Annotated in this window: 37 protein-coding genes (1 of these 37 cut by a window edge); 36 read left to right on the plus strand and 1 reads right to left on the minus strand. The window is 28.8% G+C overall.

Going from position 1 to position 57671, the window contains the following annotated elements; all coding sequences use genetic code 11:
* The 19 genes from E5347_RS09180 to E5347_RS09270 form a co-directional block, all read left to right on the plus strand.
* A protein-coding gene (locus E5347_RS09180; protein ID WP_136006652.1) for a gluconate 5-dehydrogenase crosses the window boundary here: on the plus strand, nucleotides 1-262 show its end. The gene continues 536 nt to the left of window position 1, outside the view; 262 of the gene's 798 nt are visible here — the last part of the coding sequence; its start codon lies beyond the left edge, outside the window; the stop codon is at nucleotides 260-262.
* A 102-nt stretch (nucleotides 263-364) separates the two neighbouring features.
* Nucleotides 365-1108 carry a GntR family transcriptional regulator gene (locus E5347_RS09185; RefSeq protein ID WP_136006654.1) on the plus strand — a complete coding sequence of 248 codons (744 nt, stop codon included), beginning with the start codon at nucleotides 365-367 and terminating at the stop codon, nucleotides 1106-1108.
* Between the two features lie 32 nt (nucleotides 1109-1140).
* Nucleotides 1141-2328, plus strand: a complete 1188-nt coding sequence (locus E5347_RS09190; protein WP_136006656.1) for a glycoside hydrolase family 88 protein — start codon at nucleotides 1141-1143, stop codon at nucleotides 2326-2328.
* A 46-nt stretch (nucleotides 2329-2374) separates the two neighbouring features.
* Nucleotides 2375-2875 carry a PTS sugar transporter subunit IIB gene (locus tag E5347_RS09195; protein WP_136006659.1) on the plus strand — a complete coding sequence of 167 codons (501 nt, stop codon included), beginning with the start codon at nucleotides 2375-2377 and terminating at the stop codon, nucleotides 2873-2875.
* Between the two features lie 18 nt (nucleotides 2876-2893).
* The gene (locus tag E5347_RS09200; protein WP_136006661.1) at nucleotides 2894-3700 is read left to right on the plus strand and encodes a PTS mannose/fructose/sorbose/N-acetylgalactosamine transporter subunit IIC; all 807 of its coding nucleotides are present in this window, start codon (nucleotides 2894-2896) and stop codon (nucleotides 3698-3700) included.
* Complete coding sequence (locus E5347_RS09205) at nucleotides 3690-4505, plus strand: PTS system mannose/fructose/sorbose family transporter subunit IID (RefSeq protein ID WP_136006663.1); 816 nt, start codon at nucleotides 3690-3692, stop codon at nucleotides 4503-4505. The genes E5347_RS09200 and E5347_RS09205 overlap by 11 nt, the downstream gene beginning before the upstream one ends.
* Before the next feature lie 11 nt (nucleotides 4506-4516).
* Entirely contained in the window at nucleotides 4517-4927 is a 411-nt protein-coding gene (locus E5347_RS09210; protein WP_136006665.1) for a PTS sugar transporter subunit IIA, read from the plus strand.
* A 2-nt stretch (nucleotides 4928-4929) separates the two neighbouring features.
* Complete coding sequence (locus E5347_RS09215) at nucleotides 4930-5202, plus strand: preprotein translocase subunit YajC (protein ID WP_136006667.1); 273 nt, start codon at nucleotides 4930-4932, stop codon at nucleotides 5200-5202.
* 9 nt (nucleotides 5203-5211) lie between these two features.
* A complete protein-coding gene (locus E5347_RS09220) occupies nucleotides 5212-7197 on the plus strand; it encodes a heparinase II/III family protein (protein WP_136006669.1) in 1986 nt (661 codons plus the stop codon).
* A 38-nt stretch (nucleotides 7198-7235) separates the two neighbouring features.
* Entirely contained in the window at nucleotides 7236-8027 is a 792-nt protein-coding gene (locus E5347_RS09225; RefSeq protein WP_136006670.1) for a hypothetical protein, read from the plus strand.
* A gap of 278 nt (nucleotides 8028-8305) precedes the next feature.
* Nucleotides 8306-8464: a CAT RNA binding domain-containing protein gene (locus E5347_RS09230; RefSeq protein ID WP_136006671.1), complete on the plus strand. Its 159-nt coding sequence runs from the start codon at nucleotides 8306-8308 to the stop codon at nucleotides 8462-8464.
* 817 nt (nucleotides 8465-9281) lie between these two features.
* Entirely contained in the window at nucleotides 9282-14906 is a 5625-nt protein-coding gene (locus E5347_RS09235; protein WP_136006673.1) for a beta-N-acetylglucosaminidase domain-containing protein, read from the plus strand.
* 271 nt (nucleotides 14907-15177) lie between these two features.
* Entirely contained in the window at nucleotides 15178-19635 is a 4458-nt protein-coding gene (locus tag E5347_RS09240) for an alpha-L-fucosidase (RefSeq protein WP_136006675.1), read from the plus strand.
* Between the two features lie 399 nt (nucleotides 19636-20034).
* Nucleotides 20035-25071 carry a glycoside hydrolase family 2 TIM barrel-domain containing protein gene (locus E5347_RS09245; protein WP_136006677.1) on the plus strand — a complete coding sequence of 1679 codons (5037 nt, stop codon included), beginning with the start codon at nucleotides 20035-20037 and terminating at the stop codon, nucleotides 25069-25071.
* A gap of 250 nt (nucleotides 25072-25321) precedes the next feature.
* Entirely contained in the window at nucleotides 25322-27241 is a 1920-nt protein-coding gene (locus tag E5347_RS09250; RefSeq protein ID WP_136006679.1) for a BglG family transcription antiterminator, read from the plus strand.
* Nucleotides 27242-27271: 30 nt separating this feature from the next.
* Nucleotides 27272-27547: a PTS sugar transporter subunit IIB gene (locus tag E5347_RS09255; protein ID WP_136006681.1), complete on the plus strand. Its 276-nt coding sequence runs from the start codon at nucleotides 27272-27274 to the stop codon at nucleotides 27545-27547.
* Between the two features lie 12 nt (nucleotides 27548-27559).
* Nucleotides 27560-28819, plus strand: coding sequence for a PTS ascorbate transporter subunit IIC (locus E5347_RS09260; protein ID WP_136006683.1), 1260 nt, complete (start codon nucleotides 27560-27562; stop codon nucleotides 28817-28819).
* Between the two features lie 47 nt (nucleotides 28820-28866).
* A complete protein-coding gene (locus E5347_RS09265) occupies nucleotides 28867-29607 on the plus strand; it encodes an SIS domain-containing protein (protein ID WP_136006685.1) in 741 nt (246 codons plus the stop codon).
* Between the two features lie 367 nt (nucleotides 29608-29974).
* On the plus strand, nucleotides 29975-30529 hold the full coding sequence (locus E5347_RS09270) for a hypothetical protein (RefSeq protein ID WP_136006687.1): 555 nt from the start codon (nucleotides 29975-29977) through the stop codon (nucleotides 30527-30529).
* A gap of 50 nt (nucleotides 30530-30579) precedes the next feature.
* Here the strand turns inward: E5347_RS09270 and E5347_RS09275 are convergent, their stop codons facing one another.
* Entirely contained in the window at nucleotides 30580-32142 is a 1563-nt protein-coding gene (locus E5347_RS09275) for a helix-turn-helix domain-containing protein (RefSeq protein ID WP_136006689.1), read from the minus strand.
* 266 nt (nucleotides 32143-32408) lie between these two features.
* Between E5347_RS09275 and E5347_RS09280 the strand changes: the two genes are divergently transcribed.
* The 17 genes from E5347_RS09280 to E5347_RS09360 all read left to right on the plus strand — a co-directional run bounded on the left by E5347_RS09280 (nucleotide 32409) and on the right by E5347_RS09360 (nucleotide 57625).
* Nucleotides 32409-33992 carry a PTS transporter subunit EIIC gene (locus E5347_RS09280; RefSeq protein WP_136006691.1) on the plus strand — a complete coding sequence of 528 codons (1584 nt, stop codon included), beginning with the start codon at nucleotides 32409-32411 and terminating at the stop codon, nucleotides 33990-33992.
* A gap of 18 nt (nucleotides 33993-34010) precedes the next feature.
* Nucleotides 34011-35372 (plus strand): class-II fumarase/aspartase family protein, encoded by a 1362-nt coding sequence (locus E5347_RS09285; protein ID WP_136006693.1) that lies wholly within the window; start codon nucleotides 34011-34013, stop codon nucleotides 35370-35372.
* Nucleotides 35373-35558: 186 nt separating this feature from the next.
* Complete coding sequence (locus tag E5347_RS09290) at nucleotides 35559-36320, plus strand: HAD-IIB family hydrolase (RefSeq protein ID WP_136006695.1); 762 nt, start codon at nucleotides 35559-35561, stop codon at nucleotides 36318-36320.
* 10 nt (nucleotides 36321-36330) lie between these two features.
* Nucleotides 36331-37572 carry an N-acetylglucosamine-6-phosphate deacetylase gene (gene nagA / locus E5347_RS09295; RefSeq protein ID WP_136006696.1) on the plus strand — a complete coding sequence of 414 codons (1242 nt, stop codon included), beginning with the start codon at nucleotides 36331-36333 and terminating at the stop codon, nucleotides 37570-37572.
* A gap of 375 nt (nucleotides 37573-37947) precedes the next feature.
* A complete protein-coding gene (licT, locus tag E5347_RS09300; protein WP_136006698.1) occupies nucleotides 37948-38790 on the plus strand; it encodes a BglG family transcription antiterminator LicT in 843 nt (280 codons plus the stop codon).
* Nucleotides 38791-39354: 564 nt separating this feature from the next.
* The gene (locus E5347_RS09305) at nucleotides 39355-41196 is read left to right on the plus strand and encodes a beta-glucoside-specific PTS transporter subunit IIABC (RefSeq protein ID WP_136006700.1); all 1842 of its coding nucleotides are present in this window, start codon (nucleotides 39355-39357) and stop codon (nucleotides 41194-41196) included.
* A gap of 20 nt (nucleotides 41197-41216) precedes the next feature.
* Nucleotides 41217-42650, plus strand: coding sequence for a 6-phospho-beta-glucosidase (locus E5347_RS09310; protein ID WP_136006703.1), 1434 nt, complete (start codon nucleotides 41217-41219; stop codon nucleotides 42648-42650).
* 361 nt (nucleotides 42651-43011) lie between these two features.
* The gene (locus tag E5347_RS09315) at nucleotides 43012-43236 is read left to right on the plus strand and encodes a DUF1659 domain-containing protein (protein ID WP_136006705.1); all 225 of its coding nucleotides are present in this window, start codon (nucleotides 43012-43014) and stop codon (nucleotides 43234-43236) included.
* Between the two features lie 59 nt (nucleotides 43237-43295).
* Nucleotides 43296-43514 carry a DUF2922 domain-containing protein gene (locus E5347_RS09320; RefSeq protein WP_136006706.1) on the plus strand — a complete coding sequence of 73 codons (219 nt, stop codon included), beginning with the start codon at nucleotides 43296-43298 and terminating at the stop codon, nucleotides 43512-43514.
* 576 nt (nucleotides 43515-44090) lie between these two features.
* Nucleotides 44091-46649: a polysaccharide deacetylase family protein gene (locus E5347_RS09325; RefSeq protein WP_136006708.1), complete on the plus strand. Its 2559-nt coding sequence runs from the start codon at nucleotides 44091-44093 to the stop codon at nucleotides 46647-46649.
* 18 nt (nucleotides 46650-46667) lie between these two features.
* Entirely contained in the window at nucleotides 46668-48716 is a 2049-nt protein-coding gene (locus tag E5347_RS09330; protein WP_136006710.1) for a glycosyltransferase, read from the plus strand.
* Nucleotides 48706-50412, plus strand: coding sequence for a glycoside hydrolase (locus E5347_RS09335; protein WP_136006712.1), 1707 nt, complete (start codon nucleotides 48706-48708; stop codon nucleotides 50410-50412). The genes E5347_RS09330 and E5347_RS09335 overlap by 11 nt, the downstream gene beginning before the upstream one ends.
* Before the next feature lie 521 nt (nucleotides 50413-50933).
* Nucleotides 50934-52031: a glycosyl hydrolase family 18 protein gene (locus E5347_RS09340; protein WP_136006714.1), complete on the plus strand. Its 1098-nt coding sequence runs from the start codon at nucleotides 50934-50936 to the stop codon at nucleotides 52029-52031.
* A 676-nt stretch (nucleotides 52032-52707) separates the two neighbouring features.
* On the plus strand, nucleotides 52708-53583 hold the full coding sequence (locus E5347_RS09345; RefSeq protein ID WP_136006715.1) for a diguanylate cyclase domain-containing protein: 876 nt from the start codon (nucleotides 52708-52710) through the stop codon (nucleotides 53581-53583).
* Nucleotides 53564-54286, plus strand: coding sequence for a hypothetical protein (locus E5347_RS09350; RefSeq protein WP_136006717.1), 723 nt, complete (start codon nucleotides 53564-53566; stop codon nucleotides 54284-54286). Before E5347_RS09345 ends, E5347_RS09350 begins: the two co-directional genes overlap by 20 nt.
* A gap of 11 nt (nucleotides 54287-54297) precedes the next feature.
* Nucleotides 54298-55599 (plus strand): glycosyltransferase, encoded by a 1302-nt coding sequence (locus tag E5347_RS09355; RefSeq protein WP_136006719.1) that lies wholly within the window; start codon nucleotides 54298-54300, stop codon nucleotides 55597-55599.
* A gap of 4 nt (nucleotides 55600-55603) precedes the next feature.
* Nucleotides 55604-57625, plus strand: a complete 2022-nt coding sequence (locus tag E5347_RS09360) for a cellulose biosynthesis cyclic di-GMP-binding regulatory protein BcsB (RefSeq protein WP_168354940.1) — start codon at nucleotides 55604-55606, stop codon at nucleotides 57623-57625.
* Nucleotides 57626-57671 lie beyond the last annotated feature (46 nt).

The raw sequence follows: 57671 nt of genomic DNA on the forward strand, positions 1-57671 counted from the left end.
ATATGGTGAAAGCAATATTCAATGTAATGGTATAGGACCAGGATATATTGAAACACCACAAACAGCTCCACTAAGAGTTGAAGGAAATCCATTTAATGATTTTATTATTTCTAAAACACCAGCAGCTCGTTGGGGGACTACAAATGATTTAATTGGACCTACAGTATTCTTAGCATCAGATGCTTCTAACTTTGTAAATGGCCATATATTATATGTAGATGGTGGTATATTAGCATCCATAGGAAAACAACCAGAAGCTTAGTAGATAAATTGTTAATTAGATAAGCTTGAATGCCAATATAATATAACATATAATATGTAATATATTATATTAACATGTTATGTTATTAAGGAGATAAGAGTTATGATTGCAAAATATGAAATAATAAAGCAAGACATTATTCAGATGATTGAAGAGAAAAAATTCAAGCCTGGAGATAAAATTTATTCTGAAGGAGAGCTTAAAAAACTTTACAACGTTAGTAGTACTACCGTTGTTAGAGCTCTTCAAGATTTAGTTTTAAGTGGCTACCTTATTAGAAAACAAGGAGAAGGAACATATGTAAGAAAAGCTTTCAAGCATAGACGAGCTTTCTTTGATGAAGGTAGCCCTATAATTGAAGAGTTTAAGCAGCAGTATTCTGAGAATAGAATAGTAGAAAGTAAAAAAATGTTATTTGTAAAAGAGATAGAAGATAAGGAAATTGCAGAGAAATTGAAAGTTAGGTCTAATGAAGTTTTAGTTCATTTTTGTCGTGTAAGTTATATCAATGATAAACCTTGGCAATTTCAAAACAGTTATATTCCTAAAAAATATTTGAAAAAATTTGATTATAGTAATCTAAATGAAAAAGATAGGCTTTCTGATGAATTAAATAAAACATTAGGAATAAACTTGATGACTTTGCCAATGAAGCAAAAAATAGAAGTTGAATTTCCAGTTTTAGAAAAAGATGTGCGTGAAGCTATTGCTATTGATGAAAACACACCAGTTTATAAGTCAGAAAGAATTACTTACTATCCTGCACAAATACCATTTGAATTTTCAAGAAGCTATTTACATTATAAATTTTACTCTATAGAGATTCAAACTGAAGATAATGTCTAATTAAAAATTGACATTAAGGAGTTTTAGAAAATATGCGTAACATTAAAAAAGAACCATTACTTCGTAGTGAACGTTACTTTAATCGTGGTTTCTTGACGAAAGAAACTATTGAAATAGCATTAAATAATTGTATAAGAAAAATAGATAAAAATATTGAAATATTTGGAGAAAACTTTCCAACCCCAGCGACTAAAGATAATGCTTACGGTATTATGGATAATACTGAGTGGACCAATGGGTTCTGGACTGGGATTTTATGGTTGGCATATGAATATACAAAAGATAATAAATATAGAGACTTAGCAGAAAAAAATGTTGAATCATTTTATAACAGAATTAAAAACAATATTGAAGTTGGACATCATGATCTAGGGTTCCTTTACATACCTTCTTGTGTAAGTTCATACAAATTAACAGGTAACAAAACCGCTTATGATGCAGCAATAATGGCTGCAGATAGTTTAATTAAACGTTATCAAGAAAAAGGGGAATTTATTCAAGCTTGGGGAGAGCTAGGAGCTGCTGATAATTACAGATTAATTGTAGATTGTCTTTTGAATATTCCTTTATTGTACTGGGCAACAGAGGTAACCGGAGAAGAAAAATATGAAGAAATAGCTAAGAAGCACTTTAAAACAACTATCGCAACTGCGGTAAGAGATAATGCATCTGCATATCATACATTTTACTTTGATCCAGTTACGGGAAATCCTGTTGGTGGTAAGACTAGACAAGGATATTCAGATGACTCTAGCTGGGCAAGAGGTCAAGCGTGGTTAATATATGGAATAGCATTAAATTACTTCCATGATATGAATGAGGAAAATGTAAATATTTTTGAAGCAGTATCAAATTATTTTATAAATAGATTACCAGAGGACTTTGTATGTTATTGGGATTTAATTTTCAATGATGGTTCTGGACAATCAAGAGATTCTTCTTCAGCAGCTATAGCAGTTTGTGGTTTTAATTTAATGGATAAATTCTTACCAGAAACTAACGAGATGAAGAATGTTTATAGATATGTACAACATTCAATATTAGGTAGCTTAATAAATAATTATACTGATGATTTAACTGATGGAGCAACAGCACTTATAAATCATGGAGTCTATTCTTGGCATTCAGGTAAAGGAGTAGATGAAGGGAATATTTGGGGTGATTACTTCTATATGGAGGCTTTAATTAGATTTTACAAGGATTGGGAAATGTATTGGTAAAAATTAAAATTAATAGATAAATAATTTTACAATTGGAGGAATTAATATGGAAAATAAACCGAATATTAAAATGGTACGTGTTGATGAAAGATTAATACATGGACAAGGACAATTATGGGTAAAAAGTTTAGGAGTGAATTTAGTTATTGTTGCAAATGATAAGGTTTCAACAGATAATATTCAACAAACTTTAATGAAAACGGTTATTCCAAAAGAGGTTGGGGTGCGTTTCTGGACAATTGATAGAACTAATGAAGTAATTTGGAAAGCTGCGCCACATCAAAACATATTCGTTGTTGTAAAAAGTTGCAAGGATGCATTGAGATTAGTAGAAGGTGGATTCCCTATTGAACAATTAAATGTAGGCAATATACATGCAGCTGCAGGAAAAGAAAAAGTTTCCCAATTCATTTATTTAGGTGAAGAAGACAAAGAAGCTTTACGTAAATTAAGAGATAAATATAATATTCCATTCAATACTAAAACATCACCTGTATCAAATGATGGTGTTCAGACAATAGAAGCATTAAATAAGGCATTAAAGTAAAAAAAGGAGGGATAAAAAATGGATATATCATTAACTCAAGCAATTTTAATAGGATTAATTACTGCGTTTTGTTATGCAGGACAATTACTAGGTATTTATACAAATCGTTCAATTGTTATGTCATTTTTAGTAGGACTTGTATTAGGGGATATTCCTACAGCACTAGCATTTGGTGCATTAGCTGAATTAGCATTTATGGGATTTGGTGTTGGCGCTGGTGGTACAGTTCCTCCAAATCAATTAGGACCTGGAATTGTTGGTACAATAATGGCTATTACTTTAAAGAATCAAGGAGTTACTCCTGAATCAGCATTATCGTTATCATTCCCATTTGCTGTATTATTCCAATTGATTACTACAGCTTTATATACTGCTTTCTCTGGAACAACAGAAACTTCTAAGAAATTAATAGCAGAAGGAAAATTTGAAAAATATAAGTTAGTTGCTAATGCTACATTTATAGGTTTCTTAGTTGTTGGATTTATTGTAGGTTTTACTTCAGCTGTAAGTTTACCAGCTTTACAAGCATTTGTTGATATATTACCACAATGGTTGATTACAGGATTTTCAGTAGCAGGTGGACTTATCCCAGCAATAGGATTCGCTATGATTATGTCTGTTATGTTAAAGAAGGAATATATTCCTTACGTTTTATTAGGATATATATGTGTTTCATACTTAGGATTACCAACTATGGCTACTGCATTAGTAGGAGCAGTATTTGCAATAATTATGTATAACTTAAATACAAAAAACACACAAGTTGCAGCAGCTAATGTTTCAAATGTAGTTGTAGAAGAGGAGGACTTTTCAAATGGAATCTAGAAAACCAGTATTAACAGCTAAGGATTATTTAAATGTTACTTTAAGATCTTATTATTTACAAAATGGATTTAACTATAACTCATATCAAGGAACAGGTTACTTATTTGTAATATTCCCAGCATTAAAGAAAATTTTCAAAAATGAGCCGGAAAAATTAAAAGAGTTCGCAATGGAAAATATCGAATTTTATAACACAAATCCTCATATGTTACCATTTATAACAAGCATGCATTTAGCGATGTATGATCATGGTGAAGATGTAGAAGATGCTCGTAGTATAAAGATGGCATTAATGGGGCCATTAGCAGGAATAGGAGACTCAATTGCTCAATTTGGTTTAGCTCCATTATTCTCAACAATTTTTGCTGGACTAGCAATGGATGGCTTATCTTTTGCTCCAATGGGTTTTTGGTTAACTATGATTATTTCACTGTTAACTATTAAGCTACTAATGGGACACTTAGGATATAAATTAGGAACTAGTGTAATTTCTACGTTAAGTGAAAAAATTGGTCAAATTTCTAATGCAGCAAACATAGTAGGTGTTACAGTAATATCTGCATTAGCAGTTACTTTTGTAAAGGCAAAGATAGGTATACAATATGCTACTACTCTTGCTTCAGGAGAAGAACAAGTAGTTTCTATTCAAACAATATTAGATAAAATACTACCAAATATGTTACCTGCTATTATTACTATAGTAGTATTTACATTAGTAAAGAAATATAAATGGTCAACATATAAATTATTAGCTTTATTATTTGCATTAGGTATCGGACTTTCATATTTTGGTATTCTAGTTTAGGGGGACTTTAAATGTATAAATTAGTAGTTGTAGGACATGGTAATTTTCCAAGTGGAGTTTTATCAGCAGTATCTTTATTAGTAGGTAAAAATGAAAATATTTGTAGTTTTGATTTAGATGAAAAAGAAACACATGAAGGATTTGAAAATAAATTAAAAGAGTTATTAGATAGTAATGATAAGGTTATAGTGCTTGCAGACTTAACAGGTGGTGCACCGCATCAAATAGCAGCTCGTTTAATTTTAGAATCTGGAAAGATGAATCAATATATTATTTCAGGAATCAACCTTGCCTTAGTTGTAGATTTAGCTATGAAGTTCTGTATTGGTGAAGTATCAGATGATCAAGTGCAGGATACTCTACTTAATTCTATTGAGGAATGTAAAGAAACAACAACTTTATTATATTCTGGGATGATGTAACTATGAGTACTCAAAATATAATTTTTATAGTTTTAATTGTTACAATGTTTGTATACTATTTTATTATTTCACCTTTACTCAAATATAAGGAAATACAGAAGAATAACGAAAAACATTCTAATTTTCTTAATGAACTAAAAATTGGTGATAATGTAGTATTAAATTCAGGTATCTTGGGAGTTTTAAAAGAAAAAAATGAAAAAAGTTATTCTATTGAAATAAGTAGAGGAATTATAATGGAAGTTTTACCAACTAGTATTATAGGAAGAAGTTGATGAAAAATTATGATAACTTTTGATCTAGTCAATACATATAGTAATGACTTTTTATCAGGCAATTGGAAACGATTAGTTAAAGAGAGTTGCGAAAAAGAAATAAAGAGAGCAAAGTTTCAAGGTGATCTACTTTGTAAAAATGTAATTATTTATAATGATCCTATGGATATGGAAGCAACTTCCATTCCCTATACCTTTGATGGAATAGACTGGAATAGAAGTGCTAACTTAGATCCGGAATGGGTATTTATGCTAAATCGTAATGGGTTCATGGTTGACTTAGCAGTTGCATATAGACTTACCGGAGACAAAAAGTATATAGAAAAGTGGAAGGAATATCTTTTTAACTTTATTAAGTATAATGGAATTCCTTCTGAATATAATAAAGATTCTTGGCGTAATTTAGATACAGGTATAAGATTATCTAATTGGATGAGAAGTTTAGTGTATTTAGGAAGTGATTTAGAATTAACTGAAGAAGAAAAAAAGGAATTCGAAGAATCATTAAAAACACATCTAGATTTTTTATATGAAGATTATAAGCCAAAAGAATTACTAAGTAATTGGGGAGTTTTACTGATTACTGGTGTGCTTTCAGTATCTATTTTATTCCCTGAGCTGGTAGATGATGAGCATAGAAAATGGGCATGGGACTTGTTAGAAAATCAGCTTGATATTCAATTCTATCAAGATGGAATACAATGGGAGCAAAGCCCTATGTATCACCATGAAGTTGTTTTGAGTACTGCATATGTTATGATGCATGCTGAATATACAAATCATAATGTACCAATGAATATTAGAGAAAAATTAAAGCCTTTAGTTGCTGCATCACAATTTTATATAAATCACAATGAAAAACTTCTTTCTTTAAATGATAGTGATAATGTTGATTTTTCATATGTATATAGTATATATAGATGTCTTGGTTTAGCAACTGAGGCCCCTTCAAAAAATGAAAAGGGAATATTGTTTGTTGGAAGCGTGTATAAAGATAAGTATAGCAACTTGGAAAATATTTTAGTTAAAGGCTGTTTTAAACAAATAGATAGTGGATTTTTAGCATATAAAGATGAGAATCATTTAATAACATTATTTAATGGAAGACATGGAAGTGCTCATGGACATGCTACTCTTGGGAGTTTAACAATTAATTTAAATAAACAAGATATTGTAAATGATCCAGGAAGATTTACTTATCTAAATAATTCTCCATTAAGAACAGGTTTAAAGAAACAATGGATGCATAATACTGTTGATGTTGATAATAAGGAAGACTTTAAGATTAGTGGTGATTCTTCATATGCTGAAGTGCAAGATCCAATAGGAAGTGTTTATAACCAAAAAGAAAATTATATAGCATTAGAAGGTGCATGGTCTGGAAAGGCTAATATTAAAGAAAATGAAAATGGAGAAATCTTAGAAAAGAATTTGTACACAATAAGAAGAACTGTTTTTATAGAGAATAAAATGAATGTTGTAATTGTATTTACAGCAATTGATTATCCTGGTGAACATAATTGGCGTTCAATATATAATCTTCAACCTACAGCAAGATGTATTGAATCAGGAGAAAAGTCAATTATTGAATCAGATAATATAAGCTTTGTATTAGAATCTTTAGACGGAGAAAATTTTGTTAAGTCAAAGAGTATTTTTTCAACCAAATATAATATGCTATGCAATAATGATAAATTAGTATCAACTTCATCTTTTATAGATAGAGGTGTTAAGGTGGAAGCCTTTTATGAGAAGGATACTATTACTATTAAGCCTTTATATGTTCATCAAAATGGTAAATCTGAGCAAGCTGAAAAAGATAAGATGATTGGATTTGAAGTAAAAAGCTTAAGTAATGATGAAGAGTTTTCAATATTTTATTGTGCCTTTGATACCTTTAAGGGCGATAAGATTTATTATATTGAAAAGGGACAAGGAATTTACGGGAAACTAACTATTTTTGATAAAGATAATAAGAGAATTAAGCTTTTATAAAAGTAGGTTTGATTATTAGTGAAAGGGGGAATAGTAAAATGTTAAAGATTCAATTGATTTCTGGAAGTGGAGAGATAATTAAAGAAGCATTTAGTGAAGAACGTGTATATTTAGGATATAAGGGAACTTTAGATGAAGGATCATCAGTAAAAATTATAAACTCTAATCCAGGTGAATATTTATGGGTTAAGATAAATAAGTGCATTGACAAATCATTAGTTTATTTTAAAGGTACTGAAATGAATTATGAATTTCCTTTTACTGAAGAAGCTAAAGTAGCTTACCCAATTGGAGCATTTGAAGGAGATAGGCATTATTTTTCAGTTGAGATACCTAGTAAAGAAGAATTAATGCAATATAGAAACGTAGCATTGAATCCTTCAGATCAAAAGAATGCAATTGGTATTTATCCTCATGCATTAGCAAATGTTGAAACTAGAAATGAATCAGTATTCTTTGCAAGTAATGCAATAGATGGTATTTGTGTAACAGATGGACATGGAAGATGGCCGTATCAATCTTGGGGAATAAATAAACAAAAGGATGCAGAAATAACTATTGAATTTGGAAAAGAAGTTTTAATAAATAAAATAGGTTTATTTTTAAGAGCTGATTATCCACATGATAGTTATTGGACAAGTGTTAAAGTATCATTATCAACTGGAGAAGAAATGATATTAGAAACAACTAATAGTCCAGAGTGCCAATATTTTGATATTGAAGAGTGTAAGGTTGAATGGATAAAGTTATCAAACTTAATAAAAAATGATGATGAATCAGAATTCCCAGCCTTAACACAAATTGAAGCATGGGGATGGATATTATCCTAGATATGCTAAAGTGTGGAGTGTAAGTAAATCAATAAAAAATAAGTGGAAAATACCTAGTTAAAGTTATAATGAAAGAGCATATCATATACTTACAAAAAAAATTCACAAAGTTAACAAAATTATTCATGTAAAACTTAACAAAAGAAAATAAGGCTTGTATAATAAAACCATAACATATGGATTGTTACTGATAACGCAGGCAAGACCTAACATTAAACTAATTTTTCGTTTAATGTTAGGTCTTTTTTTGTATAAATAAATGGGGAGGGGATGCACTAATGAAAATCATCAAATTGTTTAATAACAATATAGTAGCGACTATTACAGAGGACAATAGGGAAGTAATTGTACAGGGGTCAGGTATTGCTTTCCAAAAGAAGATTAGTGATTTGATAGATGAGAATAAGATAGAAAAGAGATATTTTATTGGATATTAAAAGAAGTTTATAACATAGATTTAACTGAGGACAGGCTAGATTATCAAGGCTAACAACACATTACGAAAGTATTCCAAATATAGATGATGTTATGGTAGAATTACCAGCATTAATGGATAAGAAGGAGCAGAAGTTATTAAGAGTGATACAATTCCAACATTCCATAAAGGATTAATGGAACAACAAGTACCTTCAGAAAAATTAATAGTAGAAGGGGCTATTTAAGGTTCTTACAATAAAGTATTACAATCATTTGCAATGAACAAAACAGTTCCATCAACGTTAGTTGCTAAAGAAATATTAGATGATATGATAGAAGCGAATAAAGGATTCTGGCTAGAAATTAAATAGTATATAAAAAAATAAAGCTCAGGTGATCAGACTACTGGTCACCTGAGTTTTTATTTGGGAAAATAACTTTAAGGTCTTTTAATGATGCTAAAATAAAGTATTTAATAAAAAATTTAATTAATATCAATATTTTCAAGAAAGTAATTGAAAATATTACCAAAATATATTATAATTAAATGGAAATTAATACATTATTATCCTTAAGCGTGTAATCAATTAAATTTGAGCATTAGCTGAGATGGTATCTTATACCCTTTCAGCTTTTTTTTATTCTGAATGTAAATAAATGCATAACAATCTTGTTTCACAATCTAAAATTAAGAATGAATAATACAAAGCTAATTGCAATTATTAATTTAAGATTTTAATGAGAGAGTATCATGAATTCTTTAATAATGCGAATATTTATATGGTTATTGCAAGGGGAAATTAAAAATTTTAATATTATAGGGGGAGAAGAGAGGATATGATAAAAAAATCTAAGAGATATTTATCATTAATGCTAGCAAGTGCTATATTATTTTCTAATATGGCAGGTAGCATAAAGGTTTCAGCTGAAACTAGAACAGAAGAAATTCCTATTTTGGAAGCTAAAAGTACTGAGTATGAAATTTACCCTGCACCACAAAAAATAAGTTATCAAGAAGGGGATTTTTCTTTTGAAAATGGTGTAAACGTTATTTATGAATCGGGTATAGATAGCTATACAAAAAGCAGATTAGAAAGTGAGATTTTAAAGGCGCATAATATTAGTTATGAAGTTTCTACATCTGATGAAATAGTTGATGGAAAAACTAATATTCTAGTTGGAATTAAGGATTCAGGAGAAGCTGTTGATACTTATTCAAATAAGTACAAAATAGAAACAGAAGACCTTTATGAAAAAATTGATTCATATTTCTTAGGGGCTGATAATAATGTTATCACGGTACTTGGTAGAGATACAGATTCAGCATTTTATGGTCTAACTACTTTATATCATGTAGTAAATCAAATAGAGGATATGAGAATAAGAAACTTTAAAATTGAGGATTACGCAAATGTGGTTACTCGTGGATTTATAGAAGGTTACTATGGAAATCCATGGTCTATTGAAGATAGAAGCGATCTTATGACTTACGGTGGGTATTATAAATTAAATGCTTATTTCTACGCACCAAAAGATGATCCAAAGCATAGGGTTCAATGGCGTTCACTTTATACTGAAGATGAGTTAAAGTGGATTAAAGAACTAGCTGATGCAGGCAATGCTTCTAAAACTAGATTCGTTTATGGAATTCATCCATTCCCAGGAAATGATGCTTTTGGAATTAATAAAAATGAAGCTGGATATCAAAAGGATTTAGCTGATTTAAAGACTAAGCTTATGCAAGTTATCGATCAAGGTGTTAGACAAGTTGCTATACTTGCAGATGATTTTGCTAATCCAGGTGGAGAATTAGGACTTAGATTAATAAATGATATGACAAATTGGTTAGAAAATGAAGTAAAACTTCAATATCCTGATATGAAAACTACACTACCATATATTCCTTATGACTATATGGGAAATGGATCAAGTAATGAATTTACTCATTTAAAACAATCTCCAGATAATGTTCAACTTGTTATGACTGGAGGAAGAATATGGGGGGAAGTAACTCAAAACTTCTCAGAAACCTTTAAGAATAACACTGGTAGAGCACCATATTATTGGATAAACTGGCCATGTTCAGATAACTCTAAACAACACTTAATAATGGGTGGTAATGATACTTTCTTACATCCAGGTGTAGATCCAACACTTATTGAAGGAATAATGTTAAATCCAATGCAACAATCAGAAGCTAACAAATCAGCATTATTTGCTGTTGCAGATTATTCATGGAATATTTGGGAGACAAAAGAACAAGCAGATCAAAACTGGAATGATTCATTTAAATATATGGATCATAACACAGCTGAAGAAACTAAAGCTTCTGAAGCTTTACGTGAAATAAGTAAGCATATGATTAATCAAAATATGGATAGTCGTGTTAGAGCATTACAAGAATCTGTAGAACTTGCACCAAAGCTAACAGCATTTAAAGAAAAGGTTGCTTCTGGAGCTAGTGTTAAAGATGATGCATTAGCATTAATTGAAGAATTTACAAAATTAAAGGATGCAGCAGAGTATTATAAAAATAACCCAGGAAATGAAAAAACAAGGGATCAAATAATTTACTGGTTAAACTCTTGGGAAGATACAACAACAGCAGCAATTGCATACTTAAAAGCTATTATTGCAAATGAAGAAGGAAATAATAGTGAAATATGGTCTAATTACTCAGAAGGACAATCGGCTTTTGAAAAGTCAAAAACTTATGGATTTAAATATGTAGATCATATTGAATATGCGGAAGTAGGAGTTCAACATATTGTTCCATTTATAAAAAACATGGAATCATTTTTAGCTCCAATAGTTTCTGGTATAGTAGATCCATCTAAGGTAGTATCAACAATTATTACTAATAGAGCAGATACTCCCGCAGGAAATTTAAATAATATTTTAGATAACAATCCTTCAACAGAAATTGTTTATAAAAATCCCAATAGTATTTCAGAAGGTACTTATATTGGTATTAAATATAATAGAATAATTAAAATTAAGGATGTAGAATTCTTATTAGGTGCTATTGCAAATAAAAATGATACGATGCAAGAAGCTAAGATTCAATATACAGTTGATGGTAAGAGTTGGCTAGATTTAGAAGAGGGTAAAGTATATGCTATGCCAAATAAGATTACAATTGAGGGATTAGAGTTAGATGCAATGGGAATTCGTGTTATTGCAACTAAGGATAAAGCAAATACTTGGTTTGGAGTAAAAGATATTACTGTAAATAAAGGTGATATTACAGAAGGTTCAGGCATAAATCCAACTATAATAAGAACTAATTGGCCACAAATTTATGCAGGAACTGAGTCTAACTTATTTGATAGCAATGATTCAACAGATGTTTGGTATCAAACACATACTGGTGATATAACTAAAGCTGGAGATTTTATTGGAGTTGATTTAGGAAAAGTAATTCCAGTAGGAGATGTTAGATTTGTAGTTGGAAGAAATGGGTCAGCAGATAAATGGACTAGCTACAAATTAGAGTATTCAACAGACAACTCAAATTGGACAACGTTTAAAGAATACACTGGTAAAGCTTCTGGGCAAGATATAGTTGAAGAAAACCTTGAAGGAAAAGAAGCTAGATATGTAAGATTAACTAATAAAGTAGATATTAAGAAGTGGGTCATATTCTCAGAAATTAATGTTAAAAAATATGGACAAGATGTATCAACAAAACATGTATATACAAATACTGATTTGGAACTTGCATCAATTTTTGAAAGTGAAGAACTAACTAAATTAGTTCCAAAAGAAAATATAACTTTAAAAGCTAATGAATATATAGGAATTAAATTAGATAGAATAAAGGACTTAAGTGAAATAGCTTTAGAAGTATCAAATAAGGATGGATTAACATTACAAACATCTATGAATGGAGTAGAATGGACTAATGTTAATTTAGGAAATGGAAGTACTTTAGAAGATGCTAGATATATTAGATTAATAGCTAATAAAGATGTTAGCTCTAATTTAAATAAATTTGAAGTTAAATCTAATGAAGTTTATCAGCCATCTATAAAAGAATCCTTTGTAAAAATTAATGGTAAAGTAGAAAATATATTTGATAAAAACTTTAATACTTCAGCATCCTTTGATGCTTTTCCAAGGAAAGATAAGGGGATAGTATTTGATTTAGGTCAAACTATGAATATAAAAAATCTTACTTATGCTGTACTAGATACAGAAAGAGATTATTTAAGAGATGCTAAATTCCAAATATCTTCAGATGGAGAAGAGTGGACAGATGTAATTACTATTGGTGATGGTTTAACAAATGACAGTAGTGATATGGAATCTAAACCTGTTGAAGGTGGATATGATCATGGAGATAGTACAACTATAGTTCCAATTTCTCATGCCTTTGTAAAAGGTGAATTAGATTCTGCTAAAGAAGCAAGATATTTAAGAATATTATTTACAGCAGATTATATGTACAGATGGGTTAAAATAAGTGAAATATTAATAAATGATGGAGAGTATATAAGAACAGTTAATAATCCAAGCTATGTATCAGATCCAATAGAATTAGCTGGATTTGCTCCAGAAAATATTAATGATGGAAATTTAACTACATCATATAAGCCAAATACAAATAATGGACAAATAAAATCAGGAAGCTTAACTTATCGTTTATCTGAAAATACTGATATTAATAAGATAAATATTGTTCAAAGTGGAAATGATATTTCAAATGCAAAAGTCATGGCTAGAACTGGGTATAATGAAGCTGGTGAAGCTATTTGGAAGGAACTTGGAACATTAAGTAAAAGCTTAACAGAGATTATAAATACTAAATATGATAATATTTTTGAAATAAGAATTGATTGGGCTGGTACAGCTCCTACTATATATGAAATAGTAACAATGAATGATAAGGATATTCCGAACACATCTGAATTAGAGGATTTAGTAGCTACTTCAGAAGACTATGTGGAAGAAGCATATACAGCAGGAAGTTTTGCTAAATTTACGGAAGCTTTAGAAGCTGCAAAGGCTATATTAAATAATATAGAAAATTCAAATCAAGAAAAAGTTAATATTGCAAAAGATAATTTGTCAGCTGCAATTGAGGAATTAGTTAATATAGAAGAATTATCAAATATTATTGATGAAGCTAATAATATTAAGAATAATGGTGAAAATTATACAGAAGAATCTTTAGATATTCTTAATATAGCATTAGAAAATGCAGAGGAAGCATTAGAAAATCCAGAAGCAACTAAGGAGATGGTAAATAGTGCAGTATCAGCTTTAAGAATTGCAATAGATTCTTTAGTTAAGGAAGATATAGATACTCCAGAAGCTGATAAGACATTATTAACAATAGTTGTAGAATATGCTGAGGAAGTTAAGGCAAATGGAGATCTTGAAGATGTTGTTCCAGCAGTAGTTAAAGAATTTGAGGAAGCATTAAAAGAAGCTAAGGATGTTTTAGTAGATAAAAAAGCAACAGAAGCTCAAGTAGATGCAGCTATAGAGAGATTAGTTAATGTAATTCATATGCTAGAATACAAAAAAGGTAATAAGGAAGAGCTTATAAAATTAGTTGAGGTAATAAATGCTTTAGATGAAAGCAAATATACAACAGCAACTTGGGAAGCACTTCAAGTTGAACTTGAAAAGGCTAATAAAGTGATAGAAGACGAAAATGCAATGGAAGAAGAAGTATCTAAGACTTATGAAAGCTTAGGAAAAGCATTTGCTGATTTAAAATTAGCAGCAGATAATTCTAAGCTTGAAAAGCTAGTTTCAGAGTTAGAAGCTAAGGATTTATCTAAGTATACACCAGGAAGTGTTACTAAATTTAATGCAGAATTAGATAAAGCTAAGTCTATATTAAGTAATAAAGAAGCAACACAAGAGCAAATAGATGAAGCATATAATAAATTAATTAGAGCTTATTTAGAGCTAAGATTAATACCTGATAAGTCTAAGCTTGAAGAATTAATAAATAAAGCTGAATCTATAGATATATCTAAATATACTGAAGAGAGTGTTATTTCACTTAAGGAAAAGTTAAAAGAAGTTAAAGATGTTTTAGATAATGAAGAAGCTAGTCAAGTGGAAGTTAATAAGGCATCGGAAGAATTAGAAATAGCCTTAGCTGGCTTAGACGAAAAGAAAGATAATAACAACAATAATAACACTGATACAGATAATGAGACTGACAATAATAATGGTACTGGAAATGGAACAGACACTGATAATAACACTGGCAATGGTGGTAGTAGTGGAGACAATAGTACTAACAATAATGAAAGTAATAATGACACAGATAATAAACCTAGCAACAATAATGATACTACTAATAATGACAGTGAAGGTGATAAGAATACTGAAGCAGGAAAGGGTAACTTACCTGAGACAGGTGGTACTTCAACATTTGCATTAGTAGGAATTGCAACATTAATTCTTGGTGCTGGAGGAGTATTAAGAAGAAGAAAGTAATTTGAATTTTTTAGGGCCCTATGGAGAATTCCATAGGGCCTTATTATTTACAAATTAAATATATAAAAATTCTTAAGTAAATCTATAAATTTATATGATGTTTGGAAAAAAATACGAAATAAAGTATATCTTATGGTACAATATGGAAATAAATAACATCTGAAATTAGTTGGAAAAACTATGGATATAAAGTTTTGAAATGAATTAAAATGTAAAAAAATTAAGTGAAGATTGCTTAATTTTTTATAAAAATTTTACGGGAGGAGAATATATGAAAAGTGTAAAAAAACTATTATCTACTATAGTTATTGCAAGTATGGCATGCCAAATGCTACCCATAACCGCATTTGCAGCTGAGACTAATATTGTAAAACCGCCAGAAGCATTTGGTGCAACTCCAAATGAGTCTCAAGTACAGTATCATGAGGAGGAGCTGGCAGCTTTTATTCACTTTGGAATGAATACATTTACAAATAGTGAGTGGGGAAATGGAAGAGAAAATCCAAATACGTTTAATCCTACAGATTTGGATGCAGATGAATGGGTAAAGACATTAAAAGATGCAGGATTTAAACGTATTATTATGGTAGGAAAGCATCATGATGGATTTGCAATATGGAAAAGTGAAATTACTGAACATGATATAGAAAAGAGTGTGGATTGGCAAGCTACTAAAGGTGGAGAAGGTGATGTTTTAGAAGAGGTTTCTAAGGCTTGTACTAAGTACAACATGGATATGGGAATTTATTTATCACCATGGGATGCTAATGCACCTTCTTATGGATATGGAACAGGAACTAACGATGAAAATGATAGTAATGGTGATTATAATGAATTCTATATGGAGCAGTTAAGAGAAATACTAGGAAATAATAAATATGGGAATAACGGAAAGTTTGTAGAAGTATGGATGGATGGGGCTAAAGGTAGCGGCGCAGCAGCTCAAAATTATAAATTTGATGAATGGTTTGATTTAATAGAAGAATTAGAACCTGGTGCTGTAGTATTTAGTCCATATGCGTCAGATGTAAGATGGATAGGAAATGAATCAGGAAAAGCAGGAGATCCAGCTTGGTCCAAAGTTGACAAAAAGCGTATAAGAGATAGATATGACTCAGGAGCAGGAGATGAAAATCAATATCTTAATAATGGAGATCCAAATGGTGATATATGGAGTGTAGGTGAATGCGATGTTTCATTAACAAGTGGATGGTTTTGGCATTCAGGAAATGGTCCAAAGACTATGGAACAATTAACAGAAATATACTTTAGTTCAGTAGGAAGAGGTCAACCTCTATTACTTAATGTAGCTCCAGACAGAACAGGACATTTTACAAAAGAAGATATTGCTAGAATAAATGAGTTTTCAAGTGCTATTGATAACTCATTTGATGAAAATTTAGCAGACCCAGAAACAACTACTGCTACAGCTTCATCAATTAGAGGAAATAGCAATGATTACAGTGCAAATAATGTATTAGATGATAATGATGAAACATATTGGACAATGGATGATGGAAAAAATACTGGAAATATAACAATAGATTTAGGTGAAGAAAAAACTTTTGATATTGTATCCATTGAAGAATATATAAAGCTAGGACAAAGAGTGTCAGAGTTTTCAGTGGAAACCTATTCTAATGGGGAATGGAAGGAATTTGGGAAAGGATATACAATAGGAGCAAAACGATTAGTTAGAAGTGCACCAGTAAAAGCCTCAAAAGTTAGAGTAAATATTAAGGGTTCCTTAGCTGTACCATTAATTGAAAATGTTGAAGTTTATAAAGCAGATGAAGAATTTGAAGTGAAATCAATAGTACCATCTGGTACAGACTTTATTGATAATGTAGATTTTGAAAATAAGAATAGTTGGACACAAGAAAATATCGGTATAGGTAATACTGGAATGTATTCAAATACTAAGGGGAAAGATGCAAGTTTCACATTTACAGGAACAAAAGCATGGGTTATTGGTACTTTTGATCCAGGGCATGGAATTATGGAAGTGTGGATTGACGGAAAAAATGTTGCTGATGTGGATACCTATAGATCTAAAAGATCAATTTCTCAAATTTTATATCAAAGTGATGATTTAGATTATGGACAACATACAGTAAAAATAGTTATTAAAGGAGAAAAGAATACCTCATCTTCAGGTGCATATATAGGATTAGATGGTGCTTATTATTTAAATAATAATGCAGCAGGAATGTTTGAAATAGAAAATACTAATTATACAGTTAATGAAGGTGAAACAAAAGAAATAACTATAAAAAGAGTAGGAGGAAGTAAGGGAGAAGCGACAGTACATTTTTCCACTTCTCCAGATAGTGCTGTTCACGGTAGACACTACAAGGATATAAATAAAACGATTACATTTGCTGATGGAGAAACAATAGCTAAAGTTTCTATTGAAACTATAGATAATGAAGAAAAATCAGGAAATGTAAAATTTTATTGTAACATTGATACTCCTACAAATGGGGCAATAATAGGATTTAATAAGAAGTCTGAAGTAACTATTATAGATAATGATATTAATATTGATAAACCATATACAGAGGAAAATCCTTTTGTACTACCTAGCATTTTAGAGGATAAAAAGACATTAGAAGCTGAATTATTTACTCTTGTTCCTATAGAAGGTAATAAATATGTAAGAATAACAGAAAAACCTGAAGCAAGTAATGGAAAAATGGTTACTTGGTTTGAACCAGGAAATAAAATAAAAGTTCCTTTCTATGCTGAAAAGCCAGGAATATATACTTTTAATATGTCATATCAGTCAGGAAGAAGTGAAGGAAACCTAAATAAGGTTAATTGGAGTGGAACAAATATTGAATCAGGAAGTAAAGCAGTTCCAGGAACAGGAAGTCAAAATCCACCTCCTATAATAAAGACAAGTTTTGATGTTATAGTAACAAAAGCAGGTGCAGGTGAATTAATATTTACAGCGGATTCACAAGCTTCACCAAACATTGATGTTTTTGAAGTAACAGCTAAGGAATTAAAAGAAATTACACACACTATTATTGCTACAGCAACAGAAAATGGAAGTATTAGTCCATCTGGATCAGTTACTTTAGAAGAAGGACAATCAAAAACATTTACTTTTACACCTAATGAGGGTTACGAAGTTAGTGATGTTATAGTAGATGGAGTTTCAGTAGGGGCTAGAGATAGATACACTATAGAAAATATAAAGAAGGATATGACTATAAATGTTGTTTTCAAATTAAAGGATACAGAAAATAACAGGCCAAACAGTGAAGAAAATTCTATTATATTAACAGGTGAAGAAGTATTAATAGAAGCTGAAAATCTGGAGTTAGATGGTACAGGAGGAGAGATAGAAAATAAAGAAGGAGCAAGTGATGGCAAAGTTGTAGGATGGCTAGGAAAGACAAGTAGGGGAAATGCATGGCTAAATATGTGGATAAACTCAGATAAAGATGCATTATATGATATGGAAATAAGATATTTTGCAGGCGCAAATAATAATTTATATTATATAAATAATAATGAATCAATATCAGGGAAGATAGAACTTGATAAAACAGAACCTAATTTTGCAACTAAAACCATTAGAGTTTCACTATATAAAGGATTAGATAAAATAAAGTTCTTCAATAATGATGAATCAACAGTTAATATTGATAGCATAAAGATAAAAAAAGTTCTTAATTCAGTTGATAAGTCAGAACTAAATACATTTATAGAAAATGCTAATAAAATAGACACATCAAAATACACACTAAAAAGTTTAGAAAAATTTAATAAAGCATTAATAAATGCAAAAAACTTAGCGGTTAAGGAAGATGCAACACAAGAAGAAGTTAATGAAGCTGCAAATTCACTAAGGAATTCAATAGAAAGTCTTGTAGTAAAGGCTGATAAAACTGAACTAGTAAATTTACTAGATGAAGCAAAAACTATTGATTTAGATAAATATACAAGTGAGAGTGTTGCAAGTCTAAAATCTATTATAGAAAGAGTAGAAATTATAATAAAAGATGAAAATGAAACACAAGAAGCTGTAAATTTAGCAGTAGATATGCTAGAAGAAGGAATTGAAGCTTTAGAGTTAAAAAATAACAATAAGGAAGAACTGACTTCTTTAATAGAAAAAATAATGAATTTAAATAGTGAAGACTATACAGAAGCTTCGTGGAATGTTTTATTAGGTAAGTTACAAATTGCAAAGGAAGTTCTTTTAAATGAAAATGCTTCAGAAGAAGAGGTTTTAAAAGTTTATAATGAATTAATTAAAGCTTCCTCTGAATTAAAAGCAAAGCCAAGTAAAGATAGACTTGGAGTACTAATTAATAAAGCTGAAGGCTACAATGAAGAAGAATATACAAAAGAAAGTTATAAAGTTCTTAGTAATAAAATCAAAGAAGCAAAAAAAGTCTTGAAAGATAAAAATGTAACAGAAGAAGAGATATTCAGAATGGAACTTGAATTGCAGGAAGCGATAGATCAATTAGTAGTAAAAGATAATAACAACAGTAATAATGGTAATAATAATAACAGCAATAACGGAAATAACAGTAATAATGGAAATAACAATAGTGGAAACAATAATACCGGCAATAATGGCAACGATAATGGAAATGGTACAACTGGTAAAGGTAACTTACCTGAAACAGGTGGAACTTCAACATTTGCATTAGTAGGAGTTGCAGCATTACTTCTTGGTGCTGGAGGAGTGTTAAGAAGAAAAAAGTAATTTAAAATATTTAAGGTCCTATGGAGAAATTCATAGGGCTTTATCATTTATAAATTAAATATATTAAAATTATTAAGTAAATCTATAAATTTATACGATATTTGGGAAAATATTACAAATAATTTATTATTGATGATATAATTTATATATATAAATTTCTATAGAATTAATTAGGAGGTGATGGGTATAAATTTTACAAGATAGTAAAACTTTAAGAGTAATGGATTACATATCTTGTTGATACCTATTTTTCAGAATATGGTTAGCATATAGTTAGGATTATTACTATTGTTTTGTTCAATAATATAGACTAAATAGTTTTTATCAATTAGAACTATTTAGTATTAATAATATTGTTCAAATAAACTAACAAAATTATATTATTTTAGGGGGATTAGAATGAGAGGATTTCAAAAAAAATGTTGTGCTTTATTAGTTGGTATGACTGTAATGACTAGTTTAATACCAACCACTGTAAAAGCACAAACTAGACAAACGCAGGAAGCAGAAACAGTTTATGTAGGCTTCATTAAAGATGGAGAAAGATCAACTTTATTTAATCAAGATTGGCGTTTCTACAAGGGTGACCAAGCTTATGCTGAATCTGTAGATTTTAATGATTCATCTTGGACTTCTTTAAGCTTACCACATGACTGGAGTATTGAGGGTGATTTCACAGTTCAGGGTGAAGCAGAAAGTGGGTTTTTATTAGGAGGTACTGGATGGTATCGTAAACATTTTGTTGTACCAGAAAAGTATAAAGACAAGGAATTTACTATAAACTTTGATGGCGTTTATATGAATTCAGAAGTTTATGTAAATGGAAAATTAGTAGGGGAGCATAACTACGGATATACTGCCTTTGCCTTTGATATTACAGATGAACTTATATGTGATGGAGAAACTGAAAATATAATAGCAGTTAAGGTGAAAAATCCAACTCCAAGCAGTAGATGGTATTCAGGAAGTGGAATATATAGAGATGTTACATTAACATTAACAGATTCTATCCATGTTTCACATTTAGGAACAACTGTTACTACACCAGAAATCGAAGTACAACAAGGTGGAAATGTTGATGTAGTAGTTGATACAGTTATAGAAAATGAATCAGATGATGCTGCAGATGTTAAGCTTAAAACTACTGTTGTAAATAATAATGAAGAAGCTGTAAGTACACCAGTTGAGGAAACTAAAAATATAGCTGCAAATGGCAGTGCTGACTTTTCACAAACTGCAGTGGTAAATAATCCAGCTTTATGGTCAGTTGATAATCCAAATATGTACAAAGTAAAAAATGAAGTCATTGTAAATGATAAAGTTGTTGACACTTATTATACAAACTTTGGATTTAGATATTTTAATTTTGATAGAGATACAGGTTTCTCATTAAATGGAGAAAATATGAAGCTTAAAGGTGTTAGTATGCACCATGACCAAGGGTCTTTAGGAGCAGCTTCTTATTATAGAGCTGTTGAACGTCAAATGGAAATAATGAAGGAAATGGGTGTAAACTCAATTCGTGTTACTCATAATCCTGCAAGTGAAATGTTATTAGAAATTTGTGATAGACTAGGCCTTTTAGTAATCAATGAAGCCTTTGATACTTGGACAAACTCTAAGAATGGTAATGTAAATGACTTTGCTAAATTCTTTAATGTTCCTATAGGAGAAAATAACCAAATAATTAATGGAGAACCAGGAATGTCTTGGGGGGAATTTGAAGCTAGAACAATGGTTAAGACTTCAAAAAATAATCCATCAGTAATTATGTGGTCAATAGGAAATGAAGTTTTAGAAGGGATAGGTGGAGATACATCTAATTATGTTAATATTGCAGAAAATATTATTGATTGGATTCAAGAAGAAGATACAACTAGACCTGTTACTATTGGAGATAATAAGAGTAAGGGATGGGATAGTAGAGCTGTTGCTATTTCAGATGCTGTAGCTAATAATGGTGGTATAGTTGGCTTTAACTACGCTAATGAGAACCAATTTAATAGTTTAAGAAATAGCAAAGCTAATTGGATATTATATGGTGCAGAAACAAGTAGCGCAGTTCATAGTAGAGGATATTATAAGACAAGAGAGAGAAGTGCTCAAAGTAATGCAGATTTACAAATACCAGAGTTTGATAATAACTCTAATAGAGTTGGTTGGGGACATTCAGCTAGTGATGCATGGAAATATACAATAAAACATGATTACAATGCTGGGGAATATGTATGGACAGGATTTGATTATATTGGAGAACCAACACCTTGGAATGGAACAGGATCAGGAAGCGTTTCGGGAGGTAGACCTGCTCCAAAATCAAGTTTCTTTGGTATAGTTGATACAGCAGGATTTGAAAAAGATGTTTATTACCTATATCAAAGCCAATGGAATGATGATGTAAACACTTTACATGTATTACCAACATGGAATAAAGAAGATATTCCAGTTCAAAATGGGAATGTACAAGTTGATGTATTTACAGATGCTTATAAAGTAGAATTATATGTAAATAATAAGCTTGTTGGTACTAAGACATCAACAGAGCATACAACAGCTGCAGGATATAAATATTACACTTTTGAAAACGATTCATTATATCCTACCTTTAATGTTAAATATGAAGAAGGAACAATTGAAGCTAAGGCATATGACAAAGATGGTAATTTGATAACTGATACAGAAGGTAGATCATTAATTAAAACTTATGGAAAAGTATCTACTGTAGAGTTAAGTACTGATAGAGCTACAATTGATGCAGATGGATATGATTTATCTTATATTACAGTTGATTTAGTAGATGCTAATGGAAATATTGCATCTGGTGCTAGTAATAGATTAAATTATACTCTAGAAGGAAATGGGAAGATAGTTGGCTTAGATAATGGTAATGCATCTGATACAGATAGATATAAACCAGTAACTGATAAGTCTGGAAGTAGAAGTGCGTTTAATGGTAAAGCTTTAGTTATAGTACAGTCAACTAAAGATGCTGGAGAGATGACATTAACTGTTTCAGGTGAAGGCATAGAATCTCAATCTATAGCTATTAACACTGTAAATAATGCAGGGGATAATAAATATATAGAATCTTATGATATAGTTAAAGATTATTATGTTGGATTAGATGAAAAGCCAGCATTACCAAAGGAAGTTGCAGCTAGATATAGTGATGGAACTACTGAAACTATAAAAATTCAGTGGAATGAATATGACGAATCAGAGCTTAGCACTCCACAAATTTTTAAGGCTACTGGAAAGTTAGAAGGTACAGATATTGCAGTAATTGTTAATGTGCATGTAGTAGGGGATGTAGTTTCTATGGAAAATGTATCAACTTTCACTTATGCGGGAAATACTCCTACACTTCCTAAGACTGTAAAAGGATATTTAGCAAATGGTACTGAATCAGAAGAATTTGTTGTTAATTGGAATCTTGATGGATTAGATTTTTCTAAAGAAAATACAAATGTTTCTGTTCCTGGTACTGTAGAATTATTAGGTAAGACTTATAATTCTACAGCAAATGTACGTATAGTTCCAGCTTTGAAAGCAGCTAGAAATCTTGCTATAAACAAAGCTAATGAAAATGATGATATTCCAGTATTATCACAAAGTCCTAAAGTAACAGCAGATAACTTAAATTCAATTAATAATGGAACTACAAATGGTGGTGAAAATGTTAATGAGCGTTGGACAAACTGGAATGAACGTAATTTAGCTGGTGAAAATGGTGAACCTAAGGGAGCTTATGTTCAATTTGATTGGAAGAATAGATACGATATAGATCGTTTAGATTTATGGTTATTTACAGATAATTTAAGTGCAAGAATTCCAAAGAAAGTTGAAATTAGTTATAAAAATGAAAAGGGAGAATATGTAGTAGCACCACATACAAATACAACAGAAGTATCACATACTGCTGGTGAAACAACTTATTTCTTAGATAATGTTATAAATACTGATAGTATTAGAATTTATATGCAACAGCCACAGTTAGGAAATTGTGTTGGATTAACAGAAGTAAAGGTTTATGAATATGTAGCTCAAGAAAATGTTAAGACAACAAATACTTTAAATGAAATAAAGCTAGATGGTAAAGTTTTAGAAAACTTTGACCCAGCTGTAAATGAATACTCAGTTAATTTAGAAAAATTACCTGAATTAGTTGAAGCAACATCATCTGATAATGCTTCAGTAACTGTATTACCAATCCATAATAATAAATCAATAATAGTTGTTCGTGCTGAGGATGGATCCACAAATATTTATACTGTAAATTATGTGTTACCAACACCAAAGGAATATACCATTACAGTAAATAAAACAGAAGGTGGTTCAGTTGCAGGGGCAGGAAAATATGCAGAGGGACAAGAAGTTACTTTAGTTGCAACAGCTAATAAAGGATTTGAGTTTATAGGTTGGTTTGATAGAGATGATAATGAAGTTAGTAGGGATATAACTTATAGATTTATAGCTGAATCTGATATAGTATTAACTGCAAAATTCAGAGAAAATAATGAAGCTCCAGGAAATGCTGATAAAACAATGTTAAAAATCTCTGTAGAATACGCTGAAGATTTAAAAGCAAATGGAGCTCTTGAAAATGTAGTTCCAGCAGTAGTTAAAGAATTTGAAGCAGCACTAGAAAATGCAAAAAATGTTTTAGCAAATGAAAGTGCTACAGAAGTTGAAGTGGATGAAGCTGCTAAGAGATTAATTGAAGTGATTCATATGCTTGAATTCAAAAAAGGTGATAAAGAACAACTTGAAAAACTAGTTAAAATAATAAATACTTTAGATGGAACTAAGTATATAGAGTCAACTTGGTCTAAACTTCAAGCTGAACTTGAAAAAGCTAATAAAGTAATAGCTGATGAAAATGCAATGGAAGCAGAAATAAAAGATGCTTACAATAAATTAGTTAAAGCTTATTTAGATTTAAGATTAGTCCCAGATAAATCTAAGCTTGAAGATTTAATAAATAGAGCACAGTCAATGGACACATCTAAATATACTAAAGAAAGTGTTAAAGCACTTAATGGAAAATTAAAAGAAGGTAAAGATGTTTTAAATAATGAAAAAGCTAATCAAAAAGAAATAGATGAAGCAGTAAAGGGATTAGAAGTAGCTTTAGCTAACTTAGAATTAGCAAAGGGTAATGACAATACTGGAAGTGGTGACACAGGTAATGGAGGTACTGGAAGTGATGGTACTGATAACGGAACTACTGGAGGTAATGGAGACAATAGCGGTAACAATAACGATACTACTAATAATGGCAGCGAAGGTGATAAGAATACTGAATCAGGAAAGGGCAACTTACCAGCAACTGGTGCTGCAGTATCAAGTACTCAAATAATTATCCTAGCATTAGCTTTAATAGCAGGTGGTGCAATTATAATAAGCCAAAGAAAACCTAAAAATAATAATAAATAACTTTAACTTCAAAAGAAGTCTTAGATGATATGGTTTAAGGAAGCAAGGGGTTTTATACAGAATTAAAATAAGAATATAAAGAATATTAAACTCAGGTGATCAGACTACTGGTCATCTGAGTTTTCTTATAATTAAATAATTATAATTTTAATGGTAGATTGCAATTTAATTGAATTTCTATTAAGTTTGTGCAGTTATTTGGTATTGTTTATAATAATGTAAAAGTAGATAATTAAAGTGAGGGATGGATATGAGAGAAAGATCAGAAAAGATACTAAAAGTTATATTAGATAAAGATAGCATAAAATTACAAGAATTGATTGAAATGTTTGGTATATCAAAAAGAACTCTTTACTATAATATCGAAGATATCAATTATGATATAAAGGACTGCGGTGAAGTAAAAAGTATAAATCATGTTTTTTCATTTGTGGGAGACTATGATAAATTGTATAAAAAAATGTTCATTGCAGGAGATAACTTTATAAATATTGAGAATAGAAAGAACTATATTTTATATAAGATTTTTAATGAAGAAAAATTCACTATTGAATCTTTAGTAAATGAGATGAGACTTTCTAAAAATACTATAGTTCAAACACTTGATGGTATTAAGGAAGATCTTCTTAAAGATGGATTAAAATTAGTTTACAAGAAGGGCTATAAAATAATAGGAAGTGAACTAAAAATTAGAGAAAAGTATATACTTCTAATGGAAGAAAATAGAGAACTACTAAGAGAGTATAGTGAAGATATATTAGCTTTTGATAAAGAGTGCACTTTAAATCTTACAGATTATTCTTTAACTAATCTTTCTAGATTTATTTCATTTCTTAACAAGAGAATTAAAAATAATTTTTCTATTCATTCCTATAAATTTGAATGCGATGTAAAGGGTTTCGATTACTATAAGTTACTTAAAAATCTATTAATTAAAGAAGCAGAGGAAAGTGAAGTGGCATATTTATGTGCTTACGTTAGTACTTTACCAAGCTTAAACAATAATATTTCAGAAGAGAAAATAAAAAATTACGTGGATATTCTAATTAAGAGATTTGAAGCAAATACAGTAATAACAATTGAAGATAAAAATGAATTTAAGAAAAATCTAAAAAGACATTTATTATCTTCTTACTATAGAATAAGATTTGCTTTTCCAATTAGTAATCCATCTCTAGATGAAATTAGGAGAAAACATGAATCATTATATAAAATAATTAAATCCATATTAGAAGATGAGAAGGATTTTCCAGATTTTATAGGTATAAGAGAAGAAGAAATAGGATTTATTGCTGCTTATTTTGGAGGATATTTGAGAGGTACAGAAAACGAGATTAAAGGAAGAAAGAAAGTGTTAGTTGTATGTCCTAATGGACTATTAATATCAAAAAATCTTGAAATACAACTATACAAGTATATACCAACTATTGATATTATAGCTGTTATGTCAATTAAGGAGCTAAATGAATCTAATATAGAGTATGATTATATAGTTTCTACAATGGACATACCAGGTAAGAAAAACGTTATAGTTGTAAACCCAATGCTAAGTAAGTTAGATATTAAACAACTAATGGACAAGCTTGTTAGCTTTAATCAAAGTAATTTACAATTCAATATAGAAAGAATAATGCAAGCTATAAAGAAAAATGCAAATATAATTAATTATGAAAATCTTAAAAATGATTTAATAAAAATTATTTACCAGATGGATGAGAAGGAGGAGTATCAACCAATGCTAAAAGAATTAGTTAATGAGAAAAGAGTTAATAAAGTATTGAGAGTTAAGGATTGGGAAGAAGCAATTAGACTTGCATCTCAGCCATTATTAGAAGATAACTCTATAGATGAGAGATATGTAGATGCAATGATAGAAAGTATCAAAAAGCATGGACCATATATAGTTCTGGCAGATGGATTTGCACTGCCACATGCTAATTCAAAGGATGGAGTTAATAGGTTATCGATGTCATTATTGACAGTTGAAGAAGAGGTGGATTTATTAGGAAAGCCGGTAAATATTTTCATGGTACTTGCAACCGTTGATAATAATAGTCATATTAAGGCTTTGGCTTCATTATCAGAAATTTTATTTGATAAAGAAAACCTAGCTATCTTTAGAAAGGGGGATAAAGAAAAGATATTAAAAATTATAAATGATAGTGAATAATAAAAATATAGAAATAACAGGAGGATTAATATGAAAATTTTAGCAGTATGTGGATTTGGAGTAGGATCATCAATGATCTTAAAGATGTCAATAGATAAGGTTTTAAAAGAAATGGGGATAGATGCTGAAGTAAATAATACAGATATAAATGATGCAAGAGGAACTGAATGTGATGTTATATTCACTAGTCCAGAGCTTCAACAAGAATTACAAGGAACAGTAGGTGTACCTGTTTATCCAGTAAAAAAATACATGGATTTAGCAGAAGTTAAAGATGCTATTCAAAAATATTTAAATAATAAATAGGAGGAATGTTTTATGGATTTTTTAATTAATAACGTATTACGTAACCCACCATTATTATTAGGCTTAATAGCTGCTATAGGATTAATATTACAGAAGAAAAAGCTTGCAGATATAGTGAAAGGTTCATTATTAGCAGCTTTTGGTATGGTAATATTAGATCAAGGAACTTCAATGCTTATAAGTTCAATATCGCCAATAAATTCTGCTTTCCAAAGCTTATCTGCTTCAGGAGTAGCAGCGGAAGGATTAAATGATGCGACATTTACAGCAAGCTATGGTGGAACAATTGGTTTAGCTATGTTTATTGGACTAGCTATTCACATACTAATAGCTAGATTTACTCCAATTAAGACTATATTCTTAACAGGACATATGTTATGGTGGTTCCCATTTATATTCATAGCAGCAGGTGTTGAAGGTGGATTAACTGGATGGACACTAATACTTTTCGGTGCTATTTTATCTGCGCTTTATTGGTCAATTATGCCTTGGTTATTAAGAAAGTATGTTTCTGATGTTACAGGGGATACTTCATTCACATTAGGACATCCAAGTGGAATTTTAGCATTATTATCTGGATTTGTTGCTAGTAAATTAGGAAATAAAGAAAAATCATCAGAAGACTTAAAGCTTCCAGCAGGACTTTCATTCTTTAGAGAAATTTCAATAACAGGTGGAATCGTTATCTTTATTATGTTTTTAGTTGTTGGACTTATTATTCCAGAAGGTTTTGCAGATTTAGATCAAAACTTATTTATGTATGCAATTACTCAAGGCTTTACTTTTGGTGCTGGTTTAATAGTAATGCTACAAGGTGTTAGAATGTTAATTAATCAAATAGTACCAGCATTTAAAGGAATTTCTGAAAAGATTGTTCCAAATGCAATCCCAGCTTTTGATTGTCCGATATTATTTAACTATAAACCAAATGCTGTATTAATAGGATTTATTACTGCAATGGTAACATCAACACTATTAGTATTAATAAGCAATTATTTCAATGTATTTAATGTGTTACTAATTCCTCTAGTAATAACTTCTTTCTTTGAATGTGGTGCAGCTGCAGTTATAGGAGAAGGGCAAGGTGGTCTTAGAGGTGCTATAATAGGAACAATGACAGCTGCTATTTTAATGGTTGCTTTAGTAGGGGTATCAGCAGTGGTTTATTCTAACACAATTCAAAACTGGATATTAATATTTGGTGGTAATGACTTATCTTTATTTGGAATTATAGCTAAGTTAATAGCTTCATTATTTGGAGGACTGTTCTAAAGGTTAATTATATAATTGCTTAATCTTAGGAGGGAATTTTAAAGGATATGAGATTTGAATATTTTGATAAAATAAAAGAATTAATAGATATAGTAGAAATTGAAGAAAAAGAAAATATGATTAAAGCAACAAAAGTAATTGTAGATGCTGTACTTAGTAAAAAATCTATATTTTCTTTTGGAGCATCACATGCAGGAATATTAAGTGAAGAATTATTCTATAGAGCAGGTGGTCTTGTAGTTATAAATCCTATATTTGCTAAGAATTTAATGTTAGATACTTATCCAATAACTTTAACTAGTGAAATGGAAAGATTAGAGGGATATGGAACTGCAATAGCAAAAAAGAGTAATATTTCAAATGGAGATGTTGTAATTGTGCATTCTGTTTCAGGTAGAAATCCAGTAAGTATAGAAGTTGCAATGGAAGCTAAAAAAATTGGAGCTACTGTAATTTGTATAACTAATTTAAAGTATTCAAAGGAAGTATCATCGAGACATTCATCAGGAAAGAATTTATATCAAGTTAGCGATATAGTTATTGATAATCATGGTGATAAGGGTGATGCTTGTATAGAAATAGAAGGATTAGATCAAAAAGTTAGTCCTACATCTACAGTGATTGCAGCAACAATTATGAATTCTATAGTTGCACAGGCTACACAAGAGCTTATTGATAATGGATTAAAAACTCCTCCAATATTCTATAGTGCTAATATAGATGGTGGAGATGAGCTTAATAAAAGAATTTTTGAAGAATATAAGGATATGATTCATTATAAATATTAGTTTATGGCATATGAGATAAGTATAAAAGTTATTTAGGAGCTGTTTTAAGACAGCTCCTATTTCTTATAATAATTAATCTATTCTTGTTAAAAAGTTGTAATATCAAGAAATGTTAATATGGAAGTAAGTTCAACAATCCTTTGTTGATTTAGGAATAGTACTAAAACAAAAGACTTAGGTCTAATTATTATATTAATAATAATATTATTAAGGAAATTTTTTTAAGTACTTGACTTCATTTATAGCTTAGGTCTTTTTTATAAAAATCATATATAATGAGAAGTATTGTTACTATATTGTATAATTTTATGGATAAATATAGAAAAATATTGTATCATTATTATAGACTAAGTTTTTAGGGGGAAAAATGGTTTTAGCATATCAATTAGGAATATTTGCAATAATAATAATTTCATCTTTTTTTGGTTTTAGAGCTTTATTTACAGCTGTAGCTTTGATAGTTTTATTTAGCTTCTCTAATATTTTCACAGCAACTTTATTAGTCATTCAATTAACTACTATAGCTGTTGCAACATGCATTGGAGCTGTAATTAGCTCTATAATGCTTATCAAGTCTGTACCGGATTTTGTTAATAAGGCTAAAAATTATTTAGATAATTCATCTTTTGATTTCTTACCTAGCTTTATTTTTGTAAATTGTTTAAGGACTTTTATAACAATGGGAGTAATTTTAGTAGTAGGAATATTTGATAGATATAGTGATATAGAGATTATTAATATTATAATGGGAATAATTCTTATAGGTGCTATATTCCTTATATGTACTATAGGTAATAAAATAAAATATAAACCTAATTCTTTTATACAAAAAGCAAGCCTTACAAGTTTTATTGTATCTTGTGCAAGTATATATATGGGATTTAGACTTATTGAAAGTATAGCTTCTAATCTTTTCTACTAAATTTAAAACATAAATAAACTTAAAGGGGCTGTTTGTGTGACAGCTCCTTTTTATAAAAAGTAATCAGTATAGTTTTCTTTTATATATTCTATAATTTCAAGATTGCCTGTAGGCTTCAAGTTTTCTATTTCATTTATAAAGTCATTAATTAAGATTCTCTTCTTTGATGGGTTAAAGCCATAGCTATTTAGTATTTTAATATCTTCATCGATTAAGAAGAAGTTTACCTTTATTGCATTTTTAAACTGCTCTTTTATTACTGATAGCATTCTATTTGAAAATAATATTATAAAGTCATAGTTTATAGTTTTAATTTTTTCTATATCATAAAGGGTGAATACTCCAACTAGTGTAACATCGTAGTAGGATTTTATTAGTTCTTCAAAAAATTGAATTCTTTCATATACTATATTTGTTACTAAAATTATTTTTAAGCTTTTTCTTTTAACTGAAGCTGTGATATTCAGCCATTTTTTAGCTATCAGTGATAGTGTTGAAACTTGAATATTATTAAGCTCAATATTGTATTTATCTTTAAAAATAATTTGATTATTAGAAATAACTTTATGAATTTCAGGCAAAGCTATTTCAACGTTGTTTACTGTCTTATCATCAAAGTACACATCTAAGTAGTGTGAAGAAATCTGTTTGTACATAAAATAATATACTTCTTTTATAAATTGATCCTTCTTTATAATATTTGCCTTAATATCTAATAGTAAATTATCTACAAATATATTAGATAGCTTTAATAATTTTTCATCAAAGGGGAAGGGCTGTGATGGATTAGTATCTAGTATTGCAACTATATTGCTAAATTCTTGATTCTCAAGATCACTATTAAAGATTCTATGGTTAGTAACTTTTATTGGAACATTAGTAATAGAGTTCAAGGGGTAAGCGTTTTCTTGGCGGAATACTGAAACTGATAAATATAGAACTAAGAACTTCCGTGATAAATAAGATATATTTACCTTAATATTATTTATAAAGTATAAGATCTTTTCATTTATAATGCTATTGTAGGAGGATATTTTTTCAATAAATAAGTTGAAAGCATAGTTTTCGAAAGGGTTATTTGCTTTTCTTCTTTCTAACTTATAATCAATATTTACATCCATTATTAGTTGTAATTGTTTTATAACAAGCAACCTAAAGATTCTTTCATCTCCCTCAATTTTTATACCTTTCTTTTTTAAAACAGTTAATTTTAAATTCTTTTCCTCTAATATTGTTTTTAATAGCTTTGTATCATTTTTCTTAGTAGTAACGGATAATCCCAATTCATTATAAAGGAAAGTTAAATTTACACAATCATTAATTAAAGCACTAATTAAAATAGTATTTATTCTTTCATCTGGTGTGGAAGAATACTGGCTAATAGATAGGGACTTAATAAATTCAGTGTATTCAGTATAGTTTAACGAAGTAGTAAGCATCCCATTATCTATTAAAATGATTTCTTTATTTCTTGAATGTAAATTAATAGTTTCAATTTCTCTTCGAATAGTAGATTCATTTTTACTAAAATGCATTGAAGCATTTTTTATGCTGACTTTTTTCTTATCTAATATGTATTTGATTAAAGCTAAAGTTGATTTATTAATACTCATATACAAACCTCAAAAATTCATTATATAAATTATAAGTTTAAGGGGAAGTTATTGCAATAATATTTAATACAATTATATCCTTTAATACCTAATAAATACAGATTATAATTTCATTAAGATGTAATTGATTACATAAAATTTATAATACATCATAAGTTTTAATATAAAGATAAAAAAAGGATATTTGTGCACAGAAGGTCCTTTAATTATTATTGAAAACTAAAAGGTTTATTTGTTTAAAAAATTATTATGGGGGAATTTTTATTATGAAGAAAAAGGATAAGATTTGGCAATCCATTCAGACTTTTGGAAGAAGTTTATTACTGCCTGTTGCTCTTATGGCTCCAATTGGAATGGTAATGGGGATTTGTAATGCATTTACTCAAAGTTATATGATTGAGCAATTTCCTTGGCTTTCTAATACTGTATTGCAAACTACTTTAAATAGCTTAAAGAATATAACTAGTGTTATTTTTAATAATATTCCTTTATTATTTGCCATGGGTGTAGCTTATGGATTAAGTAAGAAGGAAAAAGGTATAGCTGTATTTTCTTCTGTTGTTGCATATTTAACTTTAAATATAGTTATGAATGTTTATTTAACAGTAACAGGAACTTTAGCTCCAGCAGAAACTATGAGTCAATTAGGACAAGGTACTGTCTTAGGAGTTCAAACTTTAAAGATTGAGGCTTTAGGTGGAATTATCGCTGGTATAGTAGCAGCAAAATGCACTGATAGATTTTATAAATTGGAATTACCACTTGCCTTTGCCTTTTTTAGTGGAAAGAAATCAGTTCCTATAATTAGCTTTGTTTTAATGATTCCTATTGGTTTGATTTTACCTTTCTTCTGGGGAATAATAACCAATATATTAATTAGTGGATCAGTAATTCTTATGAATAAGTATGTAGGACCTGGAATTTACATTACTCTTAATAGATTATTAATTCCATTTGGATTACACCACGTTTTATCTTCTATAGTGAGATTTACTGAAGCTGGTGGAGTTTATATGATAGAAGGTCAGCAATATGTTGGGATACTAAATGCTATGAACGAAATATTATTCAATTTAGGACCAACTCATCCAGCATGGAATGAATATATGCCAACTTTATCTAGTTATATAGCTCCAGCTCAAATGTTAACAACTTTATTTAGAATACCAGCAGTTGGACTTGCTATGTATAAAACTGCTTATTTAAAGAATAAGAAAATTGCAAAGGGTGTTATTATCACAGTTTGTTTAACAGCATTCTTAGGAAATATAACAGAGCCTTTAGAGTTTACATTGCTTTTAGTTAGTCCAATGTTATTTTTCACTTATTCAATTCTTGCTGGAATAACAACTATTCCATTAGCCTTTTTAGACGTTAAAATGGGATATATAAGAGGTACAATATTTGACTTTGGAATTTTTGGAATGCTTTATGAAAATACAAATTGGATAAACTTAGTTATATTAGGTGTAATTAATTTTGTTATATTCTACTATGCATTTATATTTATGATTAAGAAGTTTAATTTAGCTACTCCTGGTAGAGAAGATTTTGATTTAGATGAAGGGGCTAGCCTATTATTAAAAGAAAAAAGGTATAGAGAAATTGCTGAAATAGTTATAGATGGTTTAGGAGGAGCAATTAATATTCTAACTGTTGAGAACTGTGTAAGCCGTTTACGTATAGATATTGATAAACCTGAATTAATTAATAAAGATAGGGTAAGAGAAAGTGGATGCTTAGGAATATTCCTACCATCAGAAAAGCATATACATGTAGTTTTCGGACCGCATGTAGAAGCAGTTAAAAATGCTGTAGATGATGCATTGAGGCAAGTAGGACAAAATTAAAAAGAATTGAGGTAGACTATGAGAGCATTATATGATTCTAAAAGTAAATCTATTGATGATAGAGGGGTTAAAGACCTTTTAACTGAAAAATATAAAATTAGCACTTGGTTAATGCTTGAGAAGGAACTAGCTTTAAGCCAAGGAGATCTAGGGCTTATACCTAAGGAGGCAGCAGAAAATATAGCTTTAAACTGTGATATTGAAAAAATAGATATAGAAGAGGTTTATAGAATAAAAGAAAAAATAGGACATGGATTTATGCCTTTATTAAAAGTATTAGTTAAGAACTGTAATGAAGTAGGTGGGAAGTATGTCCATTATGGATGTACTACTCAAAATATACAACAAACAGGACAACTATATATAGTAAAAGAAGTAACAAAAGTTTTTAAATCTTTTTTAGCTGATATTCTAAAGAATTTATCTAGAATAGCCATGGAAAATAAGGACACTGTAATGCCAGGTAGAACTCATGGAAGACATGCAACTCCAATAACTTATGGATATAAGGTATCAGTATGGATTAGTGAACTTATTAATAATATAGAGAGATTAGAAGAAAGTGAAAAGAGAATCTATCAAGTTATGATGGGGGGAGCGGTTGGCTGTTATAGTGCAGTTGGTGAAATAGGTCCAAGTATCCAAAAGCTAGTAGCTAATAGAATTGGAATGGGATATATGAATGTTCCAAGTAGAAATATCTGTACCCATAAGCTTGAATATATTATGAATATGCAATTAATTTGTAATGTCCTTCATAAAATGGCAGAGGAAATTTATTATACAGGAGTTGAAGAATTTGGAGAAGTATATGAAGCCTTTAAGGCAGGAACTGTTGGAAGTAGTACTATGCCACATAAGATAAATCCTAAAAATGCAAAGGGTATAATAGCTAATAGTCAAAAACTTTATACTTTAGCACAAGTAGGATTAAACTCTAGTGCAAGGATGTTTGAAGGTGACAGCAGTCAATATATGCTATTTGATTCAATTTTAGATGAAACTATGGAATTAGTTCTTGAAGTTTTAATGAGGGCAGAAGAGTTAACTAAAGGTCTAGTAGTTAAGAAAGATAGATTATATAATAACGTAATTTTAAATGGTGGTTTAGATAATGCGGAATATATAATGATGAAAATGGCAGAAAAAATAGGACGAGATGCTGGCCATGAGCTTATGTATGAATGTTCTATGGAAACTGAGATTAATGGGAAGAGCTTCTTTGATGTTCTTTGTGAAAATGAGAAGGTTAAAAAAATATTTACTATAGATGAAATAAAGGAGTTAATAGATCCAAGAAATTATGTTGGAATAGGAAGTACATTAGCAGAAGATATGGCTAATTTAGCTATTAAGAAAGCTGATGAAATGATGAAATAATATTATGGTGTGGTAAGACTAGATGTAAATTAGTTTTACTACACCTTTTAATAATAATTCTTGAGATCCTGTAAAATTGGTAGGATAAGAAACAGGAATTGATTTTACTAACAATTTTTGCAGAGTATTAGTGTAAGGAGATAGAAATTATTTTTATTAGACTAAATCTAATTTCTTAATTAATATATGAAGTTATTTGTAACAGATTTTGATAGAACTCTTTTCGTAGGTAGGAAAATATCATCAGAGGATATAAATAGTATCAAAGATTGGCAAAGCAAAGGAAATTTATTTGTTGTTGCCACAGGAAGAGATATTAATTCTATTAATGAAAAGATAGGTATATATAATTTAAATCCAGATTATTTAATATGTAATAATGGTGCAGCTCTTTTTGATAAGGATAAGAATGAAATTTTATCTAATTTTATAGATAGAAGTATTATTTTTAATGTTATTGATTATATTTATAACAACTACGAAGATGGTCTAAGTTTATCAGAAGTTAATGGCAAGATTTCTATTGAACCTAAGAATGGAATAAGCCACGAGAGTGATTGTAAAAAGTTTATAAATTATAAGGATTTACATTCAATAGGAGAAGTTTATCAAATTCATAAAAGGTTTCAAGGTGAAGATTACACAAAAGTTTTAGAAGAAGATTTAAATTCTAAATTTTTTAATCACATAATTGCTTATGCAAACAGCCATAATGTGGATATAGTTGCAAAAGATGTGAATAAGTCTAGAGCTATTAAATATTTAGAAGATAATTTAATTAATATAGATAAGATAATTACTATTGGTGATTCCTATAATGATATTCAAATGATATTAGACTATGATGGCTTTATAGTTTCTAGTGCAAAAGAGAATTTAAAGAAGAAGGTTAGAAATGTATGCACTAGTGTAAGTGAGTGTTTAAATATATTTTCTAATGTAAAGTAGGAGGAATGGTATGATAATTTATTCTAAAAATATATATTTGGAAAATAAAAAGATAAGTGGATTTCTTAAAATAGAAGATAAAAAAATTATTGATATAGTAGAAACTACAGATGAATTTACTAAGGACTCTTTAAATAACTATGTCTTAAATGATTTAAAATGGGATAAAGATAATGAAATTCTTGATTATTCAGATTTTACTATAATCCCAGGATTTATAGATAACCATATTCATGGCTGGGGAACAGGTTCCTTTTGGTTTGAAAAGTCAAAGAAATCTATAACAGAAATGCAAAAGAACCTACCCAGTGAAGGGGTTACATCTTTCCTTGCAACAACTGGGGCAGATACTATTGAAGAAATATTAACTCAAATAGATGAGGCAAGCCTTATATATGAAGCTGAGCAAAATGGAGCTGAGATGGTAGGACTTCATTTAGAAGGGCCATTTGTAAGTAAAGAATATAAAGGAATGCAAAAAGAAGAAAATTGCATATTACCTAATATTGAATTTATGAAGTCTTTTTATAATAGACAAACATCCAAAGGATTAATAAAATTAATGACTATGGCTCCAGAATTAGATGGAGCAAAAGAAGTAGCTGAGTTTTGCAAAGATAAAGGAATACAGCTTTCTATTGGTCATACTGGATCAACCTTTGATAAGATTAAAGAAATGAAAGACTATGGTTTTGGTGGCTTTACTCATACTTTTAGCGGAATGAGGGGAATGCATCATAGGGAACTTGGAGTTGTTGGAGCAGCTTTATATTTTGATGATATGTATTGTGAGTTTGCAAAACAGACAGGCTTAACGGTAAAGCATGAAGCCTTTGATATAGCTTTAAGAGTAAAAACAAGTGATAAAATAATCTTATCAACAGACTGCTGTGGACTTGCTATGACAGATAAGCCTTGGCATCATTATGTAAGAAAGATAACTCTTATTCCACAAGAAAATGGAGTAATGATAAAACATGATGATGGCAGGGAAGAAATATTAGATAATAGTAAATATGAGAATGTAAGAGACTTAGAAATGAGTTATATAGATTCAGTAAAGAATGTTATAAAGCATTCAAAGGTAGATATTTTCGATATTATGAAAATGGCAAGTATAAATCCAGCAAAGTATATTAATATCTATGATAAAAAAGGAAGTATAGATATAAATAAGGATGCGGATTTATTAGTTATTGATAAAGAGTTTAATTTAATTGAGACTGTAGTTAGAGGAAGTATATATAATTAATTAATACCCCAGAGAATTGTTTTGTTTTTTTCTGGGGTAATTATTTTATAAGTATAATCAGGAAAGCTAAAATCATGTATTAGCTTATTATTTCAATAGTATGTACATTGTAATAACTTGGACTTTAGGAGTTGAAAAAGATATAAAAAGAATAAATAATACAATTATCACTATATTATTACATTGACAATGAATAAGTTTTCATTTATAATTTAATTAAATTAAGTTTGTTATGATAAAAAATAATTTTTAAAAGAATTTAATATGGATCGTTACTGACGTATTTATTGATCAGGCGTGACCGAAAATAATGGTATGGTATTATAATATACATATCACTATTTTGGGTCATTTTTTATTATTTCGGAGGTATATATGCGTGTTAAGAAAGTATTTAATAATAATGTTGTACTTGTTGTAAATGATCTTAAAGAAGAATTAATTGTTATGGGTAAAGGAGTTGGCTATCAAAAGTTTCCTAGGGATTTAATAGATACTAATAAAATAGAAAAAAGATTTATATTTAATAATGAAGAGTCATTAAATGAACTTAATACACTATTATCTAGAATACCTTTGAAAGATGTAGAGCTTGCAAGTGAAATTATTAAAATGGGAGAAGACTCTTTAGGATATAAAGTAAGTGACACTATTTTAATTACTTTATCAGATCATATAAGTTATATGCTTAAAAGAATAGATGATGGTTTAGTATTTAAAAATCCACTTCAATGGGAAATAAAGCAGATATATCCTGAAGAATATAAATTTTCTAAAAGAGCTGTTGAATATTTAAGAGAAAAGACAAATAAGAATATTCCAGATTCAGAGGCAGCATTTATTACACTTCATTTTGCAAATGCTCATCTTGAGATAGATAATATGGAAGAAACAGTATTATTAACCAAAATTATAGATAGTGTATTAGATATTGTTAAATACAATTATGGAATAGATATGAATGAATATTCCTTTGATTATACAAGGTTTATCTCACATTTACGTTGTTTTATTCAAAGACAATTAAAAAATGAAAGTGTAAATGTTGATACATCATTATTAGAAATAGTAAAGCTTAAGTATCCTGAGGATTACAAATGTGCTAAGAAAATTAAAGTGTTCCTTGAAGTAACTTATAAATGGAACGTAAGTGAAAATGAACTACTTTACTTAACATTACATTTAAATAGATTATCAAGTATTAATAATAAAAAATAAATAAATAAATAAATAAATATTGTAGGATCGTTACTGTTTGGCAGGCGTGACCTAAGTTTAAAAGATTAGTCATTTAATTATAGAAATATAAGGCTATGGATCTATATAAAATTATAATTCCATAGGTAATTATATTTGTATGCAGAAAGTATGTTTTCATGTAGAGATTATATTTGCATGCAGATACTATATTTGCGTACATAGTTTATACTCGGACTATCTTAATAAGCTTAGGTCTTTTTGTTTTTAATTTTTTGCTTTTAATAAAGTATGAAAAATAATTCTAAAATTTTAAATCTTGGCCGAGTTTTTAGAATTATTATATTCATAACTTTTTATATAAATATTTATCTTTCAATTACTGATTTACATCTATAGTTTTATGGGATTATAAAAAAATATTCTTAAATAAAATATCATAATTGAAAGTATTGATTATTTAATTTTTATATAAGTATTTAGGATAACTTTATATCTTAAATATTTCTAATAGGAAATAAGACTTAATAATATTTAAAGCTTTTAAAAGCTTATATATCTAAGTATTTTAGGAGGAGTTTTATAATGAAATTTGAAAGAGAATCTGAAGAAATTATAAAATTAGTTGGTGGAAAAGAAAATGTAGTTAGCTTAGTACATTGTGCTACAAGATTACGTTTTAAATTAAAGAAAACTTCAGTTGCAAATAAAGCTGAATTAGAAAAAATGAAGGATGTATTATCCGTTGTTAATAGTGGTGGACAATACCAAGTAGTAATTGGTAACAAGGTTAGTGATTATTATGATACTATTACTAAAAAGTTAGGATTAAAAGAAGCTTCATCTGAAGAAAAAGGTGAGAAGGTTTCTATAATATCTATGCTTTTTGAAGTTATATCAGGTGCTTTTTCACCATTAATACCAGCTTTAGCAGGTGCAGGAATGGTAAAAGCTTTATTAACTGTATTAACATCATTTGGATGGATGTCTGATTCAACTACTACTTATGCTATATTATCAGCTGCAGGAAATGGAGTATTCTATTTACTACCTGTATTCTTAGGTATAACTTTATCTAAGAAATTAGGCGGAAATATGTTTGTTGGTGGAGCTATAGGTGCTGCACTTTTAGATCCAAGTTATACTGGATTAATTGGATCAGAAGGAGTTGTAGACTTCTTAGGTATGACAGTAACACCTATTGATTATGCATCTACTGTATTTCCTATATTTGTTGCAATGTTTATTTACTACTGGGTTGATAAATTATTAAAGAAGATAATTTTAAAAGACTTACAATTATTCTTAGTACCAATGTTTTCATTATTAATTATGGTTCCTTTAACAGTTATACTATTTGGACCATTTGGAACTACTGTTGGTGATGTTATTTCTAATTCTGTAATGTGGTTAATTGATAAGAGTCATGTATTAGCTGGTATAGTTTTAGGTGCAGGAATGCCTTTCTTAGCTGTATTTGGATTACACTGGGGCTTTACACCTATTACACTACAAAACCTTGCAACAACTGGAGGCGATCCAATTGAAGGAGCAGCAGTTGCAGCAGTATTTGCACAAGTTGGTATAGCTATTGGTTTATTCTTAAGAGCAAAGAAACATTCTCAGCTTAAGGCTTTATCAGGATCAACAGCTATAACTGGTATATTAGCAGGTGTAACTGAACCAATTATATATGGAATTATTTTAAGATATAAAAGAACTATTCCAATACTAGCTATAGCTGGTGGTATTGGTGGTGCAATAGCTGGTATTTTTGGAGTTACTTGTAATGCATATGTATTCCACAATATTTTCTCAGCACCAGTTTATACTCCATTCTTTGGATATGTACTTTCAGTTGGAACAGCATTAGTTCTTGGAGCAGTTTTATCATACTTCTTTGGTTTAAAGGAAGAAGAAGTTAAAGAAATGGAATCTGAAACAACTAAAGTAGAAAGTGAAGATAGCAATAAGCTTGAAGAGTTAGTATCACCAATTAAGGGAAAGCAAGTTGATTTATCTGAAGTTCCAGATGAAGTTTTCTCATCAGGAGCTGTAGGAGTTGGAATTGCAATAGTTCCAGAAAAAGGAGAAGTTGCTTCACCAGTTAATGGAGTTGTATCAACTATATTTCCAACAAAACATGCTATAGGAATCGTGTCTGAAAATGGAACAGAAATTTTAATTCATATAGGAATAGATACTGTTGCTTTAGATGGTAAATACTATGATGTACATATAAATGCTGGTGATAAAGTTCAGGCAGGACAAAAATTAGTATCTTTTGATATTGAAGGAATTAAAAATGAAGGATATAGCACAGTTACTCCAGTTTTAATTACTAATGCAAGTGATTTAACTGATGTAATTGTAGTTGATAATAAAGAAGTTAAAGAAAATGATGTAATTATAAAAGTTATTCACTAATATATACGGAGGTATTTAATATGGGATTATCAAAAGACTTTTTATGGGGTGGAGCAGTAGCAGCTCATCAAGTAGAAGGTGGTTATAATAAAGGCGGAAAAGGTATAAGTATTGCAGATGTAATGACAGCAGGGACTCATACTATTCCTAGAAAAATAACTGATGGAATTATTGAAGGTAATTATTATCCAAACCATGAAGGTATTAATTTTTATGATAAATATAAAGAGGATGTAAAGCTATTTGCTGAAATGGGCTTTAAATGTCTTAGAACTAGTATAGCTTGGACAAGAATATTTCCTAATGGTGATGATTTAGAACCAAATGAGGAAGGACTTAAGTTTTATGATGATTTATTTGATGAATTATTAAAGTATAATATTCAGCCTGTAATAACATTAAGTCATTTTGAAATGCCATATAATTTAGTGAAAAACTATGGTGGATGGCGTAATCGTAAGCTTATTGATTTCTTTGTAAGATTCTGTGAAGTAGTTATGAAGAGATATAAGGATAAGGTTAAGTATTGGATGACTTTTAATGAAATAAATAATCAAACAATAACTACTAATCCAATTTATGCTTTTACTAACTCAGGTATTATTTATAAAGAGGATGAAAACAAGGAAGAAGTAATGTTCCAAGCTGCTCACTATGAATTTGTAGCCAGTGCAAAGGTTGTGAAGATAGGACATGAAATTAATCCAAACTTTATGATAGGATGTATGGTTGCAGCAATGCCAAGTTATCCTTATTCATGTAATCCAGAAGATATCATAAGAGCAGAAGAGGCTAATAGGGAACAACTTATGTTTACAGATGTTCATGTTAGAGGAAGATATCCAAAGCATACTTTAAAGTTATGGGAAAGAAATAATTATAAATTAGATATAACTAAAGAGGATGAGGAAATCTTAAAAGAAGGAACTGTAGACTATATTGGATGTAGCTATTATTTAACTACGGTAGTTACAGCTAATAAAGATATAAAGAGAACTGGAAATGATTCAGCTGGTAAGGCAGATGTAGTAGAAAATCCATACTTAAAAACATCTGATTGGGGCTGGACAATTGATCCAGTAGGACTTAGATTCTATTTAAATCAATTATATGACAAATATGAAATTCCAATATTCATAGTAGAAAATGGATTTGGAGCTGTTGATGTTCTTAAAGAAGATTTAACTATTGAAGATGATAATAGAATTGAATACTTAACTAATCATATAGCTGAAATGAAAAAAGCTATAGAAATAGATGGTGTAGAAGTTATAGGATATACAACTTGGGGATGTATTGACCCAATATCCTTTACTACTGGAGAAATGAAAAAACGTTATGGCTTTATTTATGTAGATAGAGAAAATGACGGAAGCGGTTCTCTTAATAGATATAAAAAGAAATCCTTTGATTGGTATAAAAAAGTTATAGAATCAAATGGTGAGATAATATAAGTTTAAATTAGCCCTAGAGGACAAAAAGTTGGACCTCTGGGGCATTTGTTTTTATGTAATTATAAATTTATCTGATGCCTACAATTGCTACAACTTCATCTGAAGCTAAGAGGGACTTTATTTAGAAATCAATTTTGCTAAATATAGTTCAAAACTCAGCTAGTCCGAGTTTTTTCCCTCAGTTGGCATGAAGCACCAAGTTTTTATAAAGGTTAATATGAAGATTAGAGAGGATATATGTTTTGGCGAATGGTCGCGAAGCGACTTGAGCAAGAAATAGATACCCTATCTAATCTTTTTTACATAAAATTTTAAAAACCTCCACACTTGCATATTTATATGGATGAGGGAGGTGATAATTATGGCAGCAAGTTCAGTTTTAGTTGAAAATTCTTTAGCAGTTAGCTACAAAGTTGGTGTTAATTCTACTGGAAAGGATGTTTTTAAAGGACAAAACTTTAAGAATATTTCTGTTTCTGCAACAGATGAAGATTTATTAAATCTATCTGATGCAATTGATGATCTTTTAGATTATAGTGTTACAACTATAAAAAAGGAGCAAAGCTATGTTATTACTAGAGAATAGAAGAGATAGATCATAATACAAAATTATATTTTGAAATAAATGTGGAAGGAGGAGAAAATATGATTCAAAGAACTGCAACTTTAGGTTTTAAGGATGTTTCTGGAAAGAAGCATAGTATTAATATTAGAGATGTTAGAGAAGATTATGAAGAAGGTAAGATAACATCTTTAATGGATTCAATTATTGATAAGAAGCTTATAAAAACTATGGCTGGTGATTTAGTTGAAAAAGAGTCAGCTCAAGTAGTTACTAAAGAAACTACTAAGATTACAGTATAGGAAGAGAAGGTGCTGTCGCACAATGAAAAATTAAGAATGAATAATGAAAATTAATTTAATTAGTGAAATATAAGTTAATAATAAAAGCGCTTTTATTTTATATCTAAGCTATTAAATAGTATTAGAATTATAATATTTAGTCCTAGTGTACTAATTGTATGCTAGGACTATTTTTTATATTTTTATAAGAATAGTATTTAAAATATAGCATCAAATTACTTAGAATTCTTAAAATAGTAAATAAAAATAAATAGTTGGTTGCATTATAGATAGATAGTCTAAAAGATAGGAAAAAGAATTTATGGGAAAATATGTAAATAAATAATTTTAATATAAGATAATAACTATTTATTAATATTTATTATAAATTTAACATTAAAATCATTGAGTTTTAGAAGTTAATGGATTATTATTTATTAGATGTATTAAAATGGTAAATGTGAAAATGGATTAAATCGTCGAATATTTAGAATTCAACCTATGTTTTTATTGTGAGTTTAGTATAGATGAAATAATATTACATTACTAAATTTATTGTTTTATAATTTAGCTTTTTTATTATGAAGGAGATAAGATATGAAAAAGAAAGTATATTGGATTGGTTTGTGTATCGTATTATTAAGTGTTTTCTTTATAAGTTTATATTTTAAATTTATAGAAAAGAGTCCACTTAATACGGATATTACTGCCATCAATAGCAATTATGATACTAGTAAGAAAATTAAATTAGCCTTAAAAGATTATAATAAGGATAAAAAGGCAGAGATTATCTCAAGCTTTGATACTAAGGAAAATATTATAGCTATTTCTTTTGAAGGTATAAGGAATAATGAGATAACAAAAGAAGTATTAAGTTTATTAAATAAATATAATGTTAAGTCTACATTTTTTGTTTCTGGAGTAGAAGCTGCAGAAGATAGTGACTTAGTAAATTCTATTAAAAAAAGTGGACATAGTATTGGAAGTTTAGGACTTTCAGATAAGAAGCATATGGAAGAGTTAACTAAGGAAGAATTAATAAGTGATTTTACAAAAGCAAACAAGATTTTAGAAACTATAACTGGAAATAAATCTATATTACTGAAAGGTAGTTCTACAACTTATAATGATACTGTTTTAGCATCAGCTTATGCATCAGGTAATGAATTTGTAGTAGATTCAAAGAATTATTTAAGTTATCAAAGTTTTCAAAACTATGAGGAAGCACAAGGTTATGTAAAATCATTGAAAAAAGGTGAAATAGTATCTGTTAAGCTTGAAGGAGTATTAGATGAGTCTGAATATACTAAAAAAGAAGAGAAACCAGCAATAGATAAAGAGGCTGGTATAGAAAAGAAGGATGAAGAAATTATAAAGTATGCTTCAATTTTAGAAGTAGTAGAATGGTTATGTCAGGCTATAAATGAAGATGGAAGAACTACTATATTACTTGATAATTACAATGAACTTGAGAAATCAGATGGAAGAACAATGTTTATAAGAAATGATTTGATAAGCAATAATTCTTCAAATAACAAACCTTCAAATAATAACTCAGAGAATAGTAATTCAGGAGATAATAGTATTGATATTAGTAATATTAATTTTAATAAATTAATTAAAGATAATAAAAAATTATTAGCTGAAAATATATCTAGGTTTTACACTACACAAGAAGCTGTAGCATACACCTTTAGAGGTATAAGTAATAAAGAGTCACTCGATCTTGCTCTTCTAGCTTTATCAATTACTAATACAAAGGGAACTTTTTTTGTTACAAAAAAGGAGATTTTAGAGTATCCCGATAGAATTGAAAAGATATTAAGTTATGGAAATGAAATAGGAAATGGTGGAGTTACAGCTAATTCAAATATTTTAAATAAAAGCGCTGAAGAAGTAGCTAAGGAAATTTATGAAGTAGATAAGATGCTTAAAGATAGGGGAATTTATACTAATGCTTATATGTCTGGATTTGGATATTCTGATTCAGAAATAAGAGAAGCTGTATCTGCAGTTAGAAATATTGAAGGACTAGGAAAGTATGAACTTATTACTTATTCAAAGGCTCCAATTATAAGTAAGTATGAAGGAAAAGATTCTGATTATATACTAAATGATTATTTAAACCCTGATATTTACACCTCATTATCTAAAGGGGAAATAGTTTATTTTAGGTTAGATTCTGGATTAGTTGATCAAAAGGTTATTTATGAATTAATGATAGGAATTACTTTTAAATATGTAAATTTTGGATATGCCAAAATGTATGATGCTTCCATTGGAGATTATAAGTTAAGATCTAAACCACTAGGTTATTCTGTTGTTACTATTAGCAATCTTCAAAATAATTATGAAGGTGAATCAGGCTATGGAAGATATGAATTATTAATAAATAGCCATTCATTACAAAGAAAATCTATGGAAGAAGCTTTAAATTTAGTGAATGAAAGATATATAGGTAATGAATTTGTAGAATTAGATGGGTTTACAGAAGAAGAAAAAAGTAGGCTTGATCAAGAAGGAACTATTGATACTAATGGGGAGGATGTTATATTCTTCACTTTTGATGACTGGGGTGGAGATACGATTGTAAATGAGATTTTAGATGTTTTAGATAAGCATAAGGTAAAGGGAAGCTTCTTTACAATATCTAAATATATTGACGACAATAGTGGAATATCTAATAGTAATCCGAATTTACTTAGAACAATAGCCCTTAAAGGTCATGATATAGGAAGTCATAATTATAATCATGAAATTTTGGAAGAAGATAAGAATTTATTAATTGATTCATTAGGAAAATCTTATGATTCTATGGCAAATGTAATTGGAGATTTAGATTCTTTAAAACCATATTTCAGACCACCTACACTTTATGTAAATAAAGATGGTTTACTTGCAGTTTTTGAAAGTGGATTTGATTACTCAATTAGTGGAAATATTTCTACTCATGACTATGAGGCTACATCTCCTATAGAAATAATAAATAATTTTGAAAGTCAATTACAGGATGGAAAAGGAAATATTGTTGTTATGCATATGAATAATCAAAGTTATTATACTGCTATGGCATTAGATATATTCTTAACTAATAATGAAAATGGACTTTACGGTAAAAAATATAAGATTGCTAAACTAAGCGATTATTTAAAATAAGAGGAAAGGAGGGAGAAGATGGAGGTTAAGAATAAGAACTATGAGAATCAGGAAACAATAACAGATATTAAAGATAAGGTGAAAGAAGATGTCCTCTTAAGGCCTAAGCTTGATAGAAGGATACTAAATAATGTACCAGATAAAGAACAAATAAGAAAAAGTTTTGATAGAAGAGGAAAAAATAAATCTAGTAGTGATAAGTCTGATGCTTTTATGGCAGAAAGAAAAGCTGGAATTAGATACTTTATGACTACCAATGTTAAGATAAAACTAAAGAGTAATGGGCAAAAGATTAATATAAATTCTGAATCTATAGATATTTCAACTACTGGAATGTTAGTTAAGCTTATTAATAAAGATGAATTAAAATATATTGAAGATGCTGAAAATATAGAATTAGATTTTAGTATAATTCCTGGGGCAATGCCAGAAGGATATGAGATGGATGCTAAAATTAATGCTAAGAAGGTAAGAGATGCTGTAGATAGTGAGGGGAATATTATATGTGGATTTGAGTTTGAAGAGACTTTATCAGAGTATTCTTCAAGGAAAAAAGATAAATATTTAATTTTAGCTTCTTCATTATTACTATTTGGTATTAGCTTATTTGTTGTATTAATGAGGGCTGAAAGTGTTATTTATTTCAAATTCAATAAAGGACTTTATTTATATAGTATTATAGCAGCGGTATTTTTACTTAGTAGATATGCATTTGGTGCATTGTATAAACCTATGCCTGTAGATAGAAATTATACACCAGGAGTTACTGTAGTCATACCTTGCTTTAATGAAGAGGGGTGGATAAATAGAACTATATTAAGTTGTATCAATCAAGACTATCCAATAGACAAACTTGAAGTTATAGTTGTAGATGATAAATCTAATGATAATTCGGTTGCTGTAATTAAGGAAACTATAGAAAAGTTAAAGGAAGAAGACAGGTTTGATATTGCAGATAGACTTAGCTATATAGTTCAAGAAGAAAATAAGGGGAAGAGAGAAGCTTTAATTGAAGGAGTTTTAAAGGCTAAACATGAATTAGTAGTTTTTGTTGATTCAGATAGCTTCTTAGATCAATTTGCAATAATTAATATAGTACAGCCTTTTAAGGATCCTAAAATGGGTGGTGTTGCAGGTAGAACTGATGTAGCAAATACTTATACTAATATTCTTACAAAGATGCAATCAGTAAGATACTATATTGCTTTTAGAATAATGAAGGCTGCAGAAGGATATTTTGATGCTGTTACATGTCTTTCAGGACCATTATCTTGTTATAAAAAAGAACTAGTTATTGAAAAAATGGATGACTGGAGGAATCAAAAGTTCTTAGGTCAAAAAGCTACCTTTGGTGATGATAGGGCAATGACTAACTTTATATTAGAAAAACATAGAACTACTTATCAAGATACAGCAGTTTGTTCAACTATAGTTCCTAATAAATATAAGGTATTTTTAAAGCAACAAATGAGATGGAAAAGATCTTGGCTTAGAGAGTCGATTATAGCTGGAAAATTTATGTGGAAGAAGGAGCCTTTTATGTCTTTATTCTTTTATATAGGATTAATAGTGCCAATAGCTGCACCAGTAGTAGTTTTATATAACTTAATTTATGTACCAGTAGTTCATGGGATTTTCCCAACTACTTTCTTAGTAGGATTACTTATGATGGCATTACTTATGAGTTTTGCACAGTTATTGCTTAGAAAAAGTACCACCTGGATATTTGGACTTATATTCTGTTTATATTATGAAGCTGTTTTATTATGGCAAATGCCTATAGCATGGGTAACATTCTGGAAGTCAACTTGGGGGACAAGAATGACTCCAAGTGATATTAAAGCTCAAGAAAAAAAGGAAAAGAAGCTTAAGAGCAAATTATCTAGAGAATTTACTGAAGATAAAGATTATGAAGTTATTAATAATGATGCAAGTGGTGAAATTGGAAATAATGATAATTTTGATATAGATAAAAATATGGAAGATTTATCAGAAAAACATCAAGAAGATTATTTAGAATTAGCTATAGCTAGTAATGATAGGAGGAAAGTAGATTATGAAAAGTAATGAATTTTCTCCAAAAAGAAAAGATAGAAAAAAGATTATAAGAGGGACACTTCAAGGCTTAATACTATTAGTGATTTTAATAGTAATTATAAAAGCATTATTTAGCTTTAAAGAATATAATCCTTTTAATATTGAAGAAATAAGTACTAATAGTAATGACAAAGGATTTATTACCTTATCTTATTTTGGAGTAGATAGGGATGGAAGTGATACTTTAATTAGTACTAAGGATTTAGAAAAGCAAATTAAATCTTTAAAAGATAATGGGTATGTAACTATTACTCAAGAAGATATATTAGATTATTATAATAAAGGAAAAAAGCTTCCTAAAAAGTCTCTATTTTTATTATTTGAAGATGGAAGAAGAGATACAGCAATTTTTGCTCAAAAGATATTAGAGAAATACAACTATAAGGGAACTATCCTTACTTATTCAGACAAATTTGAAAAGGAAGATCCTAAATTCTTAATGCCAAAGGATTTATTAAAGCTTAAGGGTAGTACTTATTGGGAGCTTGGTACTAATGGATATAGGCTTGAGTTTATTAATGTGTTTGATAGAAAAGAAAAATTTTTAGGAGACTTAACTTCAATTGAATTTTCAGAGCTTCAAGATACCATAGATAGAGATTATAATCATTATTTAATGGATTATATTAGAGATGAAGATAGTGTTCCTCTTGAAAGCTATGATGAAATGAAGGCTCGTATATCTAGTGATTATGAAAAATTATCAGACATATATAACAATGAGCTTGGAGGAGTTCCAGAACTTTATGCAATAATGCACTCTAATACAGGAGAATTTGGGACTAATAATAGGGTAAGTGATGTGAATGAAGAATGGATTAATAAGTTGTTTGCAATGAATTTTAATAGGGAAGGATTTTCTTTAAATACTAAAGAAAGCTCTATTTATGATTTGACTAGGCTTCAGCCACAGGCTTATTGGTCAACTAACCATCTTCTTATGAGATTATATGATGATACTAAAGAAGAGTTTAACTTTGTAATAGGTGATGAAGAAAAATCTTCAGATTTTGAAGAGGTAAAAGGGCAAATGGAGTTTATTGATGATAAAATTATATTAACTTCTCTTCCAAAGGAGACAGGGCTTTTAAAGCTTAAAAATAGCGAAGGCTATAATGATGTGAATACTTCTGTTTATTTAAATGGAAATGTTATTGGCTCACAAGGAATTTATTTAAGATCAAATGATGATTTAAGTAATAGCTTGGCTGTTAAACTTATTAATGATAAAATTGAAGTAACTGAAACTTTAGGAGGAAATAAAGAAGTTATTTTCTCGAAAGAATTAAATACTTTTGGTGAGTCTTTAACATTTAGCAATGGTGCAAAAGTTGATATTAAAGAAAAAGGAAATAAAAAGCTAGATATAATTCTTAGTGGAGATAATCTTTCTATAAATATTGATGATGAAACTATAGTTAGTAATTTAGAAGTTAAGGTTTTAAATAAAGGTAGTGTCTATCTAGAATCAGCTTTTGGAGAATATGGATATAGTCAAAGAAACATAGCAGATGATGTTTACGATGGAGTATTTAAAGAACTTAAAATTACAGATATTAATGAAGAGGTATTATATGATTCAACTCTTAATGGCTTTGAATTAATTAAATATAATGTGAAAAATATATTTAATAAGGTAATTAATTGGTTTATCAAGAATCTATAATCATTACATTAAGAATAGTTTTAAAATGCGAATAAAACCACAAAGATAAATGAATGGCTCATAAGACAAATGGCTACAAAAAGAAGTTCTAGGCTCGTAAAAACTGCTAGGCTAAGAGTTTTGGTAAAACTCGCATACGCTCAGACAAACCAACAGCTCTAAAGCCTAGCAGCTTTTACTTCACCAAGAACTTCTAATTTTTCACCATATGCTTATTTCACCGTCCATTTATCTTTGCTAGTAATTCAGAATTTAAAATATTTTAGTAGGCCCAGTATCTCAAAGCTTAAATAGCATTCGTCATTTTTTCAAATTTAAATTATTCAAGGAATTTTTATTATATTGTGCGTAAGCCGACTTGGAGCTTGTGACGGAGTGCGAGCATAATATTTTAAAACGCCTACGCAATTTAAAACTTAGGTTGAGTTTGGAATAAAATATTTTCAGTAATTCTGAAAGAATTACATCAATAATTATTAATTATAAATTGGCAATTGTTAATTGTAAAAAAAGGGGTATTTATGAAGAAGGGGTTGATTAATAAAATAATAATATTCTTAATAATAGTACTAGCTATATTTTTAATGTTTTTATTTGTAAATAAGGTAGGTGGAAATCTATTTAGTGCATTATTTAAGAATAACAAAGAGGAAGTTATAGAAGAGGATAGCAATGTAATTGATATGGATAACATCCAGAATAGTTTAAATGGGGTAAAAATATCTACTTGGGTAACTTATTGGGATTTACCATCAAAAACTTTTTTTGAAAATATGCCTGGAGATCTTAAGAATGTTTCTTATTTTGCAGCTAATTTTAATGAAAATAATGAGTTAGTAGTTCTTGATAAATTAAAGGATTTTTATAATAATACAAAAAACTCTAATTATAAAAAGTATTTAACTACAGTAAATGATGTTATAAAAAGTGATGGTTCCTCTATTCAGAAGGATACTGAGGTATTAAAGATGCTTTTATATGATAAATCATCTAGAGAAAATCATATTAATGAAATAGTTAATTTAGCTATTGAGTATGGCTTTGATGGAATTGAAATTGATTATGAAAGGCTTAAAAAAGATATGATACTTTGGGAAAACTTTATAACCTTCATAAATGAACTATATTCTAAGGCTAGTGAAAAAGAATTAGATTTAAGAGTAGTATTAGAGCCTAATATTCCCTTTGAAAATCTTAATTTTGAAAAGGGGCCAACTTATGTTATGATGTGCTATAACCTTCATGGAGGATTTTCAGGCCCAGGTGAAAAGTCAAATGCTGAATTTATCACTTCTTTAATAGAAGAAATGAATAAATATGAGGTTAAAAAGGATTTTGCTTTGGCAACTGGAGGCTTTGATTGGGCAGAAGGTGAAGGTAGTAGTGCTAATGGAAATGAAAAAGTTGTATCTGTTACAGAAAAGGAAGCCAAAAGTTTAATTAGAGAATACAATGCTGAAGCTCTAAGAGACGAAGAAAGCAAATATTTATATTTTAAATATACTGATAAAGATAATATAAATCATGAAGTGTGGTATGCAGATAATGAAACTCTAAATTATTTAGCAAGCTTTATCTTAAAAGAATGCTATGATGTAAGTCTTTGGAGAGTAGAATAACAATTAAAACAACTCAGTTAACTAGGGTGATGAAAATTCATAGTTAACTGGGTTGTTTTTATGCAATAAGTGAAGTTTAGAGATACAAAGTATACTTTTTAAACATAAAGAAGTTAATAAAATACTTGGGGATTATATAGAATCATAGTTAGGTCTAATTTTTTACATAAAAATATATAAAGAAAGCTAAAATATAAGTATTAATCAATATTTTATAAAGCAATTGCAGTGTAAATAATTTCATATTTATCCTTAATAAGTTTGAGAAATTTATAACGATTGATAATTATTTCTTATAAATGTGATAAATAAATAAAAAATATAAGATAATTATCAAAATGTGAAATAATACTATTTAAATTACAATATTTAATTAATTATAATATATAAGGACAGTAGTGAAATTGTTGTAATTTGTTTAAAAATGTCGTACTATTTCTTTAATGTTTGAAATCATTAGGCTTATATTGTGTATTTAAATTATAAAATATAATGACTTAATAATTATTTATTTAATTACGATATAATAAAATATAAGGTTTTAAAAGTGGTGTTACGAATTAAAAACTTATAAGAAAGTTAAGAAGAAACATTAAAGGCTATAAAAGAGAGCAATGTATATAGATATAAATAGATTTAATTAACAGATAATTTAAGGTTAATAGGAGAAAATACTATGAATAAGAGGAATTTAGAAGGTTTTGAAAAAGCTTATTTAGCTTTAATTACATTAATTATTATTCAGATATTTATGATTTTTGTAAATATTTATACTACACAAAAATTTTCAATTGAAAGTTTCACAGTAACTGTCATTGAATTAATTTCAATCTTACTATCTTACTTTTTAGGAATTATTCCAGCAATAATATTTTCAATAGTATATATAGTTGGATATGTTTTTTATGTAGTTAGTGGTGAGGGCAGTATTACATTAGTATCTTATATTCTTATGTTTTTTATTCCGGTTGTAACAATTTATGCAGGAAATATGAATAAAACAAGAAAGAGAGTAGTAAATGATTTAGAAAAGTTAAATAGATTAGAAAAAATACAATTAAGGATAGATGAAAATACTAGTTTTGAAAATGAATTTGCCTTTAAAGAAGTTTTATCAAAGAATATTCATTTAGCTAATAGATATGAATCATATTATTTTTCAATGATTATGTTTAGGCTTGAATTTGTTGAAACCCTTAGAAGGTTATTAGATGTAAAAGAATTTAATAATTTACAAGAAAAGATTGCAGCAGTTGTACAAAAGTGCATTAGGGAAGAGGATTATAAATTTATTGTTAGTGAAGGTAGAATAGTACTGATTACGCCATTAACATCGAGTAAATCAATTGCTCCAGCTGTAAGAAGGATATTAGAAGGTGTTGGACAATTAAAGATAAAGAGTAGAGATGGAGATATAGTCAATGTAGTTTTAAAAGCAGGTACCTTAGATTATTCAGAGGATAAGAAAGAGGTTTTTAAAGATTATAAAAGCGTGTTATTAGAACTTCAAAAGTCTACAGAGGTTGATATTTATGGCGAATATTCTGATTAAGTTTACTACAGTTCTAGTAATTGTTATGAACTTATTTACTTCAGTAGTTAATGCAGATAGTAAAAACTTAAAGCAATGCTTTTACATAATTTCAGAAGATAAAAAAAGTAAGGATTTATATGAAGACTTAATTCTTTTAAAGGATAAGGATATTCCTGTTTTTGTAGTAATAGATCCAAATGAGAATATTGATAAAAAAGTTATAGATGTACTTAAAGGACTTCAAAATGAAATAAATTTAGGGATTATTTTAGAAGATGTTAAGAATATTGAAAATAGCTATTTTGCAATAAAGGGTTATGATAAGAAGTTGGAAATATCTAGGTTATGCAATATTAAAGATAATAAGCTCTTTTATATTGGAGAAAATAATATCATTTTTGACATAATAAATATAGATGTAGATCCACTAAAAACTATATCAGAAGTTAATGAGGAAAGAGAAAATGAGGTGAATTATGCCTTAGTTGTTAAGAGTAATGATATTAATATAAGTACTTTACTTTTAGCTAACAATGAGCTTAATGGTGTAGAGTTAGATATTTCAAATTATAGCTTAAGGATAAAGGAACCAAGTTTTATGGATAAGCTTGTTATATATGTTGGCTATATAAACATTGTTATCTTTTCAATTAGTATAATTATATTTATTGCTGCAATTATAATATTTAGAAAGTGGTCAACAGAAAGATTTTTAGATTAGGATGATGAAAGATGCTTAATGCTTATTATTTAATTTTTATATTATCAATTTTGTCTATATGGGTATCTGTAATTATTAGTATAGTCTTTGTTTTTGGTGCTATTGGTTTTGTTTCAAAGGAAAGAAAAAATCCAGTAGACTTAGACAAGTACAATGATAGACTACCTTCAGTTACTATAATGATTCCAGCTCACAATGAGGAAAGGGTTATAGCTTCAACTTTAGAAAGAATATTAGATTTAAATTATCCTAAAGATTTGATTCAAATTATAGTAATAAATGATAATTCTTCAGATTCTACTGGAGAAAGAATAAAAGGAGTACAAGATAGGAATCCTACTAGAAAAATCAATGTAATAACTACTAATAAAGAAACTGGTGGAAAAGGTAAGGCCCATGCTTTAAATTTAGCATTAAAACAAGCAAAGGGTGAATGGATTTGCATATTTGATGCAGATGCAGCTCCAGAACGCAATACTCTTAAGTTTCTAATTATTAAGAGCTTTGAAAGCTTAAAATATGCTGCAGTTTTTGGAAGAAATAAAGCGAGAAATAGAAACAGAAACTTTTTAACAAAGTGTATAAATATTGAACTTGTAGTTTCTCAAAGAGTTGTAAACCCTGGGAAATGGCATTTATTTAAATTAGGACAAATTCCAGGAACTAATTTTATAATCAATAAAGGGATTTTAGAAAAAGTTGGAGGATGGGATACAAAAGCCATTACAGAAGATACAGATTTAGGATTTTCTTTAATGAAAAAAGGTTATTTAATTGCTTATGAAAGTAGGGCAGAGGCATATCAGCAAGAGCCTGAAAAACTTTCAGTATATATTAAGCAAAGAACTAGATGGGCTAAGGGAAATATATATGTTGTATTTAAGAATTTACCTGATTTATTTTCAAATGTAAGCTGGAGGGTTAAACTAGATATTATATTTTACTCTTTAAATTATATATGGTTTTTATTATTTATATTAATTTCAGATGGGATTTTTATATTTAATATTCTTGCTATAATACTTAATTTAATAAATCCGTCTTTAGATATTGTAAGTAAATTATCTTTAAATATAAACTTCAATTTTACTTTATCCTTTATATTAATGTATGTAATATTTGTTTTGCAGATGAATGTTGGATTAGCAAGTGATAAGGGTCAAGCTACATTTGAAAATTTCTTAATTTCTTGCGCATCATACTTTACTTATTCTCAGGTGTTTATATTAATATCATTAAAGGCTAGTTATGGTTACCTTGGTGATGTTATTTTTAAAAGAGAAGCAAAATGGTATAAAACAGAAAGGTTTTAAGGTTATGAAAGTGTATAAAAAAATTATATTAGTACCTATATTATTTATTGTTATTTTTATAATGAGTTTTTCAAAGACTGTAAAAGCAGATAGTTTGAAGTCTAATGTCTATAGCTATACTTGGCAAGAGGACACCTTATTAAGTGGAAGTGAAAAAATAGGGAAAACATTTTATGTACCTGAAAATATGAAGAGCTCTAACTTTGTTATTTCTCTAAAAATAAAACAAAGTCCAACTTTAATTAAGGATTTATCTTCAATTTCAGTTTCAGTTAACAATACTAAGGTTTATTCTATTATGATGGATAAAATGAATGTTAATGGTGAGTTAACTATTAAAGTTCCAGATTATTTAATCAATAAAGGAGAAAATTCAATTGTTATTAATGGATTTTTAAAATCTACAAGAGAAAAGTGTGAATATAATAATGATGTTAATTGGGTTCTTATAGAAAAAAAATCATCTTTTAGTTTTGATTATTCTAGAACAGATAGTACTTATATAAGGGATATTTTTGATAATACATATTATTCAGATGGTAAAAGAGCAGAAGTGAATCTTGTATTACCAAATAAACTAGTAGATTATAATTATTCTCAAGTTTCATCAGTTTCTACATTAATAGGGTTTGCTCACAAAAATAAAGAACTAAATGTAGATATAAACCCTCTTAAATATTCTGATTTAAATAATCTTGATAAAGAATCAATAGTAATTGGAACAGCAGAACAAGTTAGGGGGCTACTTACTGATGAAGAATGGAAAAATGCAGAGGAAAATGGTTATATAGCCATAAGAAAGATAGGTAAGAAGAACCATTTTCTAATTATTACATCAACAGAGGAACAATTAGAAACACTTTGCAGAATATTATCTACTAAGTCTTCCTTAGCTCAAATAAAAGAAAACAATTATATTTTAGATAAAAGCAAAGTAGTTAATGAAAAAGAATTTAACGAAAGCCAATCATTAAAAGATTTAGGTTACGAAAGCACATCGCAAGTTGGTAATGGAATAAAGGAATTTAATTATTACTTAACTATTCCAGCAAGTAAGACATTAACTAATGAAAATAAGGTTAGCCTTGCATATAGCTACTCTAATTTAGTTGATTATGAAAATGGTTATGTAAATGTAGAGATAAACGGTGAAAATATCTTAAGTAAAAAGTTTGTTTTAGAGAAAGCTCAAGATACAATAGAATTTTCTATTCCAGAGGAATATTTTAATAATACGGCATTTAATATTTCAATAAAGTTTAATTTAAGACCTAGTGCAGAATATTGTACATCTCAAAGTCATGAAGATGTTTGGGTAAAGATAGATAGTGATAATAGTAAGTTAAACCTAGATTTAAAAGATAGAGATAAATATTCTTTAAATAACTCCCAAGGAATTCTTCAAGATTTAAATGGAATGGTTCAAGGAAGAATATTAGTAGATAGTTATGATAACCTATCAGTGGATAGCATATCTAAAATATCATATTATTTAGGGAAGCTTTCTCAAGGTGTAGATGGTCTTTATATAGACAGTGATGGAGAAAATACTAAAGATAGTAATAACACTGAAAATAGTGATGATAAAGAAACTGAAAATAACAAGGATGAGAATAATAATAAAGCAATATTTGCATTAACTACAAGTGAAGCTATAAAAGATATAAAGGATGATCTTATAATACCAATTTCAGATAATGGTGAATTTATAGAGAAGAACTTATTTATTCAAAACACATCATCCTTAGGTGCTATTGAATTAACTTCAAATAATACTTTATTAATTACTGCTAGTGATAGGGATCAGCTTAATAACACTATAAAGAAGTATCCAGAGGTTGCAAGTAATAAGGGTGCAGTGATAATAGAAGATGGAAGAGTAATTGACTATTTTGAAGAAGTAAAGAATAAAAATAAAAAAATTACAGCTTTAGAGAAAGTAAATTATAATATTGTAATTGCCTTAGTAGTATTAGTGGGAGCAGTAAGTTTAATATATATTATTTATTATAAGAAGGTAAAATAAAACAGATTATAAATTGAAAGAGATTTAGAGAAAGTTAGCAATAGCA

The organism is Clostridium sartagoforme (assembly GCF_004794105.1).
Taxonomy (GTDB): domain Bacteria; phylum Bacillota; class Clostridia; order Clostridiales; family Clostridiaceae; genus Clostridium; species Clostridium sartagoforme_B.

Bases quoted from the DNA above. Each gene is read 5' to 3' on its own strand.
- E5347_RS09210 (WP_136006665.1), top strand. From the start codon at position 4,517: ATGTATAAATTAGTAGTTGTAGGACATGGTAATTTTCCAAGTGGAGTT.
- E5347_RS09225 (WP_136006670.1), top strand. From the start codon at position 7,236: ATGTTAAAGATTCAATTGATTTCTGGAAGTGGAGAGATAATTAAAGAA.
- E5347_RS09205 (WP_136006663.1), top strand. From the start codon at position 3,690: ATGGAATCTAGAAAACCAGTATTAACAGCTAAGGATTATTTAAATGTT.
- E5347_RS09240 (WP_136006675.1), top strand. From the start codon at position 15,178: ATGAAAAGTGTAAAAAAACTATTATCTACTATAGTTATTGCAAGTATG.
- licT (WP_136006698.1), top strand. From the start codon at position 37,948: ATGCGTGTTAAGAAAGTATTTAATAATAATGTTGTACTTGTTGTAAAT.
- E5347_RS09345 (WP_136006715.1), top strand. From the start codon at position 52,708: ATGAATAAGAGGAATTTAGAAGGTTTTGAAAAAGCTTATTTAGCTTTA.
- E5347_RS09280 (WP_136006691.1), top strand. From the start codon at position 32,409: ATGAAGAAAAAGGATAAGATTTGGCAATCCATTCAGACTTTTGGAAGA.
- E5347_RS09340 (WP_136006714.1), top strand. From the start codon at position 50,934: ATGAAGAAGGGGTTGATTAATAAAATAATAATATTCTTAATAATAGTA.
- E5347_RS09355 (WP_136006719.1), top strand. From the start codon at position 54,298: ATGCTTAATGCTTATTATTTAATTTTTATATTATCAATTTTGTCTATA.
- E5347_RS09190 (WP_136006656.1), top strand. From the start codon at position 1,141: ATGCGTAACATTAAAAAAGAACCATTACTTCGTAGTGAACGTTACTTT.
- E5347_RS09220 (WP_136006669.1), top strand. From the start codon at position 5,212: ATGATAACTTTTGATCTAGTCAATACATATAGTAATGACTTTTTATCA.
- E5347_RS09350 (WP_136006717.1), top strand. From the start codon at position 53,564: ATGGCGAATATTCTGATTAAGTTTACTACAGTTCTAGTAATTGTTATG.
- E5347_RS09260 (WP_136006683.1), top strand. From the start codon at position 27,560: ATGGATTTTTTAATTAATAACGTATTACGTAACCCACCATTATTATTA.
- E5347_RS09245 (WP_136006677.1), top strand. From the start codon at position 20,035: ATGAGAGGATTTCAAAAAAAATGTTGTGCTTTATTAGTTGGTATGACT.
- E5347_RS09315 (WP_136006705.1), top strand. From the start codon at position 43,012: ATGGCAGCAAGTTCAGTTTTAGTTGAAAATTCTTTAGCAGTTAGCTAC.
- E5347_RS09265 (WP_136006685.1), top strand. From the start codon at position 28,867: ATGAGATTTGAATATTTTGATAAAATAAAAGAATTAATAGATATAGTA.
- E5347_RS09285 (WP_136006693.1), top strand. From the start codon at position 34,011: ATGAGAGCATTATATGATTCTAAAAGTAAATCTATTGATGATAGAGGG.
- E5347_RS09290 (WP_136006695.1), top strand. From the start codon at position 35,559: ATGAAGTTATTTGTAACAGATTTTGATAGAACTCTTTTCGTAGGTAGG.
- E5347_RS09235 (WP_136006673.1), top strand. From the start codon at position 9,282: ATGATAAAAAAATCTAAGAGATATTTATCATTAATGCTAGCAAGTGCT.
- E5347_RS09310 (WP_136006703.1), top strand. From the start codon at position 41,217: ATGGGATTATCAAAAGACTTTTTATGGGGTGGAGCAGTAGCAGCTCAT.
- E5347_RS09360 (WP_168354940.1), top strand. From the start codon at position 55,604: ATGAAAGTGTATAAAAAAATTATATTAGTACCTATATTATTTATTGTT.
- E5347_RS09270 (WP_136006687.1), top strand. From the start codon at position 29,975: ATGGTTTTAGCATATCAATTAGGAATATTTGCAATAATAATAATTTCA.
- E5347_RS09335 (WP_136006712.1), top strand. From the start codon at position 48,706: ATGAAAAGTAATGAATTTTCTCCAAAAAGAAAAGATAGAAAAAAGATT.
- E5347_RS09250 (WP_136006679.1), top strand. From the start codon at position 25,322: ATGAGAGAAAGATCAGAAAAGATACTAAAAGTTATATTAGATAAAGAT.
- E5347_RS09275 (WP_136006689.1), bottom strand. From the start codon at position 32,142: ATGAGTATTAATAAATCAACTTTAGCTTTAATCAAATACATATTAGAT.
- nagA (WP_136006696.1), top strand. From the start codon at position 36,331: ATGATAATTTATTCTAAAAATATATATTTGGAAAATAAAAAGATAAGT.
- E5347_RS09255 (WP_136006681.1), top strand. From the start codon at position 27,272: ATGAAAATTTTAGCAGTATGTGGATTTGGAGTAGGATCATCAATGATC.
- E5347_RS09325 (WP_136006708.1), top strand. From the start codon at position 44,091: ATGAAAAAGAAAGTATATTGGATTGGTTTGTGTATCGTATTATTAAGT.
- E5347_RS09305 (WP_136006700.1), top strand. From the start codon at position 39,355: ATGAAATTTGAAAGAGAATCTGAAGAAATTATAAAATTAGTTGGTGGA.
- E5347_RS09330 (WP_136006710.1), top strand. From the start codon at position 46,668: ATGGAGGTTAAGAATAAGAACTATGAGAATCAGGAAACAATAACAGAT.
- E5347_RS09195 (WP_136006659.1), top strand. From the start codon at position 2,375: ATGGAAAATAAACCGAATATTAAAATGGTACGTGTTGATGAAAGATTA.
- E5347_RS09215 (WP_136006667.1), top strand. From the start codon at position 4,930: ATGAGTACTCAAAATATAATTTTTATAGTTTTAATTGTTACAATGTTT.
- E5347_RS09320 (WP_136006706.1), top strand. From the start codon at position 43,296: ATGATTCAAAGAACTGCAACTTTAGGTTTTAAGGATGTTTCTGGAAAG.
- E5347_RS09200 (WP_136006661.1), top strand. From the start codon at position 2,894: ATGGATATATCATTAACTCAAGCAATTTTAATAGGATTAATTACTGCG.
- E5347_RS09230 (WP_136006671.1), top strand. From the start codon at position 8,306: ATGAAAATCATCAAATTGTTTAATAACAATATAGTAGCGACTATTACA.
- E5347_RS09185 (WP_136006654.1), top strand. From the start codon at position 365: ATGATTGCAAAATATGAAATAATAAAGCAAGACATTATTCAGATGATT.